Raw genomic sequence first — 54,923 nt, 5'->3', positions numbered from 1 at the left:
TCATCCGCCGCAAGCCGAGGAGACCTTCGCGGCGAGGTCGGCCTTCTGGGCCACCCAATCCGCCGCGGAGTTCACGTTCTGCATGCCGTTCGCGGCCTCTTCGAGAGCCTTCTTCACGTTCTCGTCCGGCGAGGAGTTCGCGAGGGTCTCGAGCTCCTTCGCCTTGGCCTGGGTCTCCTCCAGGGCCTTCTGCGGGTCGCTCATGTCCGGCGAGAAGCCCAGCAGCGAGATGGCGTCGGCGCACAGCTTCACCTTGTCCGCGGTGTTGCTGACGCCCTGGATCGCGTCGCACGCCGTCAAGCTGCCCAACGCGATGACAGCCGCGACAAGCGGTCCAACTAGGCGCATTAGCGCTCCTTCTGCCCGATGTGTCCGTTTGTGTTGCCTACGACTCTACCGACGTACGTCTTGATCGAGTTGGCGTTGGTAGAGCTTGCGGATGACGTCGTCGATTTCCGGCTCCACGACGGCGAGGTCGTGGACCTCCACCTGACGCACCACCTGAGTGATCAACTGGGCTGCCGTCGTCTCCGCTCGCCTGAACGTGAGGTGGTGGCGCAGCCCGTTCGCCTCGCTGCGCACCGCCGTTACTCCAGGGACGTCCGGCGCAGGACCGGGTTCCCTGAGGTCGATGACGAGCTCGCGTTCCGGGGTGACCTCGGCGCGCAGCTCGTCCAGCGGCCCGTCGGCCAGCACGCGGCCGTGGTCGATCACCATCAGCCGCGGGCAGAGCCGTTCGATGTCGTCGAGGTCGTGCGTGGTGAGCAGGAGCGTCGTGCCGCGGCGGGTGTTGATGTCCGCGAGGAACTCCCTGAGGCGTTCCTTGGACTCCAGGTCCAGGCCGATCGTCGGCTCGTCCAGCACCAGGAGCTCGGGGGCGTGCAGCAGGGCCGCCGTGATCTCGCCGCGCATCCGTTGCCCCAGCGAGAGCTGCCGCACCGGGGTGAGCAGGGTCTCTTGCAGGCCAAGGAGTTCGACGCACTCGTCGAGGCGTTTCCGGTAGTCGTCCGCCGACACCCGGTAGATGGACCTGAGCAGGTCGAAGCTGTCCTGGAGCGGCAGGTCCCACCAGAGCTGGCTGCGCTGGCCGAACACGACCCCGATGCGTCGCGCGAGATCCCGCCGCTGCTTCGACGGGTCCACGCCGTTGACCCTGATGTCGCCGCTGGTGGGCACCAGGATCCCGGTCAGCATCTTGATCGTCGTGGACTTGCCGGCGCCGTTCGGCCCGACGTACCCGACGGCCTCCCCTGCTTGCACGTCGAACGTGACGCCGTCCACCGCCGTGACGGTCTTGTAGTTGCGCCGCAAGCCTTTCGACGTGGCGACCTTGAACTCCCTGCGGAGCTCCCTTACCTCGATCATGATCCCGTTCCCCGGTAGTGCCTGACCGCGAACCGCCAGACGAGCCCGGCAACGACGGTTGCCAGTGCCGCGACGAGCGGTGATGTCCAGCCGACCCAGCCAGGAAGGCCGAGCGGGTCCTGCTTCCCGAGCAGCGCGAGGCTCGGGTAGTACGCGACGAACGCCCCCGGCACGATGAACGCCATCAGCCACCGCAGCGGGACCGAGTAGACGTTGACCGGGTACGAGGTGAAAGCGCCGCTGCCGTAGGTGAAGGCGTTGGCGAACTCCCGGCCCTCCACGATCCAGAAGCACACCGAGCACGTCACGACCCAGATCGCGCTGAAGATGACCGCACCCGCCAGCGGCGTGACGACGGTCAGCGCGACCTTCGCCGGTGTCCAGGCGATGCCGACGTGCGTCAGCGCGTAGACCATCACGGCGAGCGCGCCGAGGATGCGCCCGATCCTGCGCAGGCGGACGTCCGACACCATGATCTGCGGCAGCGTGCCGAGCGGCCGCATCAGCAGCACGTCGAAGGTGCCGGAGCGGATGTACGTCGGCAGGTTGTCGAGCTGTCCGGCGAAGAGGTCCGCGATGCCGAACGCGATGCCCGCGAACGCGTACATCAGCAGCACCTCGCCCTCCGAGAACCCGCCGAGAGCGCTGACGTGGTCGAACAGCACCAGGATGACGACCAGCTCGACCCACTGCGCCAGCGCCTGCGTGACGAGGTCGAGTGCGAACGACGCGCGATAGGACATCTGGCTTCTCAGCCGCGCGCCGATGAGCCTCGGATAGATGGTGTCAGCCACCCTGGACCACCACCTTGCGCACGGCGCGGTGGAGCAGCAGGTGACCGGCTCCGAGCAGTGCCACGGCCCAGAACACCTGGTGGAGCAGGGTTCGCGCCGGGTCGCCGTGACCGAGGAACACGTCGATCGGCCCCTGCATCAACGCGGGGAACGGGGTCATCCACAGCACCTCCCGAGCCCACTCGGGGAAGAACGAGATCGGCACCGTGAGCCCGCACAGCAGGCCGGACGAGACGTTCCAGAACCCGTACAGCCCCCGGTTGTCGAGCAGCCAGAACGCGCTGACGTCGATCAGGAACCGGCAGGCGAAGCTGACGACCAGCGCGAAGACCGCGCTGACCAGGAACAGCGGCCATCGCACCGGACTGTCCGGAAACTGGAACGGGAACAGCAGCATGCCGAACACCATCGGCGGCGCGAGCCTGGTCAGGAACGCGAAACCGCCGCGGCCGAGGTCCTGCGCGAGCAGAGCGCTCTGCAGGTGCCACGGCCGGTACAGGTCGACCACGACGTCACCGGATCGCACGCGCTCGGCGAGCTCGTTGGTTCCCCACAACAGGACGAACCCGAGCAGCCCCTGCCCGATCCAGACGTACGTGTTGGTGGCAGCGATGCCGTAGCCCGCGATGTCGCCGTTCGCCGCCTTGAGAGCGGCGACGAGGATGGCGACGCGCAGCAGACCGAAGACCACGTTCGCGGTCATTCCGGCCAGCATCGCTTGTCGGTAGGTCGAGTACCTTCGGAATCCAGCAATGATCAAATCGGCGTGAACACGCACGTCGATCTACATTAGTGACCGTCGCAAGTGGATTTGGTCAGCTGCCGAAAGCGCTGGTGACGACCTCGCCTGCGTCCGGCTGCGAGCCCAGGCAGAGGAAGTAGTTGCGTGACCCGTCCTTGAACCCGACGGCCGTCATCTCCCAGCCCGTGGTGTCGACGGTAGGCCGCGAGTTCGCCTTCATCACCGCGGCCGTGCAGACGTTCTTGAGCTCGGGCGACGCCATCAGCTCGTCGGAGTCGACCGCCGGGATCTCCCCGGACAGCCAGCCGCCGGAGAACGCCTCCCAGTAGTGCAGGTCCGCACAGCTGCCGACCTTCCGCGCGACCGCGGGCATGCCACCGATGTTCGTGACGCCGCGGTAGCAGGTCGACTTGTCGATGCAGAACCCGACATCGCACTTCTTGAGGAACGGCGGGATGTCCTCCACCCCACCCTGCTGCGTGGTCGACGGCCCAGCCCCTTGCGCGATCGTCTGTTCCTTGTCGAAGGGGTTCCACACGAACACACCGGCCACGATCGCGACGACCAGCCCGGCCGCCGCCACCACCAACGGCCACGTCTTCCGCTTGGGCGGAGGAGGGACCGGCACGGTGGGCATCCGCATCGGGTCGACCAGCTCGTCCCGCAGCTGCGCGGCACTGGGCGTGCGCAGGTTCGCGTCGGGATGCAGCGCCCGCGCCAACGCCTCGTGCAACGCCGCCGGCACCCCGGGAACAGCGGTGATGGGCCGGCGCAGGATCTCGCCGAGCTGGTCGAACGACGTGATCGGCCAGGGCACCGGCCGCGGCGGCTTGCCCGCGAGCAACGTGTAGAGCGTCGCGGCGAGCGAGTACACGTCGGCCTGCGGCGTCGGCTCGGCCATCGCGAACGCCTCAGGCGGCGCATAACTGGGACTCAGAGCATCACGCGTGACCGTGCTCCCACCCTGAGCGTCGAGCAGCGCCGCAAGCCCGAAGTCGGCGAGCTTCGGCGTGCCGTACCGGTCCACGAGGATGTTGGCGGGCTTGATGTCCCGGTGCAGCACACCGGCCTGATGCGCGGCGGCGAGCGCATCGGCGAGCTTGATCCCGAGATCCCGGACCTGCTCGGGATGCAACGGCCCCTGCTGGTCGAGCTGGTCGGCCAGCGACCCGCCCGTGCACAGCTCCATGACGATGTACGGCGTTCCGCGCTGCGTGATGTTCGCGTCGTGCACCCCGACAACATGCGGATGACCGGACAACTTGGCCGCGGCCTGCGCCTCCCGCAGGAACCGCCGCCGGTCGCGCTCGTCCACGAGCACGCGGTTGTCGATCTTCACGGCGACGTCGCGGCCGAGCTGGGCCTGGTGGGCGGTGTAGACGGTGGCGAAACCGCCCGCGCCCAACGGTCTCAGGTTCGTCAGGCCGGGGATGTGGGGTGCGGTCACGCGCGGCAGCTTAGTTCCGCACCCCGACAATCCTGGCGGCTACCAGGCCGCCGGTCCGACCCGGACCTTGATCTGCCAGTTGTGTTCGGCGTGATCGACGACGACACCACGCACCCTTGCTCCGGCGTCCGGCAGCTCGTCCTGGTCTCCGCGAGGCCGGTACGAGATGGCGTCGACAACGCTGACCACGTCCGGAACGTCATCGAGCTGCAGCACGATGCCGAAGCTCATCTTCGCCGTCACCGTGCCCCACACCTCGAGCCCCAACGGCAAGCGTTCCTTCGCGGCCTGCCAGCCTCTCTCAGCTTCCAGTCGCAGTCTTCGCATCGTCGCCACCACGGCGTCCGTGAACGCCTGCGGCGGCAGATAGCCGTGCTCGTCGATGTAGTGGATGACCAGCGTCGGCGCCGCGTAGACGACACCGTCGTCAGCGGTCACGTGGATCTCGGAACAACCCAGGGCGACCACCCGGTCGTTCAACGGCTCGCGGATCGGTGACTCCCGGTCGCACAGCTCGCAGTCGTGCATCCCTCTCATGACGTTCACGTCGTGATCGGCGGCGAGAACCACCAGCGCGGCCCTGACGTCCTCGTCGACAGGCCCGGTGTCGAACTTCGACGCACGCCCCAGCCACCCCACGTTGAGCGTCGTGACCGACGGGTCGGCCGGCTCGTACACGTACGGACTGAGGTCCTCGTAGGCGGTCATCAGGTCTTCCGTTCTCGGCGATCTGCGACTTTCAGTACGGCCTCGATGAACTCCTGCGGCGGCACGTACTCGTGCACCTCGACGTGGTGGACGATCATCGACGGCGCCGCGTACACCGTGCCGTTCTCACCCTTCACCCGGATCTCGGAGTTCCCGAGCACCCGGCTCTTCGCGCCGTGCTCAGCCTTCGGGCGCCACGCGCCGCACAGGTCGCAGCGGTGGAAGCCGCGGGCCACGTGCACCTGCTGCTTCACCACCAGCTTGGTCAACGCCTTCTTGAACTCCTGGCTGGTCTGCCCTCGTTCGAACACGGAGTCCTCGCCGAGCCAGCCGATGTTGAGCTCGCCGTGCCGGGCGTACGGGTGGTCCTCGTACGGCGTGAGGTCCTCGTAGGTCGTCACCGGCTTTCCCGCTCCTGACCGAACGGCTGGTGGCGGGCCCGGTGCATGGCCAGCACGACCGAGACCACCGGCCGGGGATCGCCGACGTCGGGCCCGGTGTACGCGGGGTTCGGCTGCACCAGCGCGGGCTCGGAGGTCACATAGCTGATGCCGCTGCTTTCGTGGGCCTCACACACGAACCGGCAGCTCGTCTCACCCGCCTCGAACACCAACTCGAAGCTCTCGTCCGGCAACGCGGAGATCCGGGCGAGGCGCAGCAGCGCCCGCCCGGAGAACGTGACCGCTTCGTGGCGGGCCCGGTGCACCGCCAGCACGAGGTCGCCCATCGGTTGATGGTCATCGAGGCCGGAGATCTGGCCCTGGCCGTCGACTTCGACGGTGAACCGCTGACGGCGGTCTCCCTCGTCGAACTCCACCTCGTAGGACCAGTGCGACCCCACGCTGATCTGAACTGGCCGCACTGGCCCCATCTAGAGCACCCCCAGGTGGACTTGATGTCCGTTCTACACGCAGTTCAGGGTGCCACTGTGCAACGCATGACTGCTGGTGTTGTCGTCATCCGACCACAACACGGTCTTCTTGCCACCAACGCAGTTGGGCGCGATCGCGAACCCCTCGAGGTTCACGTTCGGCAACTTCGACGGCCGGTTGTACGTAGCCGTCACCTTGAACTTGCCGCTGCTGATGGCGAGCGTCGTGGTCCGGCCACTGCAGTTGTTGTCGCAGATGGCCCACAGCTTGGCGCCGTCGAACTCCAGGTCCATCACCTGGCTCTGCCCGCTCGCGAACCTGCTCAGCAGCTTGGCGCTAGTCCCCTGCAGGGCGTAGACGTACACCTCACCGGTGGCCTCCAGCCCGACGAAGAACAACCCGCTGCCGTGGCCGGGGTGGTCGGACGGGTTGTAGGTCTTGCCGCTGTCGTCCTTGAAGCCGTTCTGCACGAGGTACGAGTCCGGCACCCACGAGATGGCCTCGGGCCCGTCGTTGGGGTCGACCTCCGGCATGCCGCCGAGATCCCACTCGGCGACCGCGTTGCTGCCGGTGCCGTACTTGAGGATCATCGGTGTGCTCACGTCGCTGTCGTCGTTGTCGCGCTCGACGGCGACGAAGAGTCCGTCCGGCGTGCTCACGACCCCTTCGGTGTCGGGGTCGCCCTGGCCGTTCGCGAACTTGAGCGACCGCTTCTGGTCGACCTTCCACGTGCTGCCGTTCGGCACGAGCCGGTAGAGCGTCGAGGGCCCGTTCTTGACCGCCCACACGACGTTCTGGCTCTCGAACGACACCCCGCTGAGGTTCTTGCCGAAGACGTTCGTCCCGTCCGCGGTCTTCGTGGCGGAGTCACCCGGCCACGTCGCCGCGGCCTGGGCGGGACTGACCGCCAGAGCCAGCAGGAGGACGATGAACACGCCAATCACCTTGATGCGCAACGCAAACGCCCCTTCTCTCACGAGGCGGACAAGATCGCACCTCGTTCGGGCCGGCGGCGGACGTCCAGTGCACCAGACGGTGAACAGTCCGGCTACTTCTTGGCTGCGGCCTTCGCGGCCTTCTTGAAGTCGCGGACTTCCAGCAACGACGTCTGATCGCGCACGTCAGCGACGCTACGTCGGCTTCCTTCGTCGCCGTAGTGCCCCGCGGCCTCGCGCCACCCGCTCGGCTGGACGCCGAACTGTTTGCCCAGAAGTGCAAGGAAGATCTTGGCCTTCTGGTCCCCGAACCCCGGCAGTGCCTTGAGCCGCTTGAACACCGCGGCCCCGTCACCGTCGGCCCAGATCCGCGTCACGTCGCCGTCGTAGGTCTCGACGACGAACTGCGACAGCGCCTGCACCCGCTTCGCCATGGAGCCGGGGAACCGGTGCACGGCGGGCGGGGTGGCCATGATCGTGGCGAACGCCTCGGGGTCGGCCTCGGCGATGCGGCGGACGTCCAGGCCGCCCATGCGGTCAGCGAGGACCTTCGGGCCGGAGAACGCCTTCTCCATGGGAATCTGCTGGTCCAGCAGCATTCCTGTCAGCAACGCGAACATGTCCGACGCGAGGAGTGCGTCCGCGTCGGGGTTCTGCGCGAGGCACACCGTGCGGGTCATGGCGGCCATCCTGACATGCCCGTCAGACGGGCACGAATCCTGGCAACGGCCGCTAGGCGCCGGCGACGCGGACCTCGGAGACGACCTGGCGGACCAGCACGCGCAGGGCCTCGCGGTCGACGGTGGCCGGGTCGTCGGCCAGCCAGTCGCCGATCTCGCTGACGAACTGCTCCGGGGTCATCGGCGGCACGTCGAAGTCGAGGTCGTCGTCGCAGGTGACTTCGCCGGCGCGGCTCGGGTAGACGATCAGAGCGCCGCGGATCTCCAGCCACGGCAGGAGTTCGGCGAGGCGTTCTACGCCTTCGAGCAGCTGGGAGCCGCCGCCGCGGAACGGGTGGCCGTTGCGCCAGAGTTCGCCGTCCTCGTCGCAGTAGTAGTGGCCCGGCAGCCACGACTTCGACTCGATCAGGACCAGGCGGCGGCCGCACAGAAGGGCGTGGTCGATGTCCGTGAAGACCGAGCCCGGCCAGGCGAGGCCGTGGAAGATGCGCACGCCCGGTAGTTGGGTCATGTACTCCGTGAGCAATCCGGCGGTCAGCCGTTCGCGTCTGTTTTCACCCGGACGGCCGAAAATCGTGTTCCCGTCGTACTCACCTGCGAACGCCCGTTCGGCCCGCGCGACCGTCATGTAGCGGCGTGCCAGTCGGAACGCCCCGTAACCGGCGCCTGCCACGAGGGGTAGCCAGACGGCGAGCAGGAGCGGGGACAGCGTCATCGTCAACGGGATGAGAAGGACGAACCACCCACCGATCGCGGCCGCTGCCGGGGCGTGGCCGAGGCCCGTGGCGGGCACGTAGCGGACGCGCGCGCCCAGGTCGATGCGGTGCCACCACTCCATCGAGCCGAGGTCCACTCGGGGGCGTGGCGCCATGTAGTTCGGGTCGTCGCCGAAGTCGCGCAGACGGCCTGTGTGGCCTGTTCTGCGAGGTCGTGGCCGTGTCTGTGGCCGCACCACTGAGGGCGGCGGAGGCGCTGGGCGGTCGTAGTCGGCGCGCCGGACCGGGTCCTTCAGCGTCTCGTAGGCCTCCTGGAGCAGGCGGAAGCCGCCAGACGTCCCACCCGCGTCGGGGTGCATGACCTTGGCGAGAGACCGGTAGGCCGACTTGATCTCCGAGGCACTGGCGCCCCGGTTGACACCGAGCAACTCGTAGTAGTCGATCCCTGGCACGGCACCGTCCAGTTCGGGGTTGGTCGGTAAACCTTATTGGGTCCAACACTTTCGCAGGGCATACGGCCCGGACTTCGCCGACTAGTGTGAAGGACGCGGTGGCTATGGGGCCTGTAGCGCAGTGGTCGACGCGCCCTCCGGAACGGAGGGAGAACGCCGGTTCGAATCCGGCCGGTCCCGCTCGGAACGTTCACTGGCTCCCGCCTTTCCTCTTCTACGTCCTCTGTGGACGGTGCAGGATGTTCTCGTGGACGCACTCGAGAACCTGCGCCGCCTCTGCCTGGCACTGCCAGAGGTGACGGAACGCCTGAGCCACGGCGAACCCACCTGGTTCGTGCGCGGCAAGAAGACCTTCGTGACGTCGGCCGACCACCACCACGACGACCGCAGCGCGTTCTGGTGCGCGGCAGGTCCCGGTGTCCAGGAGACGCTCGTCGCCCAGGCCCCCGAGAAGTACTTCCGCCCGCCCTACGTCGGCCACCGCGGCTGGCTCGGCGTGTACCTCGACGTACCCCTGGACTGGGGCGTCGTCGCCGATCTCGTCGAGGACGCCTATCGGGTGATCGCCCCGAAGACGCTGGTCGCGCAACTCGACGCTTCGAGTTGCCGACCCGACTGACCTGTCGCAGTCTTCCGCGCATGGCGACCTGTGACGTCTGTGGCAACGAGTACTGGATGGCCTTCGAGGTGCGCACCGTCGGCGGCGGTGTGCACACGTTCGACAGCTTCGAGTGCGCGATCCAACGGCTCGCGCCGCGCTGCGAACACTGCGACTGCCGCGTGATCGGGCACGGTGTGGAGGTGGAGGGCAAGTTCTTCTGCTGCGCCCACTGCGCGCGGACGGGCTCCGCCGACCTCGGCGCGATGATCCGCGACACCGTCGGTGCCCACCCGGGCTAACCGAGCACGAGGTCCAGGCTGAGCGGCACGGGCGGCGGCAGCGCGTCCGTGCCGCTCCGGAACGACTCCAGCAGGTAGGCGACCAGCCGCCGGGACGCGGCCATCGAGACCTCCACCGGCACGCCGGACAGCCCGCTGTTGGCCAGGAGCACCAGTGTCAGGTCGTGCGGCGAGAAGTCGGCGCGCAACTGGCCGCTGTCCTTCGCCCGCTGCACCAGCGCCGCGAAGTCCTGCCAGGTCCGGTCGCGCACCTCGGAGTGCAGGTCGGGGAACGAGGCCGTGAACGCCGCGCTGAAGCCGCGGTCGGCTGCCTGCAGCAGGCACACCTTCTCGATCACCGTGCTGAGCCCGCGCCACGGGTCCGGGTCGCGCAACGCGTCGTCGATGACGCCCTGGCACACCGCGAACTGCTCCGCGAAGGCCTCCATGACCAGCGACTCCTTGGTGGGGAAGCGCCGGTACAGCGTGGCGACGCCGACCCCGGCCCTGCGGGCGATCGCGGCCATCGGCACCTCCAGCCCGCGTTCGGCGAACAGTTCGCGGGCGACGGCAAGCACCCGCGCCCGGTTCTCGCGGGCGTCGGCGCGCATCTGAGACGGTTCTGCGGTCACTTCTTCTCACTTCGCCTCAAGTGGACGGGGGTCTCCACTTACCAGGCTACGGTGGGAATCATGAGAGTTCAGGGACCAGTGGTGCGCACGGTCAACAAGTGGATCGTCGGACTGCGGCACGCCCCGCTCGTCGGGAAGGTCGTGCGCAAGGGCCTCACGGTCGTGACCTACACGGGCAGGCGGTCCGGCCGGACGATCAGCACACCCGTTGGCTACCAACGCAAAGGCGACGTCGTCGAGATCCGCGTGATGATGCCGGACGCGAAGGTGTGGTGGCGCAACTTCGACGGCGACGGCGGTCCGTTGACGCTCGAGCTCGACGGCACGGAGAAGACCGGACACGCGACATCGCACCGTGACGACAAAGGTCGTGTCACGGTGCGTGTGCAGCTGTAGAAGCCTTACGCGGCAAGGCGACGAGGCTCCAGGAACGCTGCCACCAGGTAGGCGCCGCCACCCAGCACGGCCAGCACGCCGAAGAAGCCGGCTCCGGGGACGAACAACGTCGCGGCGGCGACCAGCATGAGCCAGGTGCCCAGGTTGTAGTGCAGGGCGTTGCCGCGGATCGCGCCCTCGGCGATGTAGATCAGGCCGACGACGATGGTCGAGCCGGCGGGCCAGAGCACGGTCTGCAGCTCCGGCTTGTCGAACACAGTGCTCAGGCCGGTGACCGCTAACGCGAGCGCGGTGAAACCGGTGATCCAGGCCATGCCGACCAGTTTCTCGGCTCGCCGTCGTGCGTCGGAGGCGGCTTTCTGCGCTCGCAGTGACGCGGTCATGGCGAAGACCGTGCCGGCGAGCAGGCCGGAGGCGAGCAACGCGATCGGCAGCCACGAGGGCATCAGGACCGCGCCGGACCTGGAGAGCAGCGCGGCTCCGTGGCCGAAGACGTAGGCGAAGGCGAAGCCAAGGTAGGCGGCGCGGTTGTCGACCTCGGTGGACGCGACGGTGGTGGCGCGCAGGGCGGTGGCGTTCATGGTGGGGACTCCCGGAAGTCTGATGAACTCAGATGAGTGAAGTGATCAGTCGTGGCGCGATGACCATGAACTGAGGCGAGCGGCGGATCGAGGCGCGCTGGTCGGCGAGGCCGTGCAGGCCCAGCCAGAACGTCATGGCGCGGTCGGGGTCCGAGAGGACCCGCGTGAACAGCTGCAACGCTTGGGCGGAGAGATCGGCCGCACCGAACATCACGCGGTAGCGGCGGGGGTGCAGCACGGCGAAGTCGAGGTAGGCGAGGCCTGCCGCGTAGGCGTCGGGTGCGTCGAGGACGACGGCCTCGAGCTCGCGGAAGGCCTCGTGGCACACGGCCAGAAGGATCGCCGGTACGTCGGGGAACTGCTGGTAGATCGACGAGGTGGGCAGGTCCGCCTCGCGGGACACGGCCCGCAGGGTGACGGCGTCGTCCCGGTCGACCAGGGCGGTCGCCGCCGCCACGATCAACGGGCGGCAGCCCTGCCTGCTCACGGCTCCGGGACGATGACGACCTTGCCCAGCACCGTGCGCGACTCGGCCAGCGTCAGCGCGGAGGCGGCCTCCGGCAACGGGATGCGCGCGGCGATCTGCGGCGTGAGGGCACCGGCCTTGACCAGCTGCAACACCTGCGTGAGGTCCTCGGCCAGGCGAGCGCGGAACGTGGCCGTGCGGAAGCGCTTGCCGGCCCAGAAGCTGTAGAAGCCCGCGCGCTTGCCGTTGGGCAGCAGGTTCCACAGCGCGAGCTGGCCGAAGTTCTTGAGCACCGGCAGCATCGCGTTGCCCCGCTCGTCCTTCGTCGCGGCCGAACCGTAGTTGACCAGCGCGCCGCCGCGGCGGACCAGCTTCCAGGACTCGTGCACGCCGGGGCCGCCGACGTGGTCGAACACGGCGTCCACGCCTTCGGGCGCCAGCTCGCGGATGCGGTCGTACATGTTCGGGTCGCGGTAGTCGACGGGGATCGCGCCGAGCTCACGCACGGCGTCGTGGTGGCGGGCGGAGGCCGTGCCGATCACCTTGATGCCGGCGTGGCGGGCGAGCTGCACCAACGTCGAGCCGACGCCGCCGTTCGCACCCAGCACGACGATCGTGTCGCCGCGCTTCACCTTCGCCTGGCGGTACATCATCTGCCACGCCGTGACGCCGTTGACCACGACGGTCTCGGCGGCCGCCGCGTCCACACCGTCCGGCACGGGCACCAGGTCCGCGGCCTCGACGATCAGGTGGCTGGCCCACCCACCGACCTTCGTGACCGCGGCGAACCGGTGGCCCCGCAGGTCGCGGTCGACGCCAGGGCCGGCGGCGACGACGGTGCCGACGACGTCGTAACCGGGCACGAACGGGTACGCGGGCTGGTCGTAGTACTTGCCCAGGCGCATCTGCTGCTCGGCGAACGAGACGCCCGTGGCCTCCATCCGCAGGACGACCTGGCCCCGACCGGGTGCGGGCAGGTCGCGGACCTGGACCCGCAGGCCGGCGGGCTCGACCACACCGGGCAGGACGATCTCGGTGGCGCGGGTGGTGGAGGTCGTGGCGTTCATCGTGTGCTCCTTGGCGTCTCGGTTGTGCTTACGGACATAAGCTAACGCCCGTAAGTCTACGAACGCAAGGCCTAACACCCATAAACTTTCAGGTGTATGGTTACGGCTGTGACGAACACGGAACCGCGCAGGCGCAACCGCAGGGGCGAGGGCGGGAAACTGCGGGAAGAGATCATCGCGGCGGCCGTCGCGCTGCTGGACGAGGGCGGCGACGAACGCGCGGTCACGCTCCGCTCGGTCGCCCGCAAGGCGGGGATCGCGGCACCGTCGATCTACCCGCACTTCGCGGACCAGCCGTCGATCATGCTGGCCGTCGTCCAGCGGGAGATGGACAAGCTCACCGCTGTCCTGCGCGAGGCCAACGACAACGCGGGCTCGGACGCGCGCGCTCGGCTGTTCGCGGTCTGCAACGCCTACCTGGACTTCGCGCAGGTGCACCCGCAGCGCTACCGGATCATGTTCGGCGGCCTGTGGACGCCGACGGTCGAGGACACCTCGATCACCGACGCCGACCTCGACTCACTGGGGGTGGCGGCGTTCACGCTGCTCGTCGAGGTGCTCGGCGCGTGCGTCGAGGAGGGGATCGCGCACGGCAGCGACGACCTCTACGGCGACTCGGTGGCGTTGTGGCTGGGGTTGCACGGCCTCGCCCACCAGCGGGCCGTGGTGCGCAAGATGCCGGGACCTGCCGACGTCGGGGACCGGCTGATCAAGGCACTCGCGCACCTGAAGTGAACTAGGGGGCCTCGAACAGGGTCGACACCGACTCGCCGACGTTGATCCGCCGCATCGCCTCGGCCATCGCCGGCGCGATCGACAGCACCTTCAACTTCGGCACGGCCTTGTCCGCCGGGATCGGCACGGTGTTCGTGGCGACGATCTCCAGCACGTCGTCGAACGCCTGCAACCGGTCCAACGCCCCGGACGAGAACAGCCCGTGCGTGCACGCCACCCGGATCGACCCTGCGCCGCGCTCCCGCAGCTTGTCCAGCAGCTCGATCACGGTCGAGCCCTTGGCGATCTCGTCGTCCAGCACGATCACGTCCCGGCCGGCCACCTCGCCGATCACGGTCTGGATCTGCACCTTGTCGTCGGCGAACCGCTGCTTGGCGCCGGCCGCGACGGGCAGGCCGAGAATCCGGGCGAAGTGCGCGGCCTCCTTGGCGTTGCCGAGGTCCGGCGACACCACGACGGTGTTCGACAGGTCGTACTGGGAGAAGTGCGCGGCCAGTTCGCGCAGTGCGTGCAGGTGGTCGACGGGTACGGAGAAGAAGCCGTGCACCTGCGGCGAGTGCAACGTCATCGCAAGAACCCGGGACGCGCCGGCGGCCACCATCAGGTCGGCGACCAGGCGGCCGCCGATCGAGATCCGGGGTGCGTCCTTCTTGTCCGAACGCGCGTAGGCGTAGTGCGGCAGGACGACGGTCGTGCGCGCGGCGGAGGCGCCACGGGCAGCGTCCAGCATCAGCAGGAGTTCGACGAGGTGTTCCTGCACCGGCGGCACCAGCGGCTGGATCAGGAACACGTCCCGCTCACGGCAGTTCGCCTGCAACTGCACTTCCAGACAGTCGTTGGCGAACCGCGTCAAACGGCTGGGTGAGAGTTCGACTCCGAGATGGCCACAGATCTCGGCGGCTAGCGTTGGATGGGCAGAACCACTGAAGACAGCGATGTCACGCACATCCGCACAACCTAGTCGATGACCAGCACCAGCTTGCCGTCGCGGAAGAACGGCGTCAGGTTCCCGCGCGTGTCGACCGTGTGCGTTCCACGCGGGAAAACGGCCTCTATGGCCGTGAACGCGAGGATGTCCGAGACGCCATGACGGCCGCGCAACGACCGTTGGCCCTGGTATCGCAGAGCGCGCCCCTCGCGGCGGTACTGGTGGGCCTCAGCAGCAGTGGAGGCGCCTGCTCGCAGCGCCTCCGGGCCTACCAGGCGTCCTGAGGACGCGCTGCGTACGGAAACGCCGAAACCCTGCGCGACCAGTGAGTTCACCACTGCGTCGGACGGGGGGATCGGGAGGAGGAAGGACATCGCGTAGTGGCTGTCGACCTCGTGCACCACGACCGTTCGGGCCGTGGTCAGCACGGTGTCGTGCAGCTCCAACGCGATCTTCTCCGCTTCCCAGCGGTTTTCATAGCCGGCGTCGATGCCGACGAAGGTGCTGGTCACCTGACCTCCACGAAGATCGGGTTGGTGTAGCACCACAGGTCCTCCCACGGGTTCGCGGCTCCGGGTGTGTCCGCCTGCGGTTCGAACGCGCCGCGGTTGCCGTCGGTTCCGCGCAACCGGAGGTAAAAAGGCTCCCGGACGTTGCGGAACGTGTGCGTGAAGACCGCATAGTGCCAGCGCGGCTCGTAGGATCGCTCGACCTTCACATGTGGCGTGGCCAACGTTTCAGATGATGATCGTCCGGTTACCTCGCCCTTGATGAGGTCCAAACGGCGCAATCGTGGCACGAATCCCGCGCTGTTGGGGCGAGTTGCCAAACGTGCCTTGACCAGCACGGTCACGTCCGAGCCGCGACGCACGCGGAGCCGGCCGCCCATCGTTTCGGTACCGCCGGACGCGTAAACCTGGAACCGGAGATCATCGACCAGGCCGCCGTGCGAGACCCACGCCCTGCCCGCCCTCAAGCCCTCCATCACGGCGCCGCGCGTCCGCCGGGTCGCGCCGACGACGGTCCGGGAGAACTCGCACGGGAAGAAGTCGACGTACGGCGGCAGGACCTGGGGCGGGCCCTCGACCGGGTCGAGGTGCTTGCCGGTCAGGTCGAACTGGTCGCCCGGTTCCGGCACGCGGACGATCGTGTCGCGCGAGTTGAAGTGCGAGTCGGAGTTCGACGTGATCCACCAGCCGAGGCCCTCGGCGAGCAGCGAGTCCCAGACACCGCCGACCTTCGCCGTCATCCAGTCGAAGCCGCCGTAGGTCTTGTAGGCCTCGGGCGGATAGGGCGCGTAGGAGTTCGAGCCGGGGCTGTTCGCGTACCCGCCGCGGTGGCCGCCGGGACCGCGCAACGGGTCGCCGTCGCCCTGCGCTCCCGGTGCGCCCTCCATGCCGACAACGATGTCGGGCGCCAGGTCGCGCATGTTCCGCAACTCGTGCGGCGCGACCCGTCCGTTGCGCATCGGGTGGTTCACGAACACCAGCGCGGACTTCATCGTGCCGTTGCGGATCTTGGTCTGCAGGAACCGGATCGCGTCCAGCGCCTTGCGCTCGTTGGCGGGGCTCGACGCCTCCTGGCCGTTCAGCCGCCAGTCGAACTGCCGCTCGAAGTCGCGCAGCACCCCGGCCTCGTCGCGGCAGTCCTCGAGGAACAGCGTCGCGTGCTCGGCGCCGGGGACGTTCCACTCCATCCCGTGCCACAGCAGCAGGTGTGGAAACTTCTTCCTGGCGCGCTGGAGGTCGGCCGCCGTCGCCTCGACGGAGTGCGCCTCGTGCGACGCGTGGCCGTGATCGGTGATCACGAGCCAGTCCGTGCCGTGCCGCAACGCGCCGCGGATCTGCTGCTCGACGGTGTACATGCCGTCGTACGAGTACTGCGTGTGCGTGTGGTGATCACCGGAAAGCCACTGGTAGCGCCCCGATGCCGAGGCGGTCCCGGTGCCCAGCGCTCCCGCCACGCCGAGCACGCCGGCTCCCTGCAGGAAGCGTCTGCGGGCTACTTCGGACATGGCTGATCCTCCACACGACGGGTCGGGGTGCGTGGAGGCTAGGCCGATCGCATGAGGTGGAGGTGGACGCGAGGTGAACTAGATCGGAAGCAGGTCCACCCAGTCCAGGAACGGCAGCGCGCCCGTGCCCTGCAACGCGGCGAGCCCCAGCCAGATCGACAGGATCGTCACGATCGGCCCGACGATCGCCATCTCCACCACGCCGCCGGTCTTCATCCGCAGGAGCTTCGGCGGCGCGACCGGGTACCAGGTCTTGCCCATGATCGGGATCGGCCACAGGATCGGGCAGCCCTGCTCGGTGATCGCGTCACCGATGTAGTGCGCGAAGCACCCGATGCCGACCGCGATCCCGCACGCCGCGGCGGAGGCGTCCGTCTGCGAGGTCCACGCGATCATCGCCCACGTGATGCCCGCCGACACGACGGTGATCATCAGCGCGTCCTGCTTGGGGCACCAGTCGTTCATGATGCCGCGCACCGCGAGACCGGCGAACACGAACATCAGCACGGGCAGCGCCCACTTCTGGCTGTTCTGGATGACCGCGGCGGTGAAGACGGCGGCGAACATCGCGAAGACGAGCGTGTGTGTGAGGCCGCGATGTCCGCCGTCCCGCTTGGAATCCCGCTTCAGGCGCGTCGTCCGGTAGACGAAGCTGCTCAACGCGTTGATGCCCGCGGACAACCCGCTGCTCAACGCGCCGAACGTGCGCGAGATGGTCGATCCGGGGTGGTCCAGGTCGGGCAGAAGTGCCGCGCCAGTGGCGAGAACCGCTCCCACGGCCCAGCTCTGCGGTGAGAGCTGGCCGATCGGGTGAGTCGACGCGATCGCGGTGACGGCGCTCCAGGCGAGCAGCCCGCTCATCGCATGTGTTGGCCCAGTTGACACTTACGCCCTTTCCAGTGATCACCCGACCGTGCTGACAGTAGTCGTTCCTTGAACGCCGCCGGAGCGGATCTCGTTCAACGGCGAAGAAGATCGACTCCTGCCTGGTGAGGGCCTCTCTCGTGGTGACCAGTGCGCGAGAGGACTACGGTTCACGCCAATGGCGCAATGCGTGGCGCCAGTTGAATCGATGTAACCAGGGTCGCAGGCGCAGGACGGCGTTTTACCAGTACGCTTGTCCTGCTTGCATCGTCGCGAGAGGAGCGCCCAGGATTATGGGCAAGATCAAGGTTCAGGGCACCGTCGTCGAACTCGACGGCGACGAGATGACCCGGATCATCTGGCAGTTCATCAAGGACAAGCTGATCCACCCGTACCTGGACGTCACTCTGGAGTACTACGACCTGGGCATCGAGCACCGGGACGCCACCGACGACCAGGTCACGATCGACGCCGCGAACGCCATCAAGAAGCACGGCGTCGGCGTCAAGTGCGCCACGATCACGCCGGACGAGGCGCGCGTCGAGGAGTTCGGCCTGAAGAAGATGTGGGTCTCGCCGAACGGCACGATCCGCAACATCCTCGGCGGTGTCGTCTTCCGCGAGCCGATCATCATCTCGAACGTCCCGCGGCTGGTCCCCGGCTGGACGAAGCCGATCATCATCGGCCGTCACGCCCACGGTGACCAGTACAAGGCCACCAACTTCAAGGTGCCCGGCGCCGGCAAGCTCACCATCACGTTCCAGCCGGAGGACGGCTCGGACCCGATCGAGCACGTCGTCACCGAGTTCCCGGCGGAGGGCGGTGTGGCGATGGGCATGTACAACTACAACAAGTCCATCGAGGACTTCGCCCGCGCCTCGTTCTCCTACGGCCTGCAGCGCGGTTACCCCGTCTACATGTCGACGAAGAACACGATCCTGAAGGCCTACGACGGCGCCTTCAAGGACATCTTCGAGCGCGTGTTCAACGAGGAGTTCAAGGCGGAGTTCGACGCCAAGGGCCTCACCTACGAGCACCGCCTGATCGACGACATGGTCGCCGCTGCCATGAAGTGGGAGGGCGGCTACGTCTGGGCGTGCAAGAACTACGACGGCGACGTCCAGTCCGACACGGTCGCGCAGGGCTTCGGCTCGCTCGGCCTCATGACGTCGGTCCTGATGACGCCGGACGGCAAGACGGTCGAGGCCGAGGCCGCGCACGGCACCGTGACGCGTCACTTCCGCCAGCACCAGGCCGGCAAGCCGACCTCCACGAACCCCATCGCGTCGATCTACGCGTGGACCCGTGGCCTCATGCACCGCGGCAAGCTGGACAACACCCCCGAGGTGATCCGCTTCGCCGAGGCGCTCGAGGAGGTCGTGATCGAGACCGTCGAGGCCGGTCAGATGACCAAGGACCTGGCCCTGCTGATCAGCAAGGACCAGGCGTGGCTGACCACCGAGGACTTCCTCGGCGCGCTCGACGAGAACCTCAAGAAGAAGATGGCGTCCTTCTGAGCCCAGCTCTGGCGTTCGCCTGATTCGAGTACGTGAGAAGGCCACCCCGGTCACCCCGGGGTGGCCTTTCGCGTCGGGTGTCACCCGGTCGGTTCCTCTTGCGGGTGGTAACCGCGCCGAGCCGTCCACCCAGGTCCTGCAGCCGCTATATCTGCTGTTCCAGGGCTTGTGCGTGCGGAGGCGTCGCGATGTTTGGTGTTCCGGTTCGGGGAATGATCGTCATTGGTGTGCTCGGGGTCGCCGGCGTGATGTACGCGGTGAACGGCGGCAAGCCGATGGGCAGTGACAAGGCGGCGGAGATCTGCAAGATCACGGTGACCGCGGACATCCTCAACGTCCGGTCGGGGCCCGGTGACATGCAGCCGATCGTCTCGACCATGCAGCGCGACGCCGTGACCGACGCCCAGGGGCGCGTCGAGAACGGCTACCGGATGCTCAGCGACCGGCGCTGGGTGAGCCAGTCGTTCGTCGCGCTGACGAGCGACTCGACCTGCAAGTAGGGAAACACCCCATCGACCCCCAATAGAGTTGGTCCGGCTGGCCCAGTGCGGTCGGCCGGACGCGCCGCCACGTGTTCGCAGTGCGTGCGGCGAAGGGGTGTACTCAGTGGCGGTCGCGAGTTCCGTGGTGTCCGACCGCACACGCGAGCTGACGGTGGTGCGCGAGGCTCTGCGGGGCACATCCGCCGCCGTGTGCGTCGAAGGCCACGTGGGCATGGGCAAGACCTCGGTGCTCGCCGAGACCGTGCGAATGGCGCGTGAGCTGGGCTTCCAGGTGTTCGGCGCGCGGTGTTCCGCCTCGGAGTCAGGGTTCCGCTTCGGCGTCGTCGCGCAGCTCTTCGAGAGCGAGGCCGACGAGATCCTCTCCGTCGACGCCGACCAGGCCGCGATGCACCGGCTGCACCGCCTCGTCCGGGAGGTCTCGGCCGCCTCGCCGGCGCTGATCGCCGTCGACGACGTGGAACAGGCCGATGCCCCGTCGCTGAAGTTCCTGTCGTACCTGTGCCGGCGGTTGAGCGGCCTGCCGGTGGTCCTGGTGGTGACGCGCGGCCTCGCCGTCGACGTCACGCCACTGCTGCGCGAGGTCGTCGGTGCGGCGGAACGGGTCCGGCTCACCGGACTCGACCAGGCGGGGAGTGCCCGGTTCCTGCGCGCGTTGTTCGCCTCCGGTGTCACCGACGAGGTGGTCGCGGAGTGGCGGGTGGCGACCGGCGGCAACCCGTACCTGCTGGGGCTGCGTCCCCGCGATCTGGGCGAACGGTCCGGTGAACTGGTCGCGCGGCTGGCGCAGGCCGGGCCGTCGGTGGTGGCGCTGGCACGGTCGTTCGCGGTGCTCGGCGAGGCCGACCTGGCGCTGGCCGGGGCTGCCGCAGGGCTGGGACCGCAGGAGGCTGTGGACGCCTCACGGGCGTTGGGCGGCTTGGGTTTCGCCGGTGTGCCGATGGTCTTGTCGACGTTGGCGCAGAGCGCGACCGCGTTGGACCGGGCGGCGATCCACGCGCGGGCGGCCCGGTTCCGGCACGACGACCAGGCGTCCGTCGACGAGGTGGCGGCGCATCTGCTGGAGGCAGCGCCGATCGGGGAGGAGTGGGCGCGGGACGTGCTGCGCGCATGCGCTCGCAAGTCCACTTCGGACAGAGCGATCGCCTGTCTGCGCAGGCTCTTGCGCGAACCGCTGCCGGACGACCTGCGCGGCGAGGTGCTGGTCGAGCTGAGCGAGGCGCAGTCGCTGGTCGATCCGGATGCGGCCCGCGCGTCGCTGCACAAGGCCGCGGCAGCGTCGATGGACGTCGCGGCCGAGGGGCGGATGGCGTTGCTGCTCGCCTACGACCTGGCCGGGCGGCGGCTGTACCGGGACGCGGTGGCGAAGGTCGAGTCGGTGATCGCGCGGGTGAGCGGGGTGGATCCGGACCTGGCTCAGCGGCTGGACCTCTACGCGTTGTCGCTGGGGCTGGAGGAGTCGTTCTTCTCCGGTGAGGTGGAGACGCGGATCGCGCGGCTGGTGGGCTCTCGGATGACCTCTGCCCGCAACGCCCGGTTCCTCAACACCTTGCTGGCCTACCGGGGCGCGACGATCGGCGCGAACCCCGGCGAGACGCGGCGGCGGGTGCAGGGCGCGCTGCCGTTGCGCGTCGGACGTGACCTGATCGACCAGTTCTCGTTCGCGCACATGATCGTGGCGTTGATCGGGATCGACGAGTACGAGCTCGCGGACCGGCAGTGCGACGAGGCGTTGCGGGTGACGTCCGAACGCGATCTGGGGCTGTGCGGTGCTTTGGTGCAGGGGCTGCGGTGTCACGTGGCGCGCCGGCTGGGGTCGCTGGCGGTCGCGGAACAGCTCGGGCTGGCGTCGCTGGCGCGGCTCGACTCGGTGGGCGCGGGGCAGGACGGCAACATCGTGGTGTCCGTCGCGGGGCTGGCCGGCGTGTGGGTGGACACGGGCGACACGTCGTCGGCGTTGCGGCTCGTGCGCGAACGCTCGCTCGACGGCGACCTGCCCGAGTACTCGCACTACAACGCGCTCCTGCACCAGCGCGGCCGTCTGCACATGGCGTTGGGCGATCCGGTTTCGGCGTTGCGCGACCACCTCTTGTGCGGTCAGCGGATGGAACGCCGTGGCGCGCGCAACCCGTCCTTGCAACCGTGGCGTTCGCACGCTGCGTTGGCGCACATGGCGTTGGGAGAACGGGATCAGGCTTCGCGCCTCGCCTTCCAGGAGCTGGAACTGGCGCGCGACTGGGGTCTCGCCGTGCCGATCGGGGTCGCCGCGCGGGTCGCCGGAGTGGTGGCCTCGGACGTTGTGCTGCTGGAGGAGGCCGTGTCGACGTTGCGGGGCACACCGGCCCGGCTGGAGCTCGCGCGGGCACTGGTCGACCGGGGTGTGGTGCTGCGCGCACTGGGACGTCGCCCGGAGGCGTTGGCGGCGTTGCGGCAGGGCCACGACGTGGCGAAGGGGTGCGGCGCGATCCCGTTGATGAGCCTCGCGGCACGGGAGCTGCGCGCGGCGGGCGGACGTCCGGCCCGCGTGCCGTCGGGTTCGGTGCTCACCGCGCAGGAGGAGCACATCGTGCGGCGCGCGGTGCACGGCCTGACGAACCGGCAAATCGCGGCGGAGTTGTTCGTGACGCCACGGGCCGTTGAACTGCATCTGACCCGCGCCTATCGAAAACTGGGAATCTCCGGGCGGCGAGATCTGGCCGCCGCATTGGAAAAGGCCGGCGCATGAGGGCGGCGCCGGCCTTTTCCCGAGTCCTTACTTCAGGACGATGATGCCCAGTGCGACGATCTTGCCGCCCAGTTTGATCCCCTTGACGTCGACGCTCGCGCCGACCTTCAGCTCACCGGAGATGATGGTCTGCAGGAGGTCGTAGTCCACGTCCACCGTCGTCGAGGCGTCGACCTTGACCTTGATGGACTTGCCCTGGACCACCGCGACGACCTCGCCGGTCAGGTCGGCCGACACCGCGGCCGTCTGCGCCGGTGCCGGGGCGGCGAAGGCCTGGGCGGCACCACCGAACAGCACGGCGGTGGCGGCGAGACCGGCGAGAACACCCTTGATCGCGTTCATTTCTTCTCCTCGGTGCTTTCGTGCTTGGGGGAAGATTTCCTGGGCCCGTCAAAAGAATGTCGCCCGCTCTCCCGCACGCTCAAGAGTTTCAGCTCAACACTTCGTTCTCCCCGAAGTCCGCCTTTGCATTGGGCAACGACTTCGGTGGCGTGTGGCAAACTTGCGGGCATGCTGCGGAACATGTTTCGGTGGGGCAGAGCCAAGGGCGTCACGCAGTGCTCGTGCGACCCCGAGTGGCAGGGCCTCTACACCGAGATCGACGGCCAGCGTCAACTCGCGCTGCCCCGCGACGAGATGGCCACCCTCGTCGGCTACCTCGACCTGACCGCGCACTGCGCAGGCTGCAACGCCGAGTACCCGAAGCCCTGGGGCCTGGCCTCCCAGTAGGCTCCTCCGTCGTGCTCACGGTCTCCACGGTCAACGTCAACGGTCTGCGCGCCGCCGCGAAGAAGGGCTACCTCGAGTGGCTCGCCACGTCGTCAGCCGACGTGGTGTGCCTGCAGGAGGTCCGCGCGGAACCCGCAGAGCTCGCCGCCGACGTCCACTCACCCGAGGGCTGGCACGGCGTGTACGCCCCGTCGTCGCTGAAGGGCCGCGCGGGCGTGGGCATCCTCTCGCGCGTGGAACCCACCTCGGTCCGCGTGGGCTTCGGCGTCTCCGAGTTCGAGGCTTCTGGTCGCTACGTGGAGATCGAGCTGCCCGGCGTCGTCGTGGCGTCGCTGTACCTGCCGTCCGGCGACGTCGGCACCGAGAAGCAGGACGAGAAGGACCGCTTCATGGCGGCCTTCCTGCCGTACCTGGTGTCGCTGCGGGAGAAGGCCGCCGTGTCCGGCCGTGAGGTGGTCGTGTGCGGTGACTGGAACATCGCGCACCAGCAGGCGGACCTGAAGAACTGGAAGACGAACCAGAAGGAGTCCGGCTTCCTGCCTTATGAGCGGGAGTGGATGACTTCCGTGTTCGCGTCCGGGTACAACGACGTGATGCGCGCTCTGCACCCTGATGTGGCTGGGCCGTACTCGTGGTGGTCTTATCGCGGGAAGGCGTTCGACAACGATTCCGGGTGGCGGATCGACTACGTCGTCACAACCGACCGCCTGGCTGCTGCGGCCAAGTCTGCCGTGGTCGAACGCGCCGCGACCTACGCGGAACGCTGGTCCGACCACGCCCCAGTCACCGCAACCTTCGACTGGCCCCGCTAACCCCCTGCTGGTTCTGGCGTCTGCAAGTACCGCCAACTCATGATCATCGAGCACTTTTCTACTACCAACTCGTCCGGCGCTGTCTAGCTGGAGGGCGTAGCGCTGCACCGGCAGGAGGCCGCTTCTTGGGGTGAGTTGGGTGTAGTTATGGGCCTGTTGATCAGTTGTTGGCGGTACTTGCAGACGTCCAAAGCGCCGAGCGCTGGTCGGACCACGCTTCGGTGACCGTCGAGTACTCCGACTGACCCAGCCCGAACAGCCTTTATCGCTCTTGTCGCCCACCTGACGGCTCGATTCCACCCACCCGTTCCCCGAATATGAACACGATTCACCATCGATGAATCGGGGGCGGCTCATGACAGGGTTCAACCGGCGTTCGTTCCTCCTGGCGATGGGGGTGGGCGCGGCAGGCGTGCCACTCCTGGACCGCCCAGCGTTCGCGTCCACGGTGGGCACCACGCTCGACGTCACGGCCGCGCCGATCGGCACCAGCGGCTACCGCAGGCTCGCGGCGGGCCCTGGCTGGCCGACGGTCGTGCGGAGCGACCTCATCGCCGCGAAACCCAACCGGGAGGCCAGGCGCCGAGCCCTGACCAGCTTCGTGCAGTTCAGCGACATGCACATCTGCGACGCCCAGAGCCCGCTCCGCTTCGAGTACCTGCACCCGATCATGGGTTCCAGCGCGCACCGGCCGCAGGAAGCTCTCACCACGCAGGGCTCCACATCCCTGGTCCGCCGCGTCAACGCCGTTCGCCGAGGACCGTTGACCGGCCGGCCGTTCGACTTCCTCATGACGACCGGCGACAACACCGACAACCACGAGAACATCGAGCTCGACTGGTTCCTCACGGTCCTCAACGGCGGCCGCATCACCCCGAACACCGGTGACGCGCGGTACGAAGGCGTGCAGAACGCGGGCATCAGCACGTTCTGGCAGCCGGATCTCAGCGGCAGCGACGACTACAAGGCCAAGGGCTTCCCACAGCTGCAGGGCCTGCTCGACGCGGCGGTCCGCGAGTTCACCAGCCCCGGCCTGGACATCCCCTGGTACTCGACGATCGGCAACCACGACGACAGCGTGGTCGGCGCGCTGCCGGACGGGCTGCTCGACAGCTGGTACACCGGCCGCAGGAAGATCGTTGGGTTCGGCGACCCCGTGCAGAACGCGAAGGTCGCGCGGGCGTTCAACGACCCCACGGCGATCCCCGAGGCCCTCGCGATCCTGGCGAGCGGCGGCGTCGTCCGCACCGTGACGCCGGACAGCCGGCGCAGGCTGTTCGACACCGGTGAGTTCGTGCGCAAGCATCTGTCGACGGGTGGACACGGCTACACGGACGCCAACGCGGACGGCGTGGACGTCTTCTACACGTTCCGGATGGCGCCCGGTGTCACGGGCATCAGCATGGACACCACGAACCTCGCAGGGTTCTCCACGGGCTCGATAGGGCTGCATCAGCTCAACTGGATCGAGAAGACCCTCAAGCGCAGCAGCTCGCTCTACTACGACTGGCTGGGCCTGCCGCAACGGCAGAACGTCACCGACGAGCTGTTCGTGCTCTTCAGCCACCACACGAGCACGACGATGGGCAACGTGCTGCCGGACAAGCGCCGGCCGCTCGACCCGCGGATGAACGGCGACGCGCTCGTGAATCTCCTGCACCGCTTCCCGAACGTGCTGGCGTGGGTCAACGGCCACACGCACCGCAACGTGATCACCCCGCACCGGCACGACACGCCCTCACGGAGCTTCTGGGAGATCAACACCGCCGCCCACGTCGACTACCCGCAGCACGCCCGCGTGATCGAGGTCGCGGACAACGGTGACGGCACGTTGTCGCTGTTCACGACGTTGCTCGAAGCCGACGCGCCCTACCAGGTCGACTACGACGACCGCAGCGACACGGCACTGGCCAGCCTGTGCCGGGAGTTCACCTACAACGACATCCACTCGCGGACCAACCCCCTGGGCACGCCGCTCGACCGGAACACGGAACTGCTCGTCACCGTGCGCTGACAGTGGGATGTCCCACACCTCGCGCGGAGTGATCAGGAATTTCAGCGGCCTAAGGTCGTTGACGTGGCAGTGGACATCTCGCTAACCCCACCGCAGTCCCGTCCGAGCGCGGCGGCCATGAGGCGTGCGCTGCGCCGGGCCGCTGACGGCGCGGTGCTCGACGCGACCGAGGCCTCCGTGCTGCTCCACGCGCGCGAGGACGACCTGGACGCACTGCTGACAGCGGCGGGCAAGGTGCGGGACGCGCACCTGCTCGCCGAGGGGCGTGCCGGGGTCGTCACGTACAGCCGGTCGGTGTTCATCCCGCTGACCAGACTGTGCCGGGACAGGTGTCACTACTGCACGTTCGCGACCGTGCCGCACAAGGTGCCCGCGGCGTTCCTCGAACGCGACGAGGTGCTGGCGATCGCCCGCGCTGGGGCCGCGCAGGGGTGCAAGGAGGCCCTCTTCACGCTCGGCGACCGGCCGGAGGACCGCTGGCCCGCCGCGAAGGAGTGGCTGGACGCGCGCGGCTACGAGTCCACTTTGGACTACGTGAGGGCCAGCGCCATCGCGGTGCTGGAGGAGACCGGCCTGCTGCCGCACCTCAACCCCGGCGTGCTGAGCTGGGAGGAGCTGACGCGGCTCAAGCCCGTCGCGTCCAGCATGGGCATGATGCTCGAGACCACGGCCGAGCGGCTCTGGAGCGAGAAGGGCGGCCCGCACTACGGCAGCCCCGACAAGGACCCCGCCGTCCGGCTGCGCGTGCTCACCGACGCCGGCCGCGTGAACGTCCCGTTCACCACCGGCATCCTGATCGGCATCGGCGAGACCATCACCGAGCGCGCCGAGTCGCTGCTCGCGATGCGGCAGATCGCCAAGCAGTACGGGCACATCCAGGAAGTCATCATCCAGAACTTCCGCGCCAAGCCGGACACGGCGATGCGCGGCATGCCCGACGCCGACCTCACCGAGCTCGCGGCCACGATCGCCGTGGCACGCCTGGTGATGCCGTCGACCGTGAGCGTCCAGGCACCGCCGAACCTCGTCGGCGGCGAGTTCGATCTGATGCTGCGCGCGGGCGTCGACGACTGGGGCGGCGTCTCGCCGATCACGCCGGACCACGTGAACCCCGAGAAGCCGTGGCCCCAGGTCGACCAGCTCGCGGAGATCACCGCGGAGGCCGGTTTCTCCTTGCGGGAACGGCTGAACGTCTACCCGCGGTTCGTCCGCGCGACGGCGGGGCAGTGGATCGACACCCGGCTCACCGCGCACGTTTCCGCGCTGGCGCTGGAGAACGGCCTCGCGAACCCGGACGCGGAGGTCGTCGGCCGCGAGTGGCAGGAGCCCGACGGCGGCACCGACACGTACGGCCGCGCGGACCTCAACACCTCGATCGACACCGAGGGCCGCACGAACGACCGCCGCGGTGACTTCGACTCGGTCTACGGCGACTGGGACGAGTTGAAGATCCCCGTTGCCCCGCAACGACTTCCCGACGACGTCCAACGTGGACTGAAGATCGCGGCGAACGACCCGGCCGCGTTGCTCGGCGACACTGAGGCCGCGATGGCGTTGCTGACGGCCGACGGCGACGCGCTGGAGGAGATGACGAAGCTCGCCGACGACCTGCGGCGCGAGGTGGTCGGCGACGACGTCACGTACGTGGTCAACCGGAACATCAACTTCTCCAACGTCTGCTACGTCGGCTGCCGCTTCTGCGCCTTCGCCCAGCGCGAGCGCGACGCGGACGCCTTCCGGCTCTCCGCGGAGGAAGTGGCCGACCGCGCGCAGGAGGCGTGGGACGACGGCGCCACCGAGGTCTGCATGCAGGGCGGCATCGACCCGAAACTGCCGGTGACCTACTACGCCGACGTCGTGCGCGCGATCAAGAAGCGCCTGCCGCAGATGCACGTCCACGCGTTCAGCCCGATGGAGATCGTCTCCGCCGCGGCGAAGGCGGGCGTGAGCGTGCGCGAGTGGCTGACCGAGCTCAAGGAGGCCGGCCTCGACACGATCCCCGGCACGGCGGCCGAGATCCTCGACGACGACGTGCGGTGGGTGCTGACCAAGGGCAAGCTGCCGACCGCGACCTGGCTCGACGTCGTCGGCACGGCCCATGAGCTGGGCATTCGTTCGTCCAGCACGATGATGTACGGCCACGTGGACCACCCCGGCCACTGGCTCACGCACTTCCGGGTGCTCGCGGACCTGCAGGACCGCACGGGCGGGCTCACCGAGTTCGTCGCGCTGCCGTTCGTGCACCGCAACGCCCCGATCTACCTCGCCGGCGTCGCCCGTCCCGGCCCCAGCCGCCGCGACAACCGCGCCGTGCACGCGTTCGCACGGCTGGCGTTGCACGGCCGCGTCGACAACATCCAGTGCTCCTGGGTGAAGCTCGGCGACGAGGGCACCGCGGAGATCCTCAACGGCGGCGCGAACGACATCGGCGGCACGTTGATGGAGGAGACCATCAGCCGCATGGCCGGATCGGAGCACGGGTCGGCGCGTACTGTGCGTGAGCTTGAGACCCTGGCTTCGCTCGCTGGGCGTAACGCGCGTCAGCGGACTACGACATATGGGCGAGTGCGATCTGATCACGAGTGACCGATAGTCTGATTCGGCGCATCGACGCTACCGGCGATCGGTAGCTTGGCGGCCAATCAGTCAGCAAGGTTCACCCGTTCCGGGGTGGATCTATGCCATGGGGAGGCTCGGCAAGTGCACGGCATGAGTCTTGTAGTGAGCGCTGCGGTCGAGAGCAGCATGACCGGCACGGCTGCCGGTCCCGTCGGCCTGATCGCGGTCACCGCGGGCGTCGGCGGCCTGGTGTACGGCCTGGTGAAGAGGCGCAAGCCGGCCACGGTCATCGCGGCCAACCAGCGCATCGACCTGGTCCGCCAGGACACCGCCCAAGAGTGATCCGGCTCCGCACTGATCTGCCTGGTCTGAGAAGATTTCGTTCGTGTCCACGGAGAACGCGCCTGTAGAGGCTGTCAAGCGCCCCCGCGTCCTGTCCGGCATCCAGCCGACGGCCGGGTCGTTCCACCTCGGCAACTACCTGGGTGCGGTGCGGCAGTGGGTGGCCCTGCAGGAGGCGCACGACGCGTTCTACTGCGTCGTCGACCTGCACGCGATCACCGTGGAGCAGAACCCGAAGGAACTGCGGCAGAACACGCGCGTCTCGGCCGCGCAGCTGCTCGCGCTGGGCATCGACCCGGATCGGGCGACCCTGTTCGTGCAGTCGCACGTCCCCGAGCACGCCCAGCTCGGCTGGGTCATGCAGTGCATGACCGGCTTCGGCGAGGCGTCGCGGATGACGCAGTTCAAGGACAAGTCCGCACGTCAGGAGCAGTCCGTCGGCGTCGGCCTGTTCACGTACCCGATCCTGCAGGCCGCGGACATCCTGCTGTACCAGGCGCACTACGTGCCGGTCGGTGAGGACCAGCGCCAGCACCTGGAGCTGACCCGCGACCTCGCGACGCGCTTCAACTCCCGGTACGGCAAGACGTTCCGGTTGCCCGAGGCGTACATCGTCAAGGACACGGCCAAGATCTTCGACCTGCAGGAACCGACGGCGAAGATGAGCAAGTCGGTGCCCGGCGGTGTCGTCGAGCTGCTGGAGGACCCGAAGCGGTCGGCCAAGAAGATCCGGTCCGCGGTCACCGACACGGGCCGCGAGATCGTCTTCGACGTCGAGAACAAGCCGGGCGTCTCGAACCTGCTGACGATCTACTCGGCGCTCACCGGCCGGACGGTCGAGTCGCTGGTCAGCGACTACGACGGCAAGGGCTACGGCGACCTGAAGAAGGACCTCGGCGAGGTCTTCACCGAGTGGGTCACGCCGGTGCAGGAACGCGTCAAGATGTACCTCGACGACGTGGCCTCGCTGGACAAGATCCTGGCCTCCGGCGCCGAGCGCGCCCGCGAGGTCGCAGCCGGCACGTTGCGCCGCACGTACGACAAGATCGGCTTTGTTCTGCCTGAGTAGTGCAAGTGCACTAGCGTCTCAGGCGTGGACAAGTGGCGGCAGAAGTACGCGTGGCTCGACCACATCATTCGAGCGTACGAGCGCTTCGACCAGAGATACGGCACTCAGCACGCCGCCGCTGTCACCTATTTCAGCGTGCTCTCCCTCGTCCCGATCCTGATGATCGGTTTCGCGGTCGCCGGTTTCGTGCTGCAGTCGCAGCCGGACCTGCTGGCGTCGCTGCGCGGGAGCATCGCGGAGGCCGTGCCGGACCAGCAGTTGCGCGGCCAGATCAACGAGGCCATCGACACGGCTCTGGAGTCCAAGGGCACCGTCGGCATCATCGGTCTGCTCGGTGCCGCCTACTCCGGTCTCGGCTGGATGAGCAACCTCCGGGACGCTCTCACCGCGCAGTGGGGTCAGGCGAAGGGGGAGCTGCCGTTCCTCGGCACGTTGTGGCGCGACCTGCTGGCACTGCTCGGCCTGGGGCTCGCGATCGTGCTGTCGTTCGGCATCACGGCGCTGGGGACCGGGTTCGCCGAGCTGATCCTGCGGTGGATGGGCCTGGAGAACGCCGGCTGGGCGCACGTCCTGCTGCGGATCGGCACGATCGTCCTGTCGCTGCTCGCGAACTGGCTCGTGTTCCTGTGGGTGCTCTCGCGGTTGCCGCGCAAGCCCGTCGGGTGGCGCAGCGCGATCCGCGGTGCGCTCGCCGGAGCGGTCGGGTTCGAGATCCTGAAGCAGACGGCGACGATCTTCCTGTCGTTCACGACCAAGTCGCCGACCTCGGCCGCGTTCGGGTCCGTCATCGGTGTGCTGGTGTTCGCGAACCTCGTGTCGCAGTTCATCCTGTTCATCACGGCCTGGACGGCCACAGCCAGGGAGAACCGGGAGCCCGAGGTCGTGAAGGCACCGCCGCCCGCGGTGATCCAGCCGGTGGTCACCGTGCGGTCCGGGCCCTCGCCGTCGGTGATGCTCGGCGCCGGAGCGGTGGTCGGCGCGGTGCTCGGCCTCCGGTGGCGCCGCAAATAGCCCCTGGAACGAGAACGGCCCCAGCGCGAGTGCGCTGGGGCCGTCTTCTTTGCTGCCTCAGAAGCCCTGTGCGGACTGCGCGGCCTGGCGGCGTGCCCTTGCCGCCTTGGCGCGCTTGCTGCGGATGAAGAGCAGCAGACCGGCCAGCAGGCCCGCACCCGCGACCGCGGTGATGGGCAGGCCGACGGTGCCGAACGCCGTCGGCGTCGGGCGGCCGGTGCGCGGGTCGGTGGCCGCCACGTCCTCGGTGTCGCTCGCGTCCTGGGTCGTGGTGACCTTCGGCTTCGGCTGCGGGGCGCCGTCGACGAGCTTGCCGACGCCGCCGGGGCCCATCGCGAAGCCGTAGTCGAGGAGCTTCGAAGCCTGGGCGTCGATGCGCGTGGGCGTCTGCTGGCCGCGCAGCAGCACCACGACGAGACGGCGGCCGTTGCGTTCGGCCGCGCCCACGTAGGTGTGCTGCGAGTCGTCGGTGAAGCCGGTCTTGCCGCCGAGCGCGCCCTGGTAGTTCGCGAGCAGGCGGTTGTCGTTCTGCAGCATGATCGTGCCGCCGTTGCGGCCGGGGAACTGCGCCTGCTGCAGCTTGATGGCCTGCGCGAACTCGTCGTACTTCATCGCGCCGCGGAAGATCAGGCCGACGTCGTAGGCCGACGTGCTGGTGCCGGGGGCGTCGAGGCCCGACGGCGTCACCGCGCGGGTGTCGAGGGCGCCGAGCTCCTTGGCCATGGCGTTCATCTTGCGCAGGGCGTTCGGCACGCCGCCGAGCTGACGGGCCAGCGTGTGCGCCACGTCGTTGCCCGAGGTGAGCAGCAGGCCGTGCATCAGCTGGCGGACCGTGTACTGGCCGCCGTCCTTGAGACCCACGCAGGTGCACTCCTGCTGCGTGTCCTCGGCGCTGGCGGTGACGACAAGGTCGCCCCGCAGTTCCTTGGCGACGACCATCGCGAGCAGCACCTTGATGACGCTGGCGGGACGCTGACGGCCGTGCGGGTCGTACGCGGCGATGACCGCGCCGCTGTCCATGTCAGCGAGCAGCCACGAGGCGGCGGTGATGCCGCTGGGCGGCTGGCCCGAGTTCGGCGGCAGGATCAGGCCGCACTCACCCAGCCTGTCACCGCCGATGGGCTTCTCCGGCACCTCGAGCGAGGGCGGGGCCTTCTGCCCCGGCGCCGGCTGCTCGGACGTGTCCACCGGTGGCGGCGGGGTCTCGCGGTTCTCACACTGAGCCGAGCCGGCGGCCTGCTGTGCGGTGCTCGTCGGTGCGGCGAACGCGGCTGTGGCCGTTGCTAGGACCAGGGCGACGATGAGCCGTTTTGGGAAGGGCACACGTTCAGGCTATCCACCCCCGTTTAGCGGCTTGCACGCACCACGTCCGATACTGGGGAACGTGAAGCTCTCGCGCCCGATGTCACTCTTCCTGGTGGCTTTCGGAGTGTGGTCGTGGGTGATCTGGCCCACGTTCCTGAAGAACATCTGGAAGGACCCACGTTCGTTTAGCGACGGACCTACCGCCTTCTTCACGGTGCACCTGGTGCTCGTGATCGCCTCGCTCGTGTTCGGCACCGTCATCGGCGTGCTGGGCGTGCGGGGTTTCCTGGCCACTCGACGTCGATAGGGAAACGCTGTGGAGTTCGTACGCCTGCTGCTGGTGTTCCTGCACCTGCTCGGCATGGGCATGCTCGTCGCGATGATCATGTTGCAGGCCAAGGCCGGCAAGGACGCGCCGGTCAACAAGGGCTGGCTGCACGGCGCCGCGCTGCAGCTGCTGACCGGTGTCGCACTGGTCGGCATCGATCCGCTGGTCGACTCGGTGAAGTACGACCACATCAAGATCGGCGTGAAGCTGCTGGTCGTCGTGGCCATCGCCGCCGTCGTCGCGATCAACGTCAGCAAGCCCAAGGCCCCGTCCTGGCTGCTGCCGACCGCCGCGTCGCTGGTCGTGCTGAACGTGGGCATCGCGGTCTTCTGGACCTGATCGGGGGATGTCGCCCGCTCTGGCGGGTGACGTGTGCGCGCTTTTGACCCGACCCGCTGTACCCGCGCGCAACCATCCGTGGCATGTCACGTATCGCCTATATCGGTGTGCTCACCGCCGGAGCAGTGTTGACGGTCGTCTCGCTGCACGGTGCCGCGCCGGAGGCCGAGGCTTCCGGGGATGGCCAGGTGTGCGCCGCTGCGTGGTGCCCGAAAGAACGTCCCGGATGGCGCGCGCCGTCGCCGAGAGGTGAAGAGCCTCCGACGTCGTCCACGACCACCCCGCCGACGACGACCACCACCCCGTGCACGACCACGTCCACCACCACGACGACTCCGCCGGTCACGACCACGACGACGGAGTCCACGACCACGACTACGCCGGTGACCACCACCACGGAGTCCACGACCACCACCACGGACTCGACGACCACGACGACGTCCACCACCACGACCACGCCGCCGTCGTCCACCACGACCTCGACGTCGTCCACCACGACGCCGCCGACCTCGACGACGACGTCCGGCACCACCACGCCGCCGGTCACGACCACCACCACGAAGCCGTGGCTCACGACGCCGCCGGTGACCACCACGCCGCCGGTGCACCTCGACAACCGCCTGGCCAACACCGGCACCTCGCCGGTGTGGACGCTGCTGCTCGGCGTGCTGATGCTCGTCGGCGGCTCGATCCTGATGCTGCTCGACCGCGCCAGGCGACTGCCCAGGCGCTGACCGCCGAGAACTGTCAGTGCTCCTCGTCACACTGATGACGTGCGAATCGAACACCTGCGCGAACGCAGCGATCTCGGCGTCATCAGTGCCGGAGCCCTGAAGTCACTGGGCGTCACCAATCCGTGGCGCCGGTGCACCGCGGGCGGGCCGTGGCAGCGCATGCACCCAGGTGTCGTGCTGCTGCACAACGGCCCGCCCACCCCGGACCAACAACTGACCGCGGCCCTCCTGCGCGCAGGCCCAGGAGCCGTGGTCACCGGAGCCGAGGCGTGCCGCCGCCACGGCCTCCCAGCGCGAGGCGCGGAGATCCACCTGCTCGTGCCGGGCTCGATGAGAGGCAGCGGCACGCTGATCCTGGAACGAGCCTCACCCGTGCCCGCGTCCTCCGACGCGGGCGGCTTCCCGGTGGTCTCCGCGGCCCGCGCCGTGGTGGACGCCGGGCCGCCTCCTGCGCTCGTCCGACGACGCCACCGCGTTGGTGGCCGCAGCCGTCCAACGAGGCCGCTGCACGCTCGCAGAACTCTCGGAAGAGGCCCGCACCAACCGCTTCGGCACCAAGCTCGTCCGCGACGTGCTGCGCGATCTCGGACGGGCGGAATCGGTGGCGGAACGCGACGCGCGCCGGTTGTCCCGCAAGATCCGCCTCACCACACCGCACTGGAACGCGACGATCGCCGGCGCCGACGGCGTGATCATCGCTCGGCCCGACGCCTGGTACGACGACGTGGGGCTGGCCTGGGAGATCGACTCGAAGGCGTTCCACCTCGGGCCGCGGGACTACGCGCGGACCCTCGCGCGCAACAGTCGTTATGCGGCAGCGGGAATCCTGGTGTTGCAGACGTTGCCTGCGCGGTTGCGGGAGTGCCCGGAGGTGGTGGCGCGGGAGTTGAAGGCGGCACATCGGGCTGCCGCGGCCAGGCCCAGGCCGCCGGCGCACGTGGTGGAGGTGAGCTGACGGCGGGCTGCTGCCCTGGAAACGCCAAAGCGCCGCGCCCCCAACGGGAACGCGGCGCCTCGAAGCCTTCCGGGAAGGCTCAGACGCGCTTGAACAACAGCGCGCGCTTCACTTCCTGGATCGCCTTGGTCACCTGGATGCCACGGGGGCACGCGTCGGTGCAGTTGAACGTGGTCCGGCACCGCCACACGCCGTCGATGTCGTTGAGGATGTCGAGCCGCTCCTCAGCGCCCTCGTCACGCGAGTCGAAGATGAACCGGTGCGCGTTCACGATCGCCGCCGGGCCGAAGTACGAGCCCTCGGTCCAGTAGACCGGGCAGGAAGTGGTGCAGCAGGCGCACAGGATGCACTTCGTGGTGTCGTCGAAGCGCTCGCGGTCGGCGGCCGACTGGATGCGCTCGCGCGTCGGCTCGTTGCCGTAGGTCACGAGGTACGGCTTGACGGCGCGGAACGCCTCGAAGAACGGCTCCATGTCGACGAGCAGGTCCTTGTTCACCGGCAGGCCCTTGATGGGCTCGATGGTGATCGTGGTCTGCTTGTCGCCCTTCTGCAGCAGGTCCTTCAGCAGGACCTTGCAGGCGAGGCGGTTGACGCCGTTGATGCGCATGGCGTCCGAGCCGCAGATGCCGTGTGCACAGGAGCGCCTGAAGGTGAGCGTCCCGTCCACGTACCACTTGATGTGGTGCAGCAGGTTCAGCACGCGGTCCGACGGCAGCGCCGGGATGTCGAACGAGTCCCAGCGCGGCTCGTCGTCGATCTCCGGGTTGAACCGGCGGATCTTGACGGTGACCGTGACAGCGCCGTCCGGAACCGGCGGCTGGGAGCCGCGCGAGCCTGCAGTGGTTTCAGCGGTGGCGGTCATCAGTACTTGCGCTCCATCGGCTTGTACCGGGTAAAGGTCACGGGCTTGAAGTCCATGCGGATGTCCGCGGTCAGACCGTCGCCCTGCTTGTAGAACATGCTGTGGCGCATGAAGTTCGTGTCGTCGCGGTTCGGGTAGTCCTCGCGGGCGTGGCCGCCGCGGGACTCCTTGCGCGCGAGCGCGCCGTGGACCAGCACCTCGGCCAGCTCCAGCAGGAAGCCGAGCTCGACGGCCTCCAGCAGGTCCGTGTTGAAGCGCTTGCCCTTGTCCTGCACGGAGATGTGGGCGTAACGCTCCTTCAGCGCCTGCACGTCGTGCAGAGCCGTCTTCAGCGTGTCCTCGGTGCGGTACACGGACGCGTTGGCGTCCATGGTGGCCTGCAGCTCGGTGCGGATGTCCGCGACGCGCTCCTGGCCGTGCTCCGACAGCGCCAGGGCGACCTGGGCCTCGACGTTCGCGGCCGGGTTCTCCGGCAGCTCGACGTGCGACTCGCGGGAGTTCGCGTACTCCGCGGCGGCGATGCCGGCGCGGCGGCCGAAGACGTTGATGTCCAGCAGCGAGTTCGTGCCGAGGCGGTTCGCGCCGTGCACGGAGACGCAGGCGCACTCGCCGGCGGCGTAGAGCCCGGGGACGATGTTGTCGTTGTCCCGCAGCACCTCGCCGTGAATGTTCGTCGGGATGCCACCCATCGCGTAGTGCGCGGTCGGGTACACCGGGACGGGCTCGACGACCGGGTCGACCGCGAGGTACGTGCGGGCGAACTCGGTGATGTCCGGCAGCTTCGTCTCCAGGACCTCGGCACCGAGGTGCGTGCAGTCCAGCAGCACGTAGTCCTTGTTCGGGCCGGCGCCACGGCCTTCGAGCACCTCGAGGGCCATCGAACGGGCCACGATGTCGCGCGGCGCCAGGTCCTTGATGGTCGGGGCGTAGCGCTCCATGAACCGCTCACCGGAGGCGTTGCGCAGGATCGCGCCCTCGCCTCGGGCACCCTCGGTCAGCAGGATGCCGAGACCGGCGAGACCAGTCGGGTGGAACTGGTAGAACTCCATGTCCTCCAGGGGCAGGCCCTTGCGGAAGACGATGCCCATGCCGTCGCCGGTCAGCGTGTGGGCGTTCGACGTGGTCTTGAAGACCTTGCCGAAACCACCGGTCGCGAACACGACGGACTTGGCCTGGAAGACGTGGATCTCGCCGGTCGCGAGCTCGTAGGCGACGGCGCCGGTGCAGACCGGGCCGTTCTCCGTCTCGGTCAGGCAGATGTCGAGCACGTAGAACTCGTTGAAGAACTCGATGCCGTGCTTGACGCAGTTCTGGTAGAGCGTTTGCAGGATCATGTGACCGGTGCGGTCGGCGGCGTAGCAGGCGCGGCGCACGGCGGCTTCACCGTGGTTGCGCGTGTGGCCGCCGAACCGGCGCTGGTCGATCTTGCCCTCGGGCGTCCGGTTGAACGGCAGGCCCATCTTCTCGAGGTCGAGAACGGCGTCGATGGCCTCCTTCGCCATGATCTCGGCGGCGTCCTGGTCGACCAGGTAGTCGCCGCCCTTGATCGTGTCGAAGGTGTGCCACTCCCAGTTGTCCTCCTCGACGTTGGCGAGGGCGGCGCACATGCCGCCCTGTGCCGCGCCGGTGTGCGAACGCGTGGGGTAGAGCTTGGTGAGCACCGCGGTGCGGGCGCGCTGGCCGGACTCGATCGCCGCGCGCATGCCGGCACCACCAGCGCCGATGATGATCACGTCGTACTTGTGGAACTGCATTGTGGTGGGCTCCCCGCGCGGGTCAGTTCGAGATGTTCGGGTCGAAGGTGAAGATCACGAACGTGCCGAGCGAGATGATCAGGACCATCGACACGTAGAGCAGCATCTTCAACCAGAACCGGGTGGAGTCCTTGCGGGCGTAGTCGTTGATGACCGTCCGCACGCCGTTGCCGCCGTGGATCTGCGCGAGCCAGAGCATCGCGAGGTCCCAGAACTGCCAGAACGGGGACGCCCAGCGGCCGGCGACGAAGCCGAAGTTGATCTTGTGGACGCCGCCGTCGAGGATGTTCATGATGAACAGGTGGCCCAGGACGAGGACCACGAGCAGCAGGCCGGACAGCCGCATGAACAGCCAGCTGTAGAGCTCGCCGTTGCCCCGGCGGGCCGCGGGGCGACGCGGCTGGCGGGGCTTGTCGAGTGCGAGAGACATGGTCAGTGACCCCCCACCAGGTCGGAGATCGTGCGCTCCATCATGAAGTAGAAGCCGGGGATCATCACGACGACCCAGACGGCCAGCACGGTCCAGAGCATGACCCTCTGGTACTTGGCGCCCTTCTCCCAGAAGTCGACCAGCATGACCCGGATGCCGTTCAGCGCGTGGTAGAGCACCGCGCCGACGAGGCCGACCTCGAAGAGGTTGACGATCGGGTTCTTGTAGGTCTCGATCACCGCGTCGTACGCGTTCGGTGACACCCGCACGAGTGCGGTGTCGAGCACGTGGGTGAAGAGGAAGAAGAACGTGAGGACACCGGTGATCCGGTGGGCGACCCAGGACCACATGCCCAGATCACCGCGGTAGAGCGTCCCACCCCCTCGGGTGGTGCCCGACCGCTCGGGTGCGCCTGCGCTGGTCATGCGCCGCGACCTCCAACGTCAGTGGTGGTGGGTCGGCAACAGTTCTTCCCGACCATGACCGGAAAATCCTAGTCCCGCACGTTGGAACCAACCCAGCAGGCGCACCCGCTCTGTGATCGATGAGACACGCTGTCGATCGGCCAAGCGGTCTTGATCGATTCCGAAAAGCGGTCCACGCCACAGTTTTCGGCACGCGGGGCCCTTTCGTACTGCATGTCGGTACGAAAGGGCCCCGCGTGCGAAAAGGACGGCGGCCAGGACCTCCGCCTTGGTCCGGGCCGCCGTCGTCGGCAAGGGCACTTGCCACCCCCTACACGAGCGGCGCACCGCGACCGGTTCAACGACGGGCGGAACTGGGCCGAACGGACGAAGATCGAGCGTGGGGAAGCGGCCGAAGAGGACGTTTCGCCACGCGCCGAACACGACTGATCACCACTGGTACGGCCAAAGCGTCGAATGCGTAACCGATAGGGGTCTTTGTAGGTGCTGACGGCAACGAGGTTGGTTACTAAGAGGTACGGTGCCGCGTCTAGGACCCAACAACGTCGTTGGGGAGGAACCTCAGGGAGGAGACGAGCCGTGCGTCGTCGTATGCGTGGTGTCGCGGTCGCCGCGATCGCGTTGACCAGCGTGATGACTATGGCCGCCTGCGCGAAGGACTCGGGTGGCGGAACGACCTCGAACACCGGCAGTGGTGCCGCTTGCGAGTTCGCCGAGGCCCCGTCCGCGCCTGCTACCTCGAACACCAGCGCCGCCAACGGTGACAAGGTGGACGCGAGTGCGCTGAAGATCGGTCTGGCCTACGACATCGGTGGCCGTGGCGACGCGTCGTTCAACGACTCCGCCGCCGCCGGGCTCGACAAGGCCATCGCGGACATGGGCGTCAAGAAGGAGAACACGCGCGAGCTCTCCGCCGCCCCGAGCGAGGACGAGTCGGCCAAGCAGACCCGTCTGCGCCAGCTGGCGTCCGAGGGCTTCAGCCCGATCATCGGTGTCGGCTTCGCCTACGCCGAGTCGATGAAGCTGGTCGCCGCGGAGTTCCCGAACGTCAAGTTCGGTCTGGTCGACTCGGCCGTCGACGGTGCCGCCAACGTCACGCCGCTGGTGTTCGCCGAGCAGGAGGGCTCCTTCCTGGCCGGTGTCATCGCCGCGTACCAGAGCAAGAAGTGCCACGTGGGCTTCGTCGGTGGTGTCGAGATCCCGCTGATCCAGAAGTTCGAGGCCGGCTACGTCCAGGGTGCCAAGGCCGCCGCGCCGAAGATCCAGGTCGAGAAGAAGTACATCACCCCGGCCGGTGACTTCACCGGTTTCCAGGACGCCCCCAAGGGTCAGGAAGCAGCCAAGGGTCAGATCGACAAGGGCGCCGACGTCATCTACCAGGCCGCGGGTGCGTCCGGTAAGGGCATCTTCTCGGCCGCCAAGCAGGGTGGGGTGCTCGCCATCGGCGTCGACTCCGACCAGTACAACCAGGCGACCGTCGCCGACACGAAGGACGTCATCGTCTCCTCGATGCTCAAGCGCGTCGACGTCGCGGTCTACGACTTCGTCAAGGCCGTCGCGAAGAACGACCTCGCGTCGCTGCCCAAGGTCTTCGACCTGAAGGTCGACGGTGTCGGTTACGCCACGTCGGGTGGCAAGATCGACGCGAAGCTGCAGGGCATCCTCGAGGGCTACAAGGCCCAGATCATCGAGGGCAAGATCAAGGTCGCGGACAAGCCGTAGTCCCGCTAGTTCAAGTCGTTTGCACGTGCCGGGCCCTGTGAGGATCTGCCCTCACAGGGCCTGGTGCGTGGTAGGAGGAGCACTCGACGATGAGCAGTTCCACGTCCATAGGGACGGACGAACACCCCGCGGTGGTGCTCACAGGCATCACGAAGCGGTTCCCCGGTGTCGTCGCCAACAGCGACGTCCACCTGACCGTCCGCCGCGGCGAGGTCCACGCCCTGTGCGGTGAGAACGGCGCGGGCAAGTCGACCCTGATGAAGATCCTCTACGGCATGCAGCCGCCGGACGAGGGCACCATCGAGGTGAACGGCGAGCAGGTGCGCTTCCGCACGCCGTCCGACGCCATCAAGGCCGGTATCGGCATGGTGCACCAGCACTTCATGCTCGCCGACAACCTCACCGTCCAGGAGAACGTGGTCCTGGGCGCCGAGGCTCTGCACGGCATCGGCAAGAAGGCCCGCGCGCGCATCATCGAGCTCTCCGGCAGGACCGGGCTCAACGTCGACCCCGGGATCCTGGTCGAGCAGCTCGGCGTCGCGGACCGCCAGCGCGTCGAGATCCTCAAGGTGCTCTACCGCGGCGCCAAGGTGATCATCCTGGACGAGCCGACCGCCGTGCTCGTGCCGCAGGAGGTCAACGAGCTCTTCGACACCGTCCGCGGCATGCAGGAGCAGGGCTACACGTTCCTGTTCATCTCGCACAAGCTCGACGAGGTGCGCGCGATCGCGGACTCCGTCACGGTGATCCGCCGCGGCACGACCGTGGGCAGCGCGGACCCGAAGACCGTCAGCTCCCGGCAGCTCGCCGAGATGATGGTCGGCAGCGAGCTCCCCAGCCCGGAGACCCGCGAGTCCACCGTCACCGACACGGTCGTGCTGGACGTCAAGGGCCTGCGCCTGATGACCCCGGACGGCTCGCGGCCGATCATCGACGACGTCGACATGGTGGTCCGTTCCGGCGAGGTCGTCGGCATCGCCGGTGTCGAGGGCAACGGCCAGACCGAGCTCGTCGAGACGATCATGGGCATGCGCAAGGCCGGCAGCGGCACGATCACGTTGCAGGACAAGGACCTCACGAAGCTGGGCACGCTCGGCCGGCGCGAGGCGGGCATCGGGTACATCCCCGAGGACCGGCACCGCCACGGCCTGCTGCTCACGCAACCCCTTTGGTACAACCGGATCCTCGGCTACCAGACCCGCAAGCCGACGGCGAAGGGCATCTGGCTCGACACCGACGGCGCGAAGAAGGACACCGAGCGGATCGTCGCGGACTTCGACGTCCGCACGCCCGGCATCGACGTGCCCGCCGCCGCGCTCTCCGGCGGCAACCAGCAGAAGCTCGTCGTCGGCCGCGAGCTGTCCGGCGACCCGGTCCTGCTGATCGCCTCGCACCCGACCCGCGGTGTGGACGTCGGCGCGCAGGCGCTGATCTGGGACGAGATCAAGCGCGCCCGTGCGGCGGGTCTCGCCGTGCTGCTGATCTCCGCCGACCTGGACGAGCTGATCGGCCTGTCGGACACGATCAAGGTCATGCTGCGCGGACGCCTGGTGGCCGACGCAGACCCGAACACGGTCACGCCCGAGGACCTCGGCAGCGCGATGACGGGTGCGGGCAGCACGAGCGCAGCGGTCCAGGAGACCGCTGTCGTCGAGGAAGGCGAGCACTGATGGGACACCTGCGCGGCAAACTCCTGCCGCCCGCGTTGGCGATCGTCTTCTCACTGCTGTTGTGCGGCGTGGCGCTCGTCATCTCCGGCGCGAACCCGCTCAGCGCGTTCGGTGCGATGGTGACGCAGGTCGGCAAGGGCACGACGTTCGTCGACATCCTCAACTCGACGGGCATCTACTACATCGCGGCGCTCGCGGTGGCGATCGGGTTCCAGATGAACCTGTTCAACATCGGTGTCGAGGGCCAGTACCGCGTCGCGGCCGTCATCGCGGCGGTCGTCGGCGGCTCGATCGCGCTGCCCACAGGCATCCACACGCTGGTGATCATCATCGTGGCCGCGATCGCCGGTGCCGCCTGGGCCGCGATCCCCGCGATCCTCAAGGTGACGCGCGGCGTCAACGAGGTCATCTCGACGATCATGATGAACGGGCTGGCGATCGGCCTGTCCGCCTACCTGATCCGCCGGGACGTCTTCGGTGAGCTGCGGGGCAACAACATCCGCACTCCCGAGATCCCGGAGAGCGGCTGGATGCCCGGCATCTCGTTCGGTGGCAGCGGCACGATGTTCGGCTTCATCTTCGTGGCCATCGCACTGGGCATCGGCTACTGGGTCATGATGAACAAGACCCGGTTCGGCTTCGAGCTGCGCGCCTCCGGCGAGTCCTCGACCGCCGCGTCGGCCGGTGGTGTCAACGCCAAGAAGATGGTGCTGGTCTCGATGCTGCTCTCGGGCGCCATCGCGGGCCTGATCTCGCTGCCGGAACTGCTCGGCCGCGACCACACGTTCAGCCTGAACTTCTCCGCCGGCATCGGTTTCTCGGGCATCGCGATCGCGCTGCTCGGCCGCAACCACCCCGGTGGCATCGCGTTCGGCGCGCTGCTCTGGGCGTTCCTCGACAAGTCGGGCCTCGCGCTCGACAACGTCGGGGTGCCCAGGGAGATCGTCACCATCATGCAGGGCTCGATCGTCCTGTCGGTCGTCGTCGCCTACGAGGTGGTGCGCCGCTTCGAGCTCGCCGCCGAGCAGCGTCGCGTCGGCCGTGAGCTCGGAACTGTCGGAGGTGCGGCGTGATCTCGACGTTGGAGGAGAAGCCGCACATCCCGGCGGCGCCTCGCAAGCGCAAGATGCCCGGCTGGGCCGTGGCCATGCTCGGTGTCGCAGGCGCGATCGCGTTGCTGTCGATCACGTCGATGCAGACCGGGTTCCCGCAGCTCACGTCGTCCGGCACGACCCAGACCGCGGTCCGGCTCGCGCTGCCGATCCTGCTCGCCGGTCTCGGCGGCCTGTGGGCGGAACGCGCCGGCGTGGTCAACATCGGCCTCGAAGGCATGATGATCATGGGCACCTGGGGCGCGGCGTGGGCCGGCTACCAGTGGGGCCCGTGGGCCGCTCTCGTCGCGGCCGTCGTGTTCGGTTCGCTGGGCGGCCTGCTGCACGCGGTCGCCACGGTCACGTTCGGCGTCAACCACATCGTCTCCGGTGTGGCGATCAACCTGCTCGGCGCCGGTCTGACGAAGTACCTGTCGACGCTGATCTTCCTGCCGCTGTCGAACAACCCGCGGCAGTCGCCCCCGGTCCAGTCGTTCGACACGTTCTCGGCGGCGGGCCTCGGTGACTGGCTCGGCGAGCTCGAGGCGGGCCAGCGGCTGTTCATCTCGGACGTCGCAGGCATCCTGCGCGGCCTGGTCACCGGTGTCTCGCCGCTGACGATGATCGCGATCCTGCTGCTGCCGCTGTCGTACTGGCTGCTCTGGCGCACCCGTTTCGGCCTGCGCCTGCGCTCGGTCGGCGAGAACCCGCACGCGGCGGACTCGCTGGGCGTGAAGGTGTACTTCCACAAGTACGTCGCCGTGATCGTCTCCGGTGGTCTCGCCGGCCTGGGTGGCGCCGCGCTGGTGCTCAACCCCGGCCAGCTGTCCTACCTGGAGGGTCAGACCGGCGGCCGCGGGTACATCGGCCTCGCCGCGATGATCTTCGGCAACTGGCGGCCCGGCGGTCTGCTCGGTGGTGCGGCGCTGTTCGGCTACGCCGACGGCCTGCAGCTGCGTTCGGGCGGCGAGACGGTGCTGGCGCTGGTCTACGGCGTGGTGCTGCTGCTCGCGGTGATCGTGGTCTGGCAGCTCATCCGCCAGAAGTGGTTCTCCGCGGCGTCGGCGATCGTGGTGGCCGTGCTGATGTACCTGCTGTACATCAGCCTCGACGAGATCCCCAGCGAGTTCGTGTCGTACGCGCCGCACATGGTGACGCTGGCCGTGCTGGCCGTGGCGTCGCAACGGTTGCGAATGCCTGCCGCCGACGGACTGGTCTACCGCCGTGGCTGAGGTCGACTGGGACCTGCTCCGGGCGCGGGCGGTGGAGGCGGCGTCGTTCGCCCACTGCCCGTACTCGGGGCTGCAGGTCGGATCAGCGGCGTTGTGCGACGACGGCCGCATCGTCACCGGGTGCAACGTCGAGAACGCCTCGTACGGCGTCGGGCTCTGCGCCGAGTGCGCGATGGCCGGTCAGCTGCAGCTCACGGGCGGCGGCCGGTTCGTCGCGGTGGCCTGCCGCTCCGGTGCGGGTGATCTGCTGATGCCGTGCGGCCGGTGCCGTCAGGTCCTCTACGAACTGGGCGGTCGCGACTGCCTGGTGGACACGCCGTCCGGTGTGCTGCCGATGTCGTCGGTGCTGCCGGACGCTTTCGGACCGGAGGACCTGCCATGAGCTTCTCCGCTGTGGACGTCATCCGCGCCAAGCGCGACGGCGCGGTGTTGTCGGACGCGCAGATCGACTGGGTCATCGACGCCTACACGCACGGCGCGGTCGCGGACGAGCAGATGTCCGCGCTCGCGATGGCGATCTTCTTCAACGGCATGACGGCCGCGGAGACCGCGCGCTGGACGCAGGCGATGATCTCGTCCGGCGAGCGGCTCTCGTTGCACGTCGACCGGCCGACCGTGGACAAGCACTCGACGGGCGGTGTCGGCGACAAGATCACGCTGCCGCTGGCACCTCTCGTCGCCGCCTGCGGTGCCGCCGTGCCCCAGCTCTCGGGCCGCGGTCTCGGCCACACCGGGGGGACCCTGGACAAGCTGGAGTCGATCCCGGGGTGGCGGGCCGCACTGTCCACTTCGGAGATTCTGGCGCAGCTGTCGTCGGTCGGTGCCGTGGTTTGTGCTGCCACCGAAGGACTTGCTCCCGCCGACCGCAAGCTCTACGCGTTGCGGGACGTCACCGGGACCGTCGAGGCCATCCCGCTGATCGCGTCCTCGATCATGTCGAAGAAGATCGCGGAGGGCGCCGAGTCACTGGTGCTCGACGTGAAGGTCGGCTCCGGCGCGTTCATGAAGGACCTGAAGTCCGCTCGTGCGCTCGCCGAGGCCCTGGTGGCCATCGGTGTCGAGCACGGTGTGCGGATCTCGGCCCTGCTGACCGACATGTCGGTGCCGCTGGGCCGTGCCGTCGGCAACGCGGTCGAGGTGGCCGAGTCCGTCGACGTGCTGCGCGGCGGCGGGCCTGCCGACGTCGTGGAGCTGACCGTGGCCCTGGCTTCGGAGATGTTGTCGCTGGCCGGGATCTCGGCTGATCCGGCCGCGGTGCTGGCGTCCGGTGAGGCGTACGAGGTGTGGGCGCGGATGATCCGGGCCCAGGGCGGCGATCCCGATGCCGCGCTGCCCGTCGCTTCGCACAAGCACGTTGTCGTCGCACCCGCTGCCGGTGTGCTGTCCACTTTGGACGCTTACGGCGTCGGGGTGGCGGCGTGGCGGCTCGGTGCGGGCCGGGCGCGCAAGGAGGACCCGGTGCAGTTCGGTGCCGGCGTGCTCTGCCTGGCCAAGCCCGGCGACGAGGTCGAGGCCGGGCAACCGTTGCTGGAGCTGTACACCGACACCCCGGACGCGGTCGAAGGTGCCCTGCAGGCGCTGGAAGGCGCCTACTCGGTCACCGACTCCGCGCCGGAGCGTTCGCCGCTGGTGATCGACACCATCCGCGGTTAGCCGACGAGCGAGCCCGCCAGGGGCGACCTGTCCTGCTTCCACAGCACGCACAGGACCTCCTGGCGGCCCGGCGCGGCGGCGTCGCTGTACGCCTCCCACTCCTTCTGGGTGGGCACGAGCCCGGTGAAGCCGATCGGCTCCTTGATCTTCGGCTCGATGACCTTGAACTGCTCGGTGCAGTAGTTCTTGGCGAAGTCGGCCAGCCACTGCGTGCCGGGGTAGGCGATGTCCTTCGGCTTGTCCCACAACGGCGTCGCGGCCGAGAAGAGCTGGATCCCGTGCGGGCCGCTGCACGGCACGTCCTGCCGCACCGGCGACCCCTGCGTGAGGAAGTCCTTGGCGCACTGCGTTCCCGACAGGTTCCACTCGGGCACGTCACCGCCCCGGCCGAACGTGGCGATGCGGCGCGACGGCAGCGGAGCACCTACCGGCAGTGCCGCGGACTCGGTCCACTCGCTGGAGTTCTCGCTGGCCGGGGTGTTGCTCGGCCCCGCGTTGTTCGTCGTGGAGTCCTTCGGCTTGAAGACCTGGTACCCCGCGAACGCGGCACCGGCGAGCACCGCGACGCCCGCGACCACGGCGGCGATCTTGACCGCCGTGTTGCTCTTCTTCTTGCCGTTGTTGTTGTGCTGCAAGGGAACCGGTGCGGTGCCCTGGACGATCGCGAGCAGCATCTGACGCGCCTGGGGCCCGGTCAGCCGGCGCGCGGGGTCGACCGTCAGCAGCCCGCGGATGACCTCCGCGACCTGGGGCGAGGCCAGCCGCAGCACCGGCGGCTCGTTCATGATCGCGTGCAACGTCGACGCCGTGGACGTGCGCTCGAACGGGCTGATCCCCTCGACGGCGTTCGCCATCGTGACACCGAGCGCCCACAGGTCGGACGCGGGCGAGGCCTCCCAGCCGTGCAGCCGGTCGGGCGACATGTACGCGGGCGAACCGACGATGCCGCCGTTGTGCGTGAGCCGCGGGTCGTCCATGGCCTGCGCGATGCCGAAGTCCGTGAGCTTCACCGCCCCGTCCGGCCGCACCATGATGTTGCTGGGCTTGACGTCCCGATGCACGATGCCCGCCGCGTGCGCGGTCTCCAGCGCACCCAGCACCTGCAACGCCACGTTCGCCATCCACATCGAGTCGCGCGGGCCGTGCCGCTTCACGATGGTGGCGAGGTCGAGCGCGTCGACCAGCTCCATCGCGAGGTAGGTGCGGCCGTCCTCGCGGACGATGTCGTAGACGGTGACCACAGCCGGGTGGTTCAGCCTGCCGGCCGTCCGCGCCTCGCGGAGCATGCGCTCCTCCAGCACGGCGAACTCCTCGGCGGCGATGCCCTGCGGAGGATGCAGCTCCTTGAGGGCGACCGCCCGGCCGAGCAGCTGGTCCTGGGCACGCCACACGACACCCATCGCGCCGCGGCCGAGCTCCGCGAGCAGTGCGTAGCGGTTGGCGACTAGTCGCTGTTGCTGCACGGACTATCCCTTCTGGACGCCCCCAGATTGCCGCGAGCATAACTACGGGCGTGTGAGCGCTCTCGTCATGGTCACGTGTCGGGGCGGCCGCCGGTTCAACGCCGGGAGCGCTTGACCGGGAGTCCCAGCTCGGGCACGAGGTCGCTGACCAGGTCATCGCCCCACACGCACAGCGTGTGTTCCCAGGGGTGGCCGAAGGTGCCCTGGTCCATGTCCTCGGTCAGGAAGATGTGGTAGTCGCCGTCGGGGAACGGGGACAGCGGCGACTCCGGCCAGGTGAACGCCCCGGTGTGCCGGTGCGGCCGGAACTCGTACGCGGGGTGCTGCCAGTCCAGGGCCAGCAGGGCCGTCTGCTCGTCGAACACCCGCTGCAACGACGCCAGGACCACCTCGTCGACCCGCCGGCAGCCCGCCTCGAAGTGGTCCGGTTGGAAGATCCCCGCCAGGTCCAGCGTGACCGACCCCCGCGGCTCCGCGATGGACGGCCAGTCCTTCGGGTAGATGCTCGGCTTGAACTGGAACCGCTGGTCGAACTCGTCCCACAGCCGCCGGTAGCGCTGGTCGGGGATCTCGGTCCAGGCGTCGTTCGTCACCCGGCGAGCCTAGGCCGCGAAAGGCGAACGGCCCCGGAGCGACGTTGCTCCGAGGCCGTTCTCACGCAATGACGATCAGGCGCCCTCGGCCGCCAGGTCGTCGTCGTCCATGTCCTTGCCACCGTTCGCCGGCTTCGGGCCGCCGTTCTTGCGGGTGCGGCGCTGCGGCCGCGGCAGTGCGGTGGGCGGCGGGGGAGGCGTGGGCGAGCCGCCGCCGAGGATGAGCTCGGCGAAGGTGGCCATGGCCTCGTCCAGCTGGCCGCCGATGCGCAGTTCGGATTCCTGGTTCGACTTGCGGACCAGGGACTGCAGCGCGTCGGCGTCCGGGCGGGCGCCGACGGTCTCGGCGACCTTGGTCAGGCTCGCGTCGACGGTGCCGCCGAGCTCGGAGATGCGGGCGACGAAGCCGTCCTCGACCTTGTCGAGGCGGTTGGTCATGTTGTCGAGCTGCGAGGTGACGAGCTCCAGGCGGCGGGCCAGGGACTCGAGGCGGTCGGCCGCGTCGACCTGGTCGCGGGACTGCTCGATCGCCGCGTACAGGGCGGTGCGGGCCTCGTCCAGCTTGCCGTTGACGACGTTCTGCGTGTCGGCGACGGCGGACGCGAGCTCGGTGCGGGTGTCGGCGAGCGACGTCGTCAGCGAGTCGCGGGTCTCGGTGAGGGACGCGGTCAGGGCGTCGCGGGTCTCGGCCACGGTGCCCGCCAGCTGGCCGCGGGTCTCCGCCACGGCTCCTGCCAGCGAGTCGCGGGTCTCGACCAGGGACTGGGAGAGCTGGTTGTGGCGCTCGGTGACCGCGGACACGACCTCGGTGCGGCTGTCGGACACGGCGGACGTCACGGCGGCGCGGCTCTCGGCGACGGCGTTGGTCAGCTCGGCGCGGGCAGCGGCGAGGGCCTCACGCTGCTCGTCGGCGCGGCCGTGGATGCCGGAGAACGACTCGGCGAGGATCTTCTGCAGGGCCTCGCGGGTGCCGTCGAGGTGCTCGTGCACGCCCTCGTCGACCTCGTCGAGACGGCCGCGCAGCGCGGCCTCGAGTGCCTCGACGCGCTCGCGCAGCGGGTTGGTGACGGCGGCGGGGATCGCGTCGACCTTGCCGTCCTGCTTGTCCAGGTGGCCGTCGAGGTCGTCGATGCGCTTGTGGATGCTCGAGAGCTTGTCCTCGAGACCGTCCATGCGGCCCGCGACACCTTCGAAGCGGCCGGCGACGCCGTCGAGGCGGCCGTCCAGCTGGGCGAAGGGCTTGGCGAGCTTGTCCACCAGGGCGTCGACCGCGCGACCGATGTCGGCGACGGCGGTGTCCTGGGCCTCCAGCTTGGCGAGGGCCTCGTCCAGGCGCTCAGCGAGAACGCTGACCTCGGTGCGGTCCGGCAGCTCCGACAGGCGCTTGCGAACCGAACCCAGCGACTCCAGAGGCGACATCCGGGCGTGGATCTCGTCCAGCGCGTCGAAGATCTGCTGCTGCTCGCTCTCACGGATCTCCGCGGCGCGCGTGAGCATGTTGCGCATCCGATCGAAGGACATCGTGGAGTTGTTGTTCTCTGTCACGGCTGAGTGCCTTCGTCCAGGGGAGGGGGAGACCACGGGAGCCTATCCGCGTCACGGGACGTCGCTGTACCACCCCCGCCAGAAAAAGGCCGGGTGCGGACGGGCAACTAACCCGATCAGGTTACCCCACTACTCTGAACGCCAAGTGACCGGCCGAAAGCACGCAGTAGCCACTGATGATGTTCCTACCTTGGGGTGACTCAAGCCGCGCGTTGGTTGCAGAAAGTTGCTGATCACGGATCTGCAACGACGTTGACCCAGCAAATGATCATATCGACGACAAGATCATTTTGCCCAGCTTCGAGGCGGCGTGTCGCGCGCATCCGGCCCAACGGGTGGGTGGTTCGGTGGCACGCGTTGCACCTCAGCGGGGTGCGGCGCCTGGAGTAACGTGTAGCAATGTCCACGCCGCTTACCTTGGAGACCATCCGCAGCGCGCCGAAGGTCCTGCTGCACGACCACCTCGACGGTGGCCTCCGCCCGCAGACGGTGATCGAACTCGCCGATGCCACCGGCTACCAGGGCCTGCCCACCACAGACGCGGGCGTCCTCGGCGGCTGGTTCCGCGACAACGCCAACTCCGGCTCCCTGGTGCGCTACCTCGAAGGTTTCGCCCACACGTGCGGTGTCATGCAGGACGAGGCCTCACTCGTCCGCGTCGCCGCCGAGGCCGTGGAGGACCTGGCCGCAGACGGGGTCGTCTACGCCGAGATCCGCTACGCGCCCGAGCTGAACACCGAGAAGGGCCTCTCGCTGGAGCAGGTCGTCGAGGCCGTCCAGGAGGGCTTCCGCGTCGGCTCCGCCCGCGTCGCCGAGACCGGTCGCAAGATCCGCGTCGGCACCCTGCTGTGCGCCATGCGCCAGAACGAGGGCTGGCTGCGCATCGCCGAGCTCGCCGTCCGCTACCGCGACCTCGGTGTCGTCGGGTTCGACATCGCGGGCCCGGAGGCCGGCTTCCCTCCCACCAGGGGCCTCGACACGTTCGAGTACCTGCGCCAGCAGAACGCGCACTTCACCATCCACGCCGGTGAGGCGTTCGGCCTGCCGTCCATCTGGGAGGCGATCCAGCACTGCGGTGCCGAACGGCTCGGCCACGGCGTGCGGATCGTCGACGACATCAAGGTGTCCGGCGACGGCACCGTTCAGCTGGGACGCCTGGCCGCGTACGTCCGCGACCGCCGCATCCCGCTCGAGATGTGCCCGACCTCGAACCTGCAGACCGGCGCCGCCGCGACGCTGGCCGACCACCCGATCGGCCTGCTCGCGAAGCTGCGGTTCCGCGTCACCGTCAACACCGACAACCGCCTGATGAGCGACTGCAGCCTGTCGAGCGAGTTCGCCGCGCTGGTGGAGACGTTCGGCTACGGCTGGGCCGACCTGCAGTGGTTCACGATCAACGCGATGAAGTCGGCGTTCCTCGGGTTCGACGAGCGGCTGGCGATCATCAACGAGCTGGTCAAGCCGGGCTACGCGGCGCTCACGGCACCGTGACCGCACACCCCGTCTGATCGCACGCGGGGACCTTTCGTACTCACATGGAGTACGAAAGGTCCCCGCGTGGCTTCCGGGATGCGGAAAGTAGGGTCAGTTGGAGTTGAGCCGGTCCTCGAACGTCGCCTGCAGCGCGCGGAACGCGGCCACCTCGGCGGTGTACGGGGCAGACGGCGCGAGCCGCGTCGGGTCCGGCGACACGACGAACGACACGAGCCAGCCCAGCGACTCGGACGAGGCGAGCGCGTCCTTCACGGACTCGTCCTCCGCCCACTCGGCCGCGTCCTCGAACAGTTCGACGGCGAGGTCGAGCTGCTGCGGGTCGAGCGAGTCGGGGCCCTCTTCCATGTCCTCGGCGATGCCGGTCAGCACGTAGACGTTGTCGTCGTCCACGTCGACGTCGAGCTCGCCCGCGGTGGCCTTGACCTTGATGTCGTTCCAGGTCTCGACCTCGGCCAGGTCGTGCTCGTCGTTCTCGGCGACGAAGCGGCTCAGCGCGCGCTGCGAGGTGAAGACCTCGATCTTGCCGCGGCGGCCCAGGAACACCGGGTCGTCGCCGAGGTAGCAGCGCAGCGTGTAGAACTCGCCGGCCGACGTGATGATCTTGATGGGGTCGACGCCGACCTCGGCCCAGAAGCCCGCGGGCTCGGCCTTGTCCTCGTCGGAGTCCTCGTCCGCGGGGGAGTCGACGGCGGCCGCGGCCGTGGCGGCCTCCAGCGCGGCGAGCTCCTCCTGGGCGACGGAGAGCTCCTTCTCCGGCACGTCCGGCGTGTTCACGACGCTGTCGATCGCGTCGAGGACCTCGTCCCACTTCTCGGAGACGACCTCGGACAGCTCGCCCCACAGCTTGCCGCCGTCACGGCCGCTGAACGGCAGCGTGCCCTGCGGCAGCAGCGAGAAGCCCTCGGCGCTGTCGAGCACCTCGTGGACCTTCTCCAGGTCGCAGACGTCAGCGAGGGCGCGCACGATCGCGATGACGTCGGCGAGCTCACCGATCGTCCAGGTGTCCGGGTCCTCCGCGACGAGCTCGGGCACGCCGACGAGGTCGAACTGGTGGTTGTCGTCCGGCGAGAGGTCCGCGACGCCCAGCGACGGCACGACCGGCCACGCGGGGTGATCGGTCAGGTCGTGCTCCTCCGCGGTGCGCACGAACGCGGCGAGGTGCGCGGCGTCGGGGAAGACGAACAGGTCCTCCTCGTCGCCGAGGAACGCCTCCCACTCCTCGCCCTTCTCGCGCCAGCGGGGTGCCCACAGCGTGACGACGTCACCCTGCGTCAGCCCCAGCTCGATGGGGACGATGTCCTGCGCCATCCTGACCTCCCGGTCACGCCTGCCTGATGCCGTCGACGAGACTAACGGTGCTGATCACCGAAGCCACGAGGGGTTCTCGAAGAACGCGTCTTCGTCCGGGTCCTCGACGCGCGGTGCCCTCTGCCTGCGGTCCGGTGGTGCCTGCTCAGCAGGGGCTTCGGGCGGTACGACGGGGTTCCACGTCGACCGGAAGGGTGAGTCGCCGGCGACGGACTCGACGTCGATCGCCATCCCGTCACCCAGCGCCAGCGCCATCTTGTTGAAGCTCGCCTGCACGGCCGCGTTCGTGGCCAGCCGGACGGTCTCGGTGACGACCTGCCCGACCGCCTGCGCACCCTGTGTCAGCAGCGCGGGGTGCAGGTGCAGCGCCTTGATCTCGCCCTTCGGCGACGCCGTGACCATGCACTGCCCGCCGGGGTGCTCGACCGTGGCGGTGAGGGTGCCGAGGTCGCGCTGGAGCTGCTCGGTGGCCTGCATGCGTTCCTCGTTCACCGCCGCCACCCGAAGTCGTCCTCGTCGGTCCCGCGTTCGATGCCCACGGCCGACAGCTCGCGCGGGTCGACCACGCGTTCCAGCGTCTGGTGCAGGCGGGTGTTCGCGTCGCGCTGCGCCTTGTCGGCGATGCGCATGATCTCGGTGGCCAGCCCCTGCGGGCCCATCCGCAACGACGCCGGGCTCACCGTGATCTGCTGCGGCGGACCGCCGGGCGTGGCCACGACCGTCACCGCACCGTCCGGAGAGGACGCTCGTCCTGTGATGGGACCACTGCGCGTGACGTGCTCCGACACCGCCTGCTCGACATCGCGCACCTTCCGCGCGACGCGCTGGACGTCGTCGTCCACTCCGATCACCCCCTGCTGGGGACAGTGTGCCGCATTCCCCGATCTTCGGTGGCGGCTTGTAGCAAGGCGGTGAGTTCGGCGGCCACGTCGTCGAGCGGGTCGATGCTGCGCTGGGCCCGGCACAGCGCGACCGCGCCCTCCGCCGCCGAGACGCAGAGGTGGGCGAGGCTGCGCGCGCGGACGTGCGAGACCCCGTGCTCCTCCAAGGACGCGGCCAGCTGGCCCGCCCAGGCCCGGAACCCGTCCGCCGCGGCCGTGAGCGCCTGCGGGCTGGCGTTCTCCTCGATGGCCACGGCGAGCACGGGGCACCCGGCCTGAAAACCGGTCTCCGTGACGATCTGCCGCCACAGCGCGAAGAACGCCTTCAGTCCGTCGACGGGTCCTTTGCGGAGCTTCGCGGCGAGCAGCTTCGAGACGGTGTCCGCCGCCCACTGGACCGCCTCGGTCGCGAGCTGCGTCTTGCCGCCGGGGAAGTAGTGGTACGTCGAGCCGAGCGGGGTGCCGGCGTGCTTGGCGACCTCGCGGATGCTCGTCGCGTTGAGGCCGCGCCGCCGGATCATGTCGGCCGCGCCGGTGACGATCTGCTCTCGGGACATCTCAGGCCTCTCTGGCTATAACGCTCGTCATAGGTTAGCGTCCGCCTGGGTTTATAACAGTCGTCATAGATCGGGGAACGTCATGCCGATGATCGAACTGACCGCGCCGGCCGGATCGCTGACCGACGCGGGCCGCAAGAGCGTGCAGCGCGACCTGGCGGCGTTGCTGCTGAAGTGGGAGGGCGCGCCGGACAACGAGTTCTTCCGCTCGGTGGCGTGGACCTACCTGCACGAGCTGCCCGCGGGCGCGCAGACCACGGCGGAGGACGACGCGCCGCGGTTCCGGGTGGACGTCCGGGTGCCGGCGGGCGCGCTGTCCGACCGGCGCAAGGCCGGGCTCGTGCAGGAGGCGACCGCGCTGGTGCTCGAGGCCGCCGGGCTGGGTGAGGCCGACGCGATGCGGGTGTGGGTGCTGATCCACGAGCAGCCCGAGGGCACCTGGGGCGCCGGCGGCCAGATCGTGAAGTTCGCCGAGCTCAAGGCCCTGGCTCAGAACTCGAAGTAGCTCACCCGGTGGGGCGGTAGAAGCCGTAGAACGACATCCCGCTGTTCGTCGTGCGGATCGGCTGCACCTGCACCGGGTCGCCGGCCTCGACCATCTGGCCGTTGCCGATGATCATCGCCACGTGCCCGTCCCACACCACGAGGTCGCCGGGCAGCACCTGGTCCGCCGGCACCGAGGCGCCCATCGCCTGCGACGAGGCCGGGCGCGGGATGTCGAAGCCCGCGCCCCCGTAGGCCCACTGCGTGAGGCCGGAGCAGTCGGTGCCCTGGGGCGGGTTCGCGCCGCCCCACACGTACGGGGTGCCCAGGGCGGACAACGCGTTGCGCACGGCCTTGGCCGCGGTCTCGTTCGGTGCCTCGGCGCTGCTGCCGTCGGGCAGGTTCACGCCGACGCCCTCGCCCGGCTGCGGCGGGATCGCGACGGGCAGGCGCGGGCCGGAGCCGCCGCCTCCTCCACCGCCGCCCGAGCCGCTGCCACCTCCGCCGCCGCCTCCACCACCGGAACCGCCGCCGCCACCCGAGCCGGAGCCGCCGCCGTTGTTCGAACCGGGACCGGACTCCTGCTGCTTCCTGGTGTCGGTGGCGCTCGACGCCGAGGTGGCGCCCTCGTCGCCGCCGAGCGGGTCGCCGAGCTTCGCCAGCGCGCCGGCGTCCGGCTTCTGCAGGCCGTTGATCTGCCCGACGAGCTGCGTGAGCTGGTCGCGCACCTTCTGCAGTTCGGCGGAGGTCTTGCTCTGGTAACCGGAGGCCATCCCGGCGAGGTCGGCCACGGCCGCCAGCACGACACCGGGCCCCGCCACGAGGGACAGGGCGAGTGCCGCGGCGAGCTTCGGGGTCGCCTTGGACGTGAACTCGTCGATGAGGCCCTGGATCGCGGTGCGGCCGCCGGTCACCGCGCTCACCCCGGTCGAGGCCGCGGTCTTGAGCGCGGAAGCGTTGGAGGACAACAGGGTCGCGGCCGAAGCGAACGCGGACACCCGGCCCGTGAAGGCGTTGGCCTTGTCGCCGGACCACGTGTTGAGCACGGCGGTCGAGGCCGAGCCGTGCTTCGCGCCGAGGTCGGTCATCGCGGTCTGCGCGCGGCCGAAGGCGTCACCCGCACGCGTCGCGCCGCCGGTGTCCCCGTCGAGCTTCGCCAGGTCCTCCTTCATGGGCGCGATGAACTGGCTCAGCAGCCCCTCGACGCTCATACCTGCGCCGCCTTGTTGATCGACGCCTTGTGCGCCTCTTCCTGGGCGATGTAGGAGTCACGGGCCTTCGCGACCGCGGTGCCGAGGCCCGCGAGCCCGGTCGAGGCGGCCTTCAGCGCGTCGAGCTGCGCCTGCGCGGCCGCCTGGAACGCCGCGTTGAGCCCCACCTCGTTGCCCAGCTTGCCGAAGCAGTCACCCGGCAGGGCGGTCGTGCCGCTCAACGTGCCGGTGCCGACCGAGCCGACCTCACCCGCCAGACCGCTTACCGCGGAGGCGTATCCGGTCAAGGCGTCGAAGTCGACCTTGAGGCCCTGTTCCGCCATCTGAAAGCTCTTCC

61 protein-coding genes and 1 tRNA gene are annotated in these 54,923 nt (G+C 68.8%); 27 read left to right on the top strand and 35 right to left on the bottom strand.

Annotated elements, in window-relative coordinates; translation table 11 throughout:
• The 11 genes from ACSHWB_RS09955 to ACSHWB_RS09905 form a co-directional block, all read right to left on the bottom strand.
• Window positions 1–348: a bacteriophage spanin2 family protein gene (locus ACSHWB_RS09955; RefSeq protein WP_439661798.1), complete on the bottom strand. Its 348-nt coding sequence runs from the start codon at window positions 346–348 to the stop codon at window positions 1–3.
• A gap of 45 nt (window positions 349–393) precedes the next feature.
• Window positions 394–1,365 carry an ABC transporter ATP-binding protein gene (locus tag ACSHWB_RS09950; protein WP_439661797.1) on the bottom strand — a complete coding sequence of 324 codons (972 nt, stop codon included), beginning with the start codon at window positions 1,363–1,365 and terminating at the stop codon, window positions 394–396.
• Window positions 1,362–2,159 carry an ABC transporter permease gene (locus ACSHWB_RS09945; protein ID WP_439661796.1) on the bottom strand — a complete coding sequence of 266 codons (798 nt, stop codon included), beginning with the start codon at window positions 2,157–2,159 and terminating at the stop codon, window positions 1,362–1,364. Before ACSHWB_RS09945 ends, ACSHWB_RS09950 begins: the two co-directional genes overlap by 4 nt.
• Complete coding sequence (locus tag ACSHWB_RS09940; RefSeq protein ID WP_439661795.1) at window positions 2,152–2,862, bottom strand: ABC transporter permease; 711 nt, start codon at window positions 2,860–2,862, stop codon at window positions 2,152–2,154. Before ACSHWB_RS09940 ends, ACSHWB_RS09945 begins: the two co-directional genes overlap by 8 nt.
• Before the next feature lie 112 nt (window positions 2,863–2,974).
• Window positions 2,975–4,348 (bottom strand): serine/threonine-protein kinase, encoded by a 1,374-nt coding sequence (locus ACSHWB_RS09935; RefSeq protein WP_439661794.1) that lies wholly within the window; start codon window positions 4,346–4,348, stop codon window positions 2,975–2,977.
• Window positions 4,349–4,387: 39 nt separating this feature from the next.
• Window positions 4,388–5,056: a hypothetical protein gene (locus ACSHWB_RS09930; protein ID WP_439661793.1), complete on the bottom strand. Its 669-nt coding sequence runs from the start codon at window positions 5,054–5,056 to the stop codon at window positions 4,388–4,390.
• A complete protein-coding gene (locus ACSHWB_RS09925; protein ID WP_439661792.1) occupies window positions 5,056–5,457 on the bottom strand; it encodes a hypothetical protein in 402 nt (133 codons plus the stop codon). The genes ACSHWB_RS09930 and ACSHWB_RS09925 overlap by 1 nt, the downstream gene beginning before the upstream one ends.
• Window positions 5,454–5,918 carry a hypothetical protein gene (locus ACSHWB_RS09920; protein ID WP_439661791.1) on the bottom strand — a complete coding sequence of 155 codons (465 nt, stop codon included), beginning with the start codon at window positions 5,916–5,918 and terminating at the stop codon, window positions 5,454–5,456. The genes ACSHWB_RS09925 and ACSHWB_RS09920 overlap by 4 nt, the downstream gene beginning before the upstream one ends.
• A gap of 42 nt (window positions 5,919–5,960) precedes the next feature.
• Window positions 5,961–6,863 (bottom strand): esterase-like activity of phytase family protein, encoded by a 903-nt coding sequence (locus tag ACSHWB_RS09915; protein ID WP_439661790.1) that lies wholly within the window; start codon window positions 6,861–6,863, stop codon window positions 5,961–5,963.
• Between the two features lie 113 nt (window positions 6,864–6,976).
• Window positions 6,977–7,543: an HhH-GPD-type base excision DNA repair protein gene (locus tag ACSHWB_RS09910; RefSeq protein WP_439661789.1), complete on the bottom strand. Its 567-nt coding sequence runs from the start codon at window positions 7,541–7,543 to the stop codon at window positions 6,977–6,979.
• 52 nt (window positions 7,544–7,595) lie between these two features.
• Window positions 7,596–8,711: a J domain-containing protein gene (locus ACSHWB_RS09905; protein WP_439661788.1), complete on the bottom strand. Its 1,116-nt coding sequence runs from the start codon at window positions 8,709–8,711 to the stop codon at window positions 7,596–7,598.
• 106 nt (window positions 8,712–8,817) lie between these two features.
• Here ACSHWB_RS09905 and ACSHWB_RS09900 point away from each other — a divergent pair.
• The 3 genes from ACSHWB_RS09900 to ACSHWB_RS09890 all read left to right on the top strand — a co-directional run bounded on the left by ACSHWB_RS09900 (window position 8,818) and on the right by ACSHWB_RS09890 (window position 9,611).
• A tRNA-Ser gene (locus tag ACSHWB_RS09900) sits at window positions 8,818–8,891 on the top strand.
• A gap of 67 nt (window positions 8,892–8,958) precedes the next feature.
• Window positions 8,959–9,330 carry an MmcQ/YjbR family DNA-binding protein gene (locus ACSHWB_RS09895; RefSeq protein WP_439661787.1) on the top strand — a complete coding sequence of 124 codons (372 nt, stop codon included), beginning with the start codon at window positions 8,959–8,961 and terminating at the stop codon, window positions 9,328–9,330.
• Between the two features lie 20 nt (window positions 9,331–9,350).
• Window positions 9,351–9,611, top strand: coding sequence for a Prokaryotic metallothionein (locus tag ACSHWB_RS09890; protein ID WP_439661786.1), 261 nt, complete (start codon window positions 9,351–9,353; stop codon window positions 9,609–9,611).
• Here ACSHWB_RS09890 and ACSHWB_RS09885 read toward each other — a convergent pair.
• Window positions 9,608–10,222, bottom strand: coding sequence for a TetR/AcrR family transcriptional regulator (locus tag ACSHWB_RS09885; RefSeq protein ID WP_439661785.1), 615 nt, complete (start codon window positions 10,220–10,222; stop codon window positions 9,608–9,610). The two genes, ACSHWB_RS09890 and ACSHWB_RS09885, sit on opposite strands and share 4 nt — an antisense overlap.
• A 60-nt stretch (window positions 10,223–10,282) precedes the next feature.
• Here ACSHWB_RS09885 and ACSHWB_RS09880 point away from each other — a divergent pair, with 60 nt between their 5' ends.
• Complete coding sequence (locus tag ACSHWB_RS09880) at window positions 10,283–10,618, top strand: hypothetical protein (protein ID WP_439661784.1); 336 nt, start codon at window positions 10,283–10,285, stop codon at window positions 10,616–10,618.
• A gap of 5 nt (window positions 10,619–10,623) precedes the next feature.
• Here ACSHWB_RS09880 and ACSHWB_RS09875 read toward each other — a convergent pair whose 3' ends face one another.
• From ACSHWB_RS09875 to ACSHWB_RS09865, 3 genes are read right to left on the bottom strand one after another with little or no spacing between them, the layout of a single operon-like run.
• Window positions 10,624–11,199, bottom strand: a complete 576-nt coding sequence (locus ACSHWB_RS09875) for an ABC transporter permease (protein WP_439661783.1) — start codon at window positions 11,197–11,199, stop codon at window positions 10,624–10,626.
• A gap of 28 nt (window positions 11,200–11,227) precedes the next feature.
• Window positions 11,228–11,686 (bottom strand): TetR/AcrR family transcriptional regulator, encoded by a 459-nt coding sequence (locus ACSHWB_RS09870; RefSeq protein WP_439661782.1) that lies wholly within the window; start codon window positions 11,684–11,686, stop codon window positions 11,228–11,230.
• Entirely contained in the window at window positions 11,683–12,732 is a 1,050-nt protein-coding gene (locus ACSHWB_RS09865; protein ID WP_439661781.1) for a medium chain dehydrogenase/reductase family protein, read from the bottom strand. Before ACSHWB_RS09865 ends, ACSHWB_RS09870 begins: the two co-directional genes overlap by 4 nt.
• Before the next feature lie 108 nt (window positions 12,733–12,840).
• Here ACSHWB_RS09865 and ACSHWB_RS09860 point away from each other — a divergent pair, with 108 nt between their 5' ends.
• Window positions 12,841–13,467, top strand: coding sequence for a TetR/AcrR family transcriptional regulator (locus tag ACSHWB_RS09860; protein ID WP_439661780.1), 627 nt, complete (start codon window positions 12,841–12,843; stop codon window positions 13,465–13,467).
• 1 nt (window position 13,468) lies between these two features.
• Here ACSHWB_RS09860 and ACSHWB_RS09855 read toward each other — a convergent pair whose 3' ends face one another.
• The 4 genes from ACSHWB_RS09855 to ACSHWB_RS09840 all read right to left on the bottom strand — a co-directional run bounded on the left by ACSHWB_RS09855 (window position 13,469) and on the right by ACSHWB_RS09840 (window position 17,294).
• The gene (locus ACSHWB_RS09855; RefSeq protein WP_439661779.1) at window positions 13,469–14,413 is read right to left on the bottom strand and encodes a ribose-phosphate diphosphokinase; all 945 of its coding nucleotides are present in this window, start codon (window positions 14,411–14,413) and stop codon (window positions 13,469–13,471) included.
• 11 nt (window positions 14,414–14,424) lie between these two features.
• Window positions 14,425–14,907, bottom strand: coding sequence for a hypothetical protein (locus tag ACSHWB_RS09850; protein WP_439661778.1), 483 nt, complete (start codon window positions 14,905–14,907; stop codon window positions 14,425–14,427).
• Window positions 14,904–16,409 (bottom strand): PHP domain-containing protein, encoded by a 1,506-nt coding sequence (locus tag ACSHWB_RS09845; RefSeq protein WP_439661777.1) that lies wholly within the window; start codon window positions 16,407–16,409, stop codon window positions 14,904–14,906. The genes ACSHWB_RS09850 and ACSHWB_RS09845 overlap by 4 nt, the downstream gene beginning before the upstream one ends.
• A gap of 78 nt (window positions 16,410–16,487) precedes the next feature.
• A complete protein-coding gene (locus ACSHWB_RS09840) occupies window positions 16,488–17,294 on the bottom strand; it encodes a metal-dependent hydrolase (protein ID WP_439661776.1) in 807 nt (268 codons plus the stop codon).
• Window positions 17,295–17,566: 272 nt separating this feature from the next.
• Here ACSHWB_RS09840 and ACSHWB_RS09835 point away from each other — a divergent pair, with 272 nt between their 5' ends.
• The 3 genes from ACSHWB_RS09835 (at window position 17,567) to ACSHWB_RS09825 (ending at window position 22,015) form a co-directional block, all read left to right on the top strand.
• Window positions 17,567–18,790: an NADP-dependent isocitrate dehydrogenase gene (locus tag ACSHWB_RS09835; protein WP_319975034.1), complete on the top strand. Its 1,224-nt coding sequence runs from the start codon at window positions 17,567–17,569 to the stop codon at window positions 18,788–18,790.
• A 212-nt stretch (window positions 18,791–19,002) separates the two neighbouring features.
• Complete coding sequence (locus tag ACSHWB_RS09830) at window positions 19,003–19,290, top strand: hypothetical protein (RefSeq protein WP_439661775.1); 288 nt, start codon at window positions 19,003–19,005, stop codon at window positions 19,288–19,290.
• Window positions 19,291–19,396: 106 nt separating this feature from the next.
• Complete coding sequence (locus ACSHWB_RS09825; RefSeq protein WP_439661774.1) at window positions 19,397–22,015, top strand: LuxR C-terminal-related transcriptional regulator; 2,619 nt, start codon at window positions 19,397–19,399, stop codon at window positions 22,013–22,015.
• A gap of 27 nt (window positions 22,016–22,042) precedes the next feature.
• On the opposite strand, the gene ACSHWB_RS09820 is transcribed toward ACSHWB_RS09825, so the two are convergent.
• Window positions 22,043–22,357, bottom strand: a complete 315-nt coding sequence (locus ACSHWB_RS09820; RefSeq protein ID WP_439661773.1) for a hypothetical protein — start codon at window positions 22,355–22,357, stop codon at window positions 22,043–22,045.
• A 168-nt stretch (window positions 22,358–22,525) separates the two neighbouring features.
• Between ACSHWB_RS09820 and ACSHWB_RS09815 the strand changes: the two genes are divergently transcribed.
• From ACSHWB_RS09815 to yhjD, 7 genes are all read left to right on the top strand, one after another.
• Window positions 22,526–22,744, top strand: a complete 219-nt coding sequence (locus ACSHWB_RS09815) for a hypothetical protein (RefSeq protein WP_439661772.1) — start codon at window positions 22,526–22,528, stop codon at window positions 22,742–22,744.
• An 11-nt stretch (window positions 22,745–22,755) separates the two neighbouring features.
• Window positions 22,756–23,556: an exodeoxyribonuclease III gene (locus ACSHWB_RS09810; protein WP_439661771.1), complete on the top strand. Its 801-nt coding sequence runs from the start codon at window positions 22,756–22,758 to the stop codon at window positions 23,554–23,556.
• 355 nt (window positions 23,557–23,911) lie between these two features.
• Window positions 23,912–25,570 (top strand): TIGR03767 family metallophosphoesterase, encoded by a 1,659-nt coding sequence (locus tag ACSHWB_RS09805; protein WP_439661770.1) that lies wholly within the window; start codon window positions 23,912–23,914, stop codon window positions 25,568–25,570.
• Window positions 25,571–25,633: 63 nt separating this feature from the next.
• Entirely contained in the window at window positions 25,634–28,156 is a 2,523-nt protein-coding gene (locus ACSHWB_RS09800; RefSeq protein ID WP_439661769.1) for a bifunctional FO biosynthesis protein CofGH, read from the top strand.
• A 123-nt stretch (window positions 28,157–28,279) separates the two neighbouring features.
• Window positions 28,280–28,471, top strand: a complete 192-nt coding sequence (locus tag ACSHWB_RS09795) for a hypothetical protein (RefSeq protein WP_439661768.1) — start codon at window positions 28,280–28,282, stop codon at window positions 28,469–28,471.
• Window positions 28,472–28,514: 43 nt separating this feature from the next.
• Entirely contained in the window at window positions 28,515–29,540 is a 1,026-nt protein-coding gene (gene trpS, locus ACSHWB_RS09790) for a tryptophan--tRNA ligase (protein WP_439661767.1), read from the top strand.
• 24 nt (window positions 29,541–29,564) lie between these two features.
• Window positions 29,565–30,551 (top strand): inner membrane protein YhjD, encoded by a 987-nt coding sequence (gene yhjD / locus ACSHWB_RS09785; protein WP_439661766.1) that lies wholly within the window; start codon window positions 29,565–29,567, stop codon window positions 30,549–30,551.
• Window positions 30,552–30,608: 57 nt separating this feature from the next.
• Here yhjD and ACSHWB_RS09780 read toward each other — a convergent pair whose 3' ends face one another.
• On the bottom strand, window positions 30,609–31,874 hold the full coding sequence (locus tag ACSHWB_RS09780) for a D-alanyl-D-alanine carboxypeptidase family protein (RefSeq protein ID WP_439661765.1): 1,266 nt from the start codon (window positions 31,872–31,874) through the stop codon (window positions 30,609–30,611).
• 61 nt (window positions 31,875–31,935) lie between these two features.
• Here ACSHWB_RS09780 and ACSHWB_RS09775 point away from each other — a divergent pair, with 61 nt between their 5' ends.
• Together ACSHWB_RS09775 and ACSHWB_RS09770 are read left to right on the top strand one after the other, a co-directional pair.
• Window positions 31,936–32,163, top strand: a complete 228-nt coding sequence (locus ACSHWB_RS09775; protein WP_030478462.1) for an SCO4848 family membrane protein — start codon at window positions 31,936–31,938, stop codon at window positions 32,161–32,163.
• A 9-nt stretch (window positions 32,164–32,172) separates the two neighbouring features.
• Window positions 32,173–32,523: a hypothetical protein gene (locus tag ACSHWB_RS09770; protein WP_439661764.1), complete on the top strand. Its 351-nt coding sequence runs from the start codon at window positions 32,173–32,175 to the stop codon at window positions 32,521–32,523.
• Between the two features lie 97 nt (window positions 32,524–32,620).
• Here ACSHWB_RS09770 and ACSHWB_RS09765 read toward each other — a convergent pair whose 3' ends face one another.
• On the bottom strand, window positions 32,621–33,118 hold the full coding sequence (locus ACSHWB_RS09765; protein WP_439661763.1) for a hypothetical protein: 498 nt from the start codon (window positions 33,116–33,118) through the stop codon (window positions 32,621–32,623).
• On the opposite strand from ACSHWB_RS09765, the gene ACSHWB_RS09760 reads away from it, so the two are divergent.
• Complete coding sequence (locus ACSHWB_RS09760) at window positions 33,108–33,257, top strand: LPXTG cell wall anchor domain-containing protein (protein WP_439661762.1); 150 nt, start codon at window positions 33,108–33,110, stop codon at window positions 33,255–33,257. The two genes, ACSHWB_RS09765 and ACSHWB_RS09760, sit on opposite strands and share 11 nt — an antisense overlap.
• A 478-nt stretch (window positions 33,258–33,735) precedes the next feature.
• Window positions 33,736–34,212 carry a hypothetical protein gene (locus ACSHWB_RS09755; RefSeq protein WP_439661761.1) on the top strand — a complete coding sequence of 159 codons (477 nt, stop codon included), beginning with the start codon at window positions 33,736–33,738 and terminating at the stop codon, window positions 34,210–34,212.
• A 79-nt stretch (window positions 34,213–34,291) separates the two neighbouring features.
• Here ACSHWB_RS09755 and ACSHWB_RS09750 read toward each other — a convergent pair whose 3' ends face one another.
• From ACSHWB_RS09750 to sdhC, 4 genes are read right to left on the bottom strand one after another with little or no spacing between them, the layout of a single operon-like run.
• Window positions 34,292–35,074 (bottom strand): succinate dehydrogenase iron-sulfur subunit, encoded by a 783-nt coding sequence (locus ACSHWB_RS09750; RefSeq protein ID WP_439661760.1) that lies wholly within the window; start codon window positions 35,072–35,074, stop codon window positions 34,292–34,294.
• Window positions 35,074–36,828, bottom strand: a complete 1,755-nt coding sequence (gene sdhA, locus ACSHWB_RS09745) for a succinate dehydrogenase flavoprotein subunit (RefSeq protein WP_439661759.1) — start codon at window positions 36,826–36,828, stop codon at window positions 35,074–35,076. The genes ACSHWB_RS09750 and sdhA overlap by 1 nt, the downstream gene beginning before the upstream one ends.
• A gap of 22 nt (window positions 36,829–36,850) precedes the next feature.
• Entirely contained in the window at window positions 36,851–37,258 is a 408-nt protein-coding gene (locus ACSHWB_RS09740) for a succinate dehydrogenase hydrophobic membrane anchor subunit (RefSeq protein ID WP_285643312.1), read from the bottom strand.
• Between the two features lie 2 nt (window positions 37,259–37,260).
• Entirely contained in the window at window positions 37,261–37,683 is a 423-nt protein-coding gene (gene sdhC / locus ACSHWB_RS09735; RefSeq protein ID WP_093591546.1) for a succinate dehydrogenase, cytochrome b556 subunit, read from the bottom strand.
• 591 nt (window positions 37,684–38,274) lie between these two features.
• Between sdhC and ACSHWB_RS09730 the strand changes: the two genes are divergently transcribed.
• The 6 genes from ACSHWB_RS09730 (at window position 38,275) to ACSHWB_RS09705 (ending at window position 45,051) form a co-directional block, all read left to right on the top strand.
• Window positions 38,275–39,405 carry a BMP family lipoprotein gene (locus ACSHWB_RS09730; protein WP_439664557.1) on the top strand — a complete coding sequence of 377 codons (1,131 nt, stop codon included), beginning with the start codon at window positions 38,275–38,277 and terminating at the stop codon, window positions 39,403–39,405.
• Between the two features lie 89 nt (window positions 39,406–39,494).
• Complete coding sequence (locus tag ACSHWB_RS09725; protein WP_439661758.1) at window positions 39,495–41,075, top strand: ABC transporter ATP-binding protein; 1,581 nt, start codon at window positions 39,495–39,497, stop codon at window positions 41,073–41,075.
• Window positions 41,075–42,148, top strand: coding sequence for an ABC transporter permease (locus ACSHWB_RS09720; protein WP_439661757.1), 1,074 nt, complete (start codon window positions 41,075–41,077; stop codon window positions 42,146–42,148). Before ACSHWB_RS09725 ends, ACSHWB_RS09720 begins: the two co-directional genes overlap by 1 nt.
• Window positions 42,149–42,201: 53 nt before the next feature.
• The gene (locus tag ACSHWB_RS09715; RefSeq protein ID WP_439664556.1) at window positions 42,202–43,398 is read left to right on the top strand and encodes an ABC transporter permease; all 1,197 of its coding nucleotides are present in this window, start codon (window positions 42,202–42,204) and stop codon (window positions 43,396–43,398) included.
• Window positions 43,391–43,780 (top strand): cytidine deaminase, encoded by a 390-nt coding sequence (locus tag ACSHWB_RS09710; protein WP_382409605.1) that lies wholly within the window; start codon window positions 43,391–43,393, stop codon window positions 43,778–43,780. The genes ACSHWB_RS09715 and ACSHWB_RS09710 overlap by 8 nt, the downstream gene beginning before the upstream one ends.
• On the top strand, window positions 43,777–45,051 hold the full coding sequence (locus tag ACSHWB_RS09705; RefSeq protein ID WP_439661756.1) for a thymidine phosphorylase: 1,275 nt from the start codon (window positions 43,777–43,779) through the stop codon (window positions 45,049–45,051). Before ACSHWB_RS09710 ends, ACSHWB_RS09705 begins: the two co-directional genes overlap by 4 nt.
• Here ACSHWB_RS09705 and ACSHWB_RS09700 read toward each other — a convergent pair.
• The 3 genes from ACSHWB_RS09700 to ACSHWB_RS09690 all read right to left on the bottom strand — a co-directional run bounded on the left by ACSHWB_RS09700 (window position 45,048) and on the right by ACSHWB_RS09690 (window position 48,628).
• On the bottom strand, window positions 45,048–46,514 hold the full coding sequence (locus ACSHWB_RS09700) for a serine/threonine-protein kinase (RefSeq protein WP_439661755.1): 1,467 nt from the start codon (window positions 46,512–46,514) through the stop codon (window positions 45,048–45,050). The two genes, ACSHWB_RS09705 and ACSHWB_RS09700, sit on opposite strands and share 4 nt — an antisense overlap.
• Window positions 46,515–46,609: 95 nt before the next feature.
• A complete protein-coding gene (locus ACSHWB_RS09695; protein ID WP_439661754.1) occupies window positions 46,610–47,107 on the bottom strand; it encodes a DUF2716 domain-containing protein in 498 nt (165 codons plus the stop codon).
• A gap of 75 nt (window positions 47,108–47,182) precedes the next feature.
• Entirely contained in the window at window positions 47,183–48,628 is a 1,446-nt protein-coding gene (locus ACSHWB_RS09690) for a hypothetical protein (RefSeq protein ID WP_439661753.1), read from the bottom strand.
• 423 nt (window positions 48,629–49,051) lie between these two features.
• On the opposite strand from ACSHWB_RS09690, the gene ACSHWB_RS09685 reads away from it, so the two are divergent.
• Window positions 49,052–50,143, top strand: coding sequence for an adenosine deaminase (locus tag ACSHWB_RS09685; RefSeq protein ID WP_439661752.1), 1,092 nt, complete (start codon window positions 49,052–49,054; stop codon window positions 50,141–50,143).
• A 93-nt stretch (window positions 50,144–50,236) separates the two neighbouring features.
• Here the strand turns inward: ACSHWB_RS09685 and ACSHWB_RS09680 are convergent, their stop codons facing one another.
• From ACSHWB_RS09680 to ACSHWB_RS09665, 4 genes are read right to left on the bottom strand one after another with little or no spacing between them, the layout of a single operon-like run.
• The gene (locus ACSHWB_RS09680; protein WP_439661751.1) at window positions 50,237–51,454 is read right to left on the bottom strand and encodes a primosomal protein; all 1,218 of its coding nucleotides are present in this window, start codon (window positions 51,452–51,454) and stop codon (window positions 50,237–50,239) included.
• 54 nt (window positions 51,455–51,508) lie between these two features.
• Window positions 51,509–51,946, bottom strand: a complete 438-nt coding sequence (locus ACSHWB_RS09675; protein ID WP_439661750.1) for a YbaB/EbfC family nucleoid-associated protein — start codon at window positions 51,944–51,946, stop codon at window positions 51,509–51,511.
• Window positions 51,943–52,296: a hypothetical protein gene (locus ACSHWB_RS09670; RefSeq protein WP_439661749.1), complete on the bottom strand. Its 354-nt coding sequence runs from the start codon at window positions 52,294–52,296 to the stop codon at window positions 51,943–51,945. Before ACSHWB_RS09670 ends, ACSHWB_RS09675 begins: the two co-directional genes overlap by 4 nt.
• Window positions 52,297–52,301: 5 nt before the next feature.
• Window positions 52,302–52,892, bottom strand: a complete 591-nt coding sequence (locus ACSHWB_RS09665) for a TetR/AcrR family transcriptional regulator (protein WP_439661748.1) — start codon at window positions 52,890–52,892, stop codon at window positions 52,302–52,304.
• 88 nt (window positions 52,893–52,980) lie between these two features.
• On the opposite strand from ACSHWB_RS09665, the gene ACSHWB_RS09660 reads away from it, so the two are divergent.
• Complete coding sequence (locus ACSHWB_RS09660) at window positions 52,981–53,397, top strand: tautomerase family protein (RefSeq protein WP_439661747.1); 417 nt, start codon at window positions 52,981–52,983, stop codon at window positions 53,395–53,397.
• A gap of 1 nt (window position 53,398) precedes the next feature.
• Here ACSHWB_RS09660 and ACSHWB_RS09655 read toward each other — a convergent pair whose 3' ends face one another.
• Window positions 53,399–54,586 carry a C40 family peptidase gene (locus tag ACSHWB_RS09655; protein ID WP_439661746.1) on the bottom strand — a complete coding sequence of 396 codons (1,188 nt, stop codon included), beginning with the start codon at window positions 54,584–54,586 and terminating at the stop codon, window positions 53,399–53,401.
• On the bottom strand, window positions 54,583–54,909 hold the full coding sequence (locus ACSHWB_RS09650; RefSeq protein WP_439661745.1) for a hypothetical protein: 327 nt from the start codon (window positions 54,907–54,909) through the stop codon (window positions 54,583–54,585). Before ACSHWB_RS09650 ends, ACSHWB_RS09655 begins: the two co-directional genes overlap by 4 nt.
• Between the last annotated feature and the right edge of the window lie 14 nt (window positions 54,910–54,923).

Source organism: Lentzea sp. HUAS TT2, assembly GCF_051853195.1.
In the GTDB taxonomy this organism is placed as follows: domain Bacteria; phylum Actinomycetota; class Actinomycetes; order Mycobacteriales; family Pseudonocardiaceae; genus Lentzea.
This window is presented reverse-complemented; position numbering and strand designations above follow the sequence as displayed.

Bases quoted from the DNA above. Each gene is read 5' to 3' on its own strand.
- ACSHWB_RS09955 (WP_439661798.1), bottom strand. From the start codon at position 348: ATGCGCCTAGTTGGACCGCTTGTCGCGGCTGTCATCGCGTTGGGCAGC.
- ACSHWB_RS09950 (WP_439661797.1), bottom strand. From the start codon at position 1,365: ATGATCGAGGTAAGGGAGCTCCGCAGGGAGTTCAAGGTCGCCACGTCG.
- ACSHWB_RS09940 (WP_439661795.1), bottom strand. From the start codon at position 2,862: ATGACCGCGAACGTGGTCTTCGGTCTGCTGCGCGTCGCCATCCTCGTC.
- ACSHWB_RS09930 (WP_439661793.1), bottom strand. From the start codon at position 5,056: ATGACCGCCTACGAGGACCTCAGTCCGTACGTGTACGAGCCGGCCGAC.
- ACSHWB_RS09910 (WP_439661789.1), bottom strand. From the start codon at position 7,543: ATGACCCGCACGGTGTGCCTCGCGCAGAACCCCGACGCGGACGCACTC.
- ACSHWB_RS09890 (WP_439661786.1), top strand. From the start codon at position 9,351: ATGGCGACCTGTGACGTCTGTGGCAACGAGTACTGGATGGCCTTCGAG.
- ACSHWB_RS09880 (WP_439661784.1), top strand. From the start codon at position 10,283: ATGAGAGTTCAGGGACCAGTGGTGCGCACGGTCAACAAGTGGATCGTC.
- ACSHWB_RS09875 (WP_439661783.1), bottom strand. From the start codon at position 11,199: ATGAACGCCACCGCCCTGCGCGCCACCACCGTCGCGTCCACCGAGGTC.
- ACSHWB_RS09865 (WP_439661781.1), bottom strand. From the start codon at position 12,732: ATGAACGCCACGACCTCCACCACCCGCGCCACCGAGATCGTCCTGCCC.
- ACSHWB_RS09845 (WP_439661777.1), bottom strand. From the start codon at position 16,409: ATGTCCGAAGTAGCCCGCAGACGCTTCCTGCAGGGAGCCGGCGTGCTC.
- ACSHWB_RS09835 (WP_319975034.1), top strand. From the start codon at position 17,567: ATGGGCAAGATCAAGGTTCAGGGCACCGTCGTCGAACTCGACGGCGAC.
- ACSHWB_RS09830 (WP_439661775.1), top strand. From the start codon at position 19,003: ATGATCGTCATTGGTGTGCTCGGGGTCGCCGGCGTGATGTACGCGGTG.
- ACSHWB_RS09820 (WP_439661773.1), bottom strand. From the start codon at position 22,357: ATGAACGCGATCAAGGGTGTTCTCGCCGGTCTCGCCGCCACCGCCGTG.
- ACSHWB_RS09815 (WP_439661772.1), top strand. From the start codon at position 22,526: ATGCTGCGGAACATGTTTCGGTGGGGCAGAGCCAAGGGCGTCACGCAG.
- ACSHWB_RS09805 (WP_439661770.1), top strand. From the start codon at position 23,912: ATGACAGGGTTCAACCGGCGTTCGTTCCTCCTGGCGATGGGGGTGGGC.
- ACSHWB_RS09795 (WP_439661768.1), top strand. From the start codon at position 28,280: ATGAGTCTTGTAGTGAGCGCTGCGGTCGAGAGCAGCATGACCGGCACG.
- ACSHWB_RS09750 (WP_439661760.1), bottom strand. From the start codon at position 35,074: ATGACCGCCACCGCTGAAACCACTGCAGGCTCGCGCGGCTCCCAGCCG.
- sdhA (WP_439661759.1), bottom strand. From the start codon at position 36,828: ATGCAGTTCCACAAGTACGACGTGATCATCATCGGCGCTGGTGGTGCC.
- ACSHWB_RS09740 (WP_285643312.1), bottom strand. From the start codon at position 37,258: ATGTCTCTCGCACTCGACAAGCCCCGCCAGCCGCGTCGCCCCGCGGCC.
- sdhC (WP_093591546.1), bottom strand. From the start codon at position 37,683: ATGACCAGCGCAGGCGCACCCGAGCGGTCGGGCACCACCCGAGGGGGT.
- ACSHWB_RS09730 (WP_439664557.1), top strand. From the start codon at position 38,275: ATGCGTGGTGTCGCGGTCGCCGCGATCGCGTTGACCAGCGTGATGACT.
- ACSHWB_RS09725 (WP_439661758.1), top strand. From the start codon at position 39,495: ATGAGCAGTTCCACGTCCATAGGGACGGACGAACACCCCGCGGTGGTG.
- ACSHWB_RS09720 (WP_439661757.1), top strand. From the start codon at position 41,075: ATGGGACACCTGCGCGGCAAACTCCTGCCGCCCGCGTTGGCGATCGTC.
- ACSHWB_RS09715 (WP_439664556.1), top strand. From the start codon at position 42,202: ATGCCCGGCTGGGCCGTGGCCATGCTCGGTGTCGCAGGCGCGATCGCG.
- ACSHWB_RS09705 (WP_439661756.1), top strand. From the start codon at position 43,777: ATGAGCTTCTCCGCTGTGGACGTCATCCGCGCCAAGCGCGACGGCGCG.
- ACSHWB_RS09690 (WP_439661753.1), bottom strand. From the start codon at position 48,628: ATGTCCTTCGATCGGATGCGCAACATGCTCACGCGCGCCGCGGAGATC.
- ACSHWB_RS09685 (WP_439661752.1), top strand. From the start codon at position 49,052: ATGTCCACGCCGCTTACCTTGGAGACCATCCGCAGCGCGCCGAAGGTC.
- ACSHWB_RS09680 (WP_439661751.1), bottom strand. From the start codon at position 51,454: ATGGCGCAGGACATCGTCCCCATCGAGCTGGGGCTGACGCAGGGTGAC.
- ACSHWB_RS09665 (WP_439661748.1), bottom strand. From the start codon at position 52,892: ATGTCCCGAGAGCAGATCGTCACCGGCGCGGCCGACATGATCCGGCGG.
- ACSHWB_RS09660 (WP_439661747.1), top strand. From the start codon at position 52,981: ATGATCGAACTGACCGCGCCGGCCGGATCGCTGACCGACGCGGGCCGC.
- ACSHWB_RS09655 (WP_439661746.1), bottom strand. From the start codon at position 54,586: ATGAGCGTCGAGGGGCTGCTGAGCCAGTTCATCGCGCCCATGAAGGAG.
- ACSHWB_RS09650 (WP_439661745.1), bottom strand. From the start codon at position 54,909: ATGGCGGAACAGGGCCTCAAGGTCGACTTCGACGCCTTGACCGGATAC.